This window comes from Streptococcus cristatus (assembly GCF_003943815.1).
GTDB classification, from domain to species: domain Bacteria; phylum Bacillota; class Bacilli; order Lactobacillales; family Streptococcaceae; genus Streptococcus; species Streptococcus cristatus_F.
Genome location: NZ_RJNA01000011.1, coordinates 1 through 57,341, shown reverse-complemented (window position 1 = coordinate 57,341; position 57,341 = coordinate 1). Strand labels below are relative to the sequence as shown.

The 57,341-nt window shown below is 42.8% G+C and carries 54 protein-coding genes, 1 tRNA gene, 1 other RNA gene, 2 pseudogenes and 1 riboswitch (1 of these 59 running past the window's edge); of the genes and pseudogenes, 48 read left to right on the top strand and 10 right to left on the bottom strand.

All coding sequences use genetic code 11. From position 1 onward, the window contains the following. From infC to D8872_RS08050, 14 genes are all read left to right on the top strand, one after another. On the top strand, positions 1–447 hold the 3' portion of the coding sequence (gene infC / locus D8872_RS08120; RefSeq protein WP_125390569.1) for a translation initiation factor IF-3. Its footprint begins 84 nt before the window's first position; the window shows 447 of its 531 coding nt (coding positions 85–531); the start codon falls outside the window, past its left edge; the stop codon is at positions 445–447. A 33-nt stretch (positions 448–480) separates the two neighbouring features. Next, positions 481–681, top strand: a complete 201-nt coding sequence (gene rpmI, locus D8872_RS08115) for a 50S ribosomal protein L35 (protein WP_005590589.1) — start codon at positions 481–483, stop codon at positions 679–681. Positions 682–726: 45 nt separating this feature from the next. Further along, on the top strand, positions 727–1,086 hold the full coding sequence (gene rplT / locus D8872_RS08110; protein ID WP_005590588.1) for a 50S ribosomal protein L20: 360 nt from the start codon (positions 727–729) through the stop codon (positions 1,084–1,086). Between the two features lie 102 nt (positions 1,087–1,188). Further along, on the top strand, positions 1,189–1,656 hold the full coding sequence (locus D8872_RS08105; RefSeq protein WP_125390573.1) for a deoxycytidylate deaminase: 468 nt from the start codon (positions 1,189–1,191) through the stop codon (positions 1,654–1,656). 385 nt (positions 1,657–2,041) lie between these two features. Continuing rightward, positions 2,042–3,232: a methionine adenosyltransferase gene (gene metK / locus D8872_RS08095; RefSeq protein ID WP_061909412.1), complete on the top strand. Its 1,191-nt coding sequence runs from the start codon at positions 2,042–2,044 to the stop codon at positions 3,230–3,232. A 102-nt stretch (positions 3,233–3,334) separates the two neighbouring features. Then, the gene (murA, locus tag D8872_RS08090; RefSeq protein ID WP_125390568.1) at positions 3,335–4,594 is read left to right on the top strand and encodes a UDP-N-acetylglucosamine 1-carboxyvinyltransferase; all 1,260 of its coding nucleotides are present in this window, start codon (positions 3,335–3,337) and stop codon (positions 4,592–4,594) included. 33 nt (positions 4,595–4,627) lie between these two features. Beyond that, positions 4,628–5,179 (top strand): GNAT family N-acetyltransferase, encoded by a 552-nt coding sequence (locus D8872_RS08085; RefSeq protein WP_125390567.1) that lies wholly within the window; start codon positions 4,628–4,630, stop codon positions 5,177–5,179. Continuing rightward, the gene (gene spxR, locus D8872_RS08080) at positions 5,172–6,449 is read left to right on the top strand and encodes a CBS-HotDog domain-containing transcription factor SpxR (RefSeq protein ID WP_045499512.1); all 1,278 of its coding nucleotides are present in this window, start codon (positions 5,172–5,174) and stop codon (positions 6,447–6,449) included. Before D8872_RS08085 ends, spxR begins: the two co-directional genes overlap by 8 nt. A gap of 14 nt (positions 6,450–6,463) precedes the next feature. Beyond that, positions 6,464–7,321, top strand: a complete 858-nt coding sequence (locus D8872_RS08075) for a methionyl aminopeptidase (protein WP_045499515.1) — start codon at positions 6,464–6,466, stop codon at positions 7,319–7,321. A gap of 47 nt (positions 7,322–7,368) precedes the next feature. Then, positions 7,369–8,289: a YihY/virulence factor BrkB family protein gene (locus D8872_RS08070; protein ID WP_125390566.1), complete on the top strand. Its 921-nt coding sequence runs from the start codon at positions 7,369–7,371 to the stop codon at positions 8,287–8,289. A gap of 10 nt (positions 8,290–8,299) precedes the next feature. After that, positions 8,300–9,148, top strand: a complete 849-nt coding sequence (locus tag D8872_RS08065) for a hypothetical protein (RefSeq protein ID WP_125390565.1) — start codon at positions 8,300–8,302, stop codon at positions 9,146–9,148. Between the two features lie 82 nt (positions 9,149–9,230). Next, positions 9,231–9,728: a hypothetical protein gene (locus D8872_RS11200; RefSeq protein WP_376739491.1), complete on the top strand. Its 498-nt coding sequence runs from the start codon at positions 9,231–9,233 to the stop codon at positions 9,726–9,728. A 744-nt stretch (positions 9,729–10,472) separates the two neighbouring features. Further along, on the top strand, positions 10,473–10,922 hold the full coding sequence (locus D8872_RS08055; RefSeq protein ID WP_045499527.1) for a MarR family winged helix-turn-helix transcriptional regulator: 450 nt from the start codon (positions 10,473–10,475) through the stop codon (positions 10,920–10,922). An 8-nt stretch (positions 10,923–10,930) separates the two neighbouring features. Next, positions 10,931–11,638, top strand: a complete 708-nt coding sequence (locus tag D8872_RS08050; protein WP_125390564.1) for a B3/B4 domain-containing protein — start codon at positions 10,931–10,933, stop codon at positions 11,636–11,638. Between the two features lie 73 nt (positions 11,639–11,711). On the opposite strand, the gene D8872_RS08045 is transcribed toward D8872_RS08050, so the two are convergent. Continuing rightward, complete coding sequence (locus D8872_RS08045; RefSeq protein WP_125390563.1) at positions 11,712–12,152, bottom strand: GtrA family protein; 441 nt, start codon at positions 12,150–12,152, stop codon at positions 11,712–11,714. Positions 12,153–12,180: 28 nt separating this feature from the next. Then, positions 12,181–12,303, top strand: a riboswitch (PreQ1 riboswitch). On the opposite strand from D8872_RS08045, the gene D8872_RS08040 reads away from it, so the two are divergent. From D8872_RS08040 to pulA, 4 genes are all read left to right on the top strand, one after another. Beyond that, positions 12,301–12,816 (top strand): QueT transporter family protein, encoded by a 516-nt coding sequence (locus D8872_RS08040; RefSeq protein WP_125390562.1) that lies wholly within the window; start codon positions 12,301–12,303, stop codon positions 12,814–12,816. It overlaps the preceding riboswitch by 3 nt. A 102-nt stretch (positions 12,817–12,918) precedes the next feature. Continuing rightward, on the top strand, positions 12,919–14,877 hold the full coding sequence (ligA, locus tag D8872_RS08035; RefSeq protein ID WP_125390561.1) for an NAD-dependent DNA ligase LigA: 1,959 nt from the start codon (positions 12,919–12,921) through the stop codon (positions 14,875–14,877). An 8-nt stretch (positions 14,878–14,885) separates the two neighbouring features. Next, complete coding sequence (locus D8872_RS08030) at positions 14,886–15,845, top strand: diacylglycerol kinase family lipid kinase (protein WP_045499540.1); 960 nt, start codon at positions 14,886–14,888, stop codon at positions 15,843–15,845. A 14-nt stretch (positions 15,846–15,859) separates the two neighbouring features. Beyond that, complete coding sequence (gene pulA / locus D8872_RS08025; protein ID WP_125390572.1) at positions 15,860–18,157, top strand: type I pullulanase; 2,298 nt, start codon at positions 15,860–15,862, stop codon at positions 18,155–18,157. A gap of 58 nt (positions 18,158–18,215) precedes the next feature. Here pulA and D8872_RS08020 read toward each other — a convergent pair. Together D8872_RS08020 and D8872_RS08015 are read right to left on the bottom strand one after the other, a co-directional pair. After that, a pseudogene (locus tag D8872_RS08020) lies at positions 18,216–19,367 on the bottom strand (ISL3 family transposase); the annotation flags it as partial. Positions 19,368–19,501: 134 nt separating this feature from the next. Further along, positions 19,502–21,703 (bottom strand): LTA synthase family protein, encoded by a 2,202-nt coding sequence (locus tag D8872_RS08015; protein WP_125390560.1) that lies wholly within the window; start codon positions 21,701–21,703, stop codon positions 19,502–19,504. A gap of 311 nt (positions 21,704–22,014) precedes the next feature. Here D8872_RS08015 and D8872_RS08010 point away from each other — a divergent pair, with 311 nt between their 5' ends. The 13 genes from D8872_RS08010 (at position 22,015) to D8872_RS07950 (ending at position 32,009) form a co-directional block, all read left to right on the top strand. Continuing rightward, positions 22,015–23,178: a class I SAM-dependent rRNA methyltransferase gene (locus D8872_RS08010; protein ID WP_125390559.1), complete on the top strand. Its 1,164-nt coding sequence runs from the start codon at positions 22,015–22,017 to the stop codon at positions 23,176–23,178. Then, the gene (aroD, locus tag D8872_RS08005) at positions 23,175–23,852 is read left to right on the top strand and encodes a type I 3-dehydroquinate dehydratase (protein ID WP_125390558.1); all 678 of its coding nucleotides are present in this window, start codon (positions 23,175–23,177) and stop codon (positions 23,850–23,852) included. The genes D8872_RS08010 and aroD overlap by 4 nt, the downstream gene beginning before the upstream one ends. Continuing rightward, positions 23,842–24,696, top strand: a complete 855-nt coding sequence (locus D8872_RS08000; protein WP_125390557.1) for a shikimate dehydrogenase — start codon at positions 23,842–23,844, stop codon at positions 24,694–24,696. Before aroD ends, D8872_RS08000 begins: the two co-directional genes overlap by 11 nt. Before the next feature lie 52 nt (positions 24,697–24,748). Next, positions 24,749–25,816, top strand: a complete 1,068-nt coding sequence (aroB, locus tag D8872_RS07995; protein WP_125390556.1) for a 3-dehydroquinate synthase — start codon at positions 24,749–24,751, stop codon at positions 25,814–25,816. An 89-nt stretch (positions 25,817–25,905) separates the two neighbouring features. Beyond that, positions 25,906–27,072 (top strand): chorismate synthase, encoded by a 1,167-nt coding sequence (gene aroC, locus D8872_RS07990; protein WP_125390555.1) that lies wholly within the window; start codon positions 25,906–25,908, stop codon positions 27,070–27,072. Positions 27,073–27,088: 16 nt separating this feature from the next. Next, positions 27,089–28,195 carry a prephenate dehydrogenase gene (locus tag D8872_RS07985; RefSeq protein WP_125390554.1) on the top strand — a complete coding sequence of 369 codons (1,107 nt, stop codon included), beginning with the start codon at positions 27,089–27,091 and terminating at the stop codon, positions 28,193–28,195. Between the two features lie 18 nt (positions 28,196–28,213). After that, a complete protein-coding gene (locus D8872_RS07980; RefSeq protein WP_125390553.1) occupies positions 28,214–28,549 on the top strand; it encodes a YlbF/YmcA family competence regulator in 336 nt (111 codons plus the stop codon). A 258-nt stretch (positions 28,550–28,807) separates the two neighbouring features. Further along, entirely contained in the window at positions 28,808–29,293 is a 486-nt protein-coding gene (locus D8872_RS07975) for a thioesterase family protein (protein ID WP_125390552.1), read from the top strand. Between the two features lie 108 nt (positions 29,294–29,401). Then, positions 29,402–29,750: a transfer-messenger RNA gene (ssrA, locus tag D8872_RS07970) on the top strand. A gap of 27 nt (positions 29,751–29,777) precedes the next feature. Beyond that, a complete protein-coding gene (locus tag D8872_RS07965) occupies positions 29,778–30,602 on the top strand; it encodes a DUF695 domain-containing protein (RefSeq protein WP_125390551.1) in 825 nt (274 codons plus the stop codon). 38 nt (positions 30,603–30,640) lie between these two features. Next, a tRNA-Ser gene (locus D8872_RS07960) sits at positions 30,641–30,728 on the top strand. 212 nt (positions 30,729–30,940) lie between these two features. Then, entirely contained in the window at positions 30,941–31,321 is a 381-nt protein-coding gene (locus D8872_RS07955; protein WP_125390550.1) for a CidA/LrgA family protein, read from the top strand. Beyond that, a complete protein-coding gene (locus D8872_RS07950) occupies positions 31,314–32,009 on the top strand; it encodes an LrgB family protein (RefSeq protein WP_015604519.1) in 696 nt (231 codons plus the stop codon). Before D8872_RS07955 ends, D8872_RS07950 begins: the two co-directional genes overlap by 8 nt. 54 nt (positions 32,010–32,063) lie before the next feature. On the opposite strand, the gene D8872_RS07945 is transcribed toward D8872_RS07950, so the two are convergent. Further along, entirely contained in the window at positions 32,064–32,612 is a 549-nt protein-coding gene (locus D8872_RS07945; protein WP_125390549.1) for an NADPH-dependent FMN reductase, read from the bottom strand. Between the two features lie 86 nt (positions 32,613–32,698). Then, complete coding sequence (locus D8872_RS07940) at positions 32,699–33,145, bottom strand: MarR family winged helix-turn-helix transcriptional regulator (RefSeq protein WP_125390548.1); 447 nt, start codon at positions 33,143–33,145, stop codon at positions 32,699–32,701. Between the two features lie 85 nt (positions 33,146–33,230). Between D8872_RS07940 and D8872_RS07935 the strand changes: the two genes are divergently transcribed. The 7 genes from D8872_RS07935 (at position 33,231) to D8872_RS07905 (ending at position 41,542) form a co-directional block, all read left to right on the top strand. After that, a complete protein-coding gene (locus tag D8872_RS07935; RefSeq protein ID WP_125390547.1) occupies positions 33,231–33,719 on the top strand; it encodes a cell wall elongation regulator TseB-like domain-containing protein in 489 nt (162 codons plus the stop codon). Beyond that, positions 33,716–34,894: a pyridoxal phosphate-dependent aminotransferase gene (locus D8872_RS07930; protein ID WP_125390546.1), complete on the top strand. Its 1,179-nt coding sequence runs from the start codon at positions 33,716–33,718 to the stop codon at positions 34,892–34,894. The genes D8872_RS07935 and D8872_RS07930 overlap by 4 nt, the downstream gene beginning before the upstream one ends. Positions 34,895–34,896: 2 nt before the next feature. After that, positions 34,897–35,265 carry a VOC family protein gene (locus tag D8872_RS07925; RefSeq protein ID WP_125390545.1) on the top strand — a complete coding sequence of 123 codons (369 nt, stop codon included), beginning with the start codon at positions 34,897–34,899 and terminating at the stop codon, positions 35,263–35,265. Positions 35,266–35,285: 20 nt separating this feature from the next. Further along, positions 35,286–36,632 carry an asparagine--tRNA ligase gene (asnS, locus tag D8872_RS07920; RefSeq protein ID WP_125390544.1) on the top strand — a complete coding sequence of 449 codons (1,347 nt, stop codon included), beginning with the start codon at positions 35,286–35,288 and terminating at the stop codon, positions 36,630–36,632. A gap of 157 nt (positions 36,633–36,789) precedes the next feature. Beyond that, a complete protein-coding gene (locus D8872_RS07915; protein WP_125390543.1) occupies positions 36,790–37,977 on the top strand; it encodes an MFS transporter in 1,188 nt (395 codons plus the stop codon). Between the two features lie 96 nt (positions 37,978–38,073). Further along, positions 38,074–39,816 (top strand): ABC transporter ATP-binding protein, encoded by a 1,743-nt coding sequence (locus tag D8872_RS07910; protein WP_125390542.1) that lies wholly within the window; start codon positions 38,074–38,076, stop codon positions 39,814–39,816. Beyond that, positions 39,806–41,542: an ABC transporter ATP-binding protein gene (locus D8872_RS07905; RefSeq protein ID WP_125390541.1), complete on the top strand. Its 1,737-nt coding sequence runs from the start codon at positions 39,806–39,808 to the stop codon at positions 41,540–41,542. The genes D8872_RS07910 and D8872_RS07905 overlap by 11 nt, the downstream gene beginning before the upstream one ends. Positions 41,543–41,617: 75 nt before the next feature. On the opposite strand, the gene D8872_RS07900 is transcribed toward D8872_RS07905, so the two are convergent. The 3 genes from D8872_RS07900 to D8872_RS07890 form a co-directional block, all read right to left on the bottom strand. Next, positions 41,618–43,144 carry an ATP-binding cassette domain-containing protein gene (locus tag D8872_RS07900; protein WP_125390540.1) on the bottom strand — a complete coding sequence of 509 codons (1,527 nt, stop codon included), beginning with the start codon at positions 43,142–43,144 and terminating at the stop codon, positions 41,618–41,620. Between the two features lie 370 nt (positions 43,145–43,514). Continuing rightward, the gene (locus D8872_RS07895; RefSeq protein WP_125390539.1) at positions 43,515–44,255 is read right to left on the bottom strand and encodes an amino acid ABC transporter ATP-binding protein; all 741 of its coding nucleotides are present in this window, start codon (positions 44,253–44,255) and stop codon (positions 43,515–43,517) included. Further along, on the bottom strand, positions 44,255–46,429 hold the full coding sequence (locus D8872_RS07890) for an ABC transporter substrate-binding protein/permease (protein ID WP_125390538.1): 2,175 nt from the start codon (positions 46,427–46,429) through the stop codon (positions 44,255–44,257). The genes D8872_RS07895 and D8872_RS07890 overlap by 1 nt, the downstream gene beginning before the upstream one ends. Before the next feature lie 164 nt (positions 46,430–46,593). Between D8872_RS07890 and D8872_RS07885 the strand changes: the two genes are divergently transcribed. The 6 genes from D8872_RS07885 (at position 46,594) to D8872_RS07860 (ending at position 51,789) form a co-directional block, all read left to right on the top strand. Further along, entirely contained in the window at positions 46,594–47,520 is a 927-nt protein-coding gene (locus D8872_RS07885) for a CPBP family intramembrane glutamic endopeptidase (RefSeq protein WP_125390537.1), read from the top strand. Positions 47,521–47,678: 158 nt separating this feature from the next. Continuing rightward, entirely contained in the window at positions 47,679–49,667 is a 1,989-nt protein-coding gene (gene uvrB / locus D8872_RS07880; protein ID WP_125390536.1) for an excinuclease ABC subunit UvrB, read from the top strand. A gap of 21 nt (positions 49,668–49,688) precedes the next feature. Then, a complete protein-coding gene (locus tag D8872_RS07875; RefSeq protein WP_125390535.1) occupies positions 49,689–50,186 on the top strand; it encodes a GNAT family N-acetyltransferase in 498 nt (165 codons plus the stop codon). 35 nt (positions 50,187–50,221) lie between these two features. Continuing rightward, positions 50,222–50,767 carry a DUF1697 domain-containing protein gene (locus D8872_RS07870; RefSeq protein ID WP_125390534.1) on the top strand — a complete coding sequence of 182 codons (546 nt, stop codon included), beginning with the start codon at positions 50,222–50,224 and terminating at the stop codon, positions 50,765–50,767. Beyond that, positions 50,760–51,242 carry a hypothetical protein gene (locus tag D8872_RS07865; protein ID WP_125390533.1) on the top strand — a complete coding sequence of 161 codons (483 nt, stop codon included), beginning with the start codon at positions 50,760–50,762 and terminating at the stop codon, positions 51,240–51,242. The genes D8872_RS07870 and D8872_RS07865 overlap by 8 nt, the downstream gene beginning before the upstream one ends. Positions 51,243–51,306: 64 nt before the next feature. Then, the gene (locus tag D8872_RS07860; RefSeq protein ID WP_125390532.1) at positions 51,307–51,789 is read left to right on the top strand and encodes a hypothetical protein; all 483 of its coding nucleotides are present in this window, start codon (positions 51,307–51,309) and stop codon (positions 51,787–51,789) included. 1,234 nt (positions 51,790–53,023) lie between these two features. Here D8872_RS07860 and D8872_RS07850 read toward each other — a convergent pair. After that, positions 53,024–53,800 (bottom strand): XRE family transcriptional regulator, encoded by a 777-nt coding sequence (locus D8872_RS07850; protein WP_125390530.1) that lies wholly within the window; start codon positions 53,798–53,800, stop codon positions 53,024–53,026. Positions 53,801–53,890: 90 nt separating this feature from the next. Further along, on the bottom strand, positions 53,891–54,733 hold the full coding sequence (locus D8872_RS07845; protein WP_125390529.1) for a DegV family protein: 843 nt from the start codon (positions 54,731–54,733) through the stop codon (positions 53,891–53,893). 126 nt (positions 54,734–54,859) lie between these two features. Between D8872_RS07845 and D8872_RS07840 the strand changes: the two genes are divergently transcribed. The 4 genes and pseudogenes from D8872_RS07840 to D8872_RS07825 form a co-directional block, all read left to right on the top strand. Continuing rightward, positions 54,860–55,432, top strand: a complete 573-nt coding sequence (locus tag D8872_RS07840; protein ID WP_125390528.1) for a TetR/AcrR family transcriptional regulator — start codon at positions 54,860–54,862, stop codon at positions 55,430–55,432. 183 nt (positions 55,433–55,615) lie between these two features. Then, the gene (locus tag D8872_RS07835) at positions 55,616–55,957 is read left to right on the top strand and encodes a LytTR family DNA-binding domain-containing protein (RefSeq protein ID WP_125390527.1); all 342 of its coding nucleotides are present in this window, start codon (positions 55,616–55,618) and stop codon (positions 55,955–55,957) included. A gap of 1 nt (position 55,958) precedes the next feature. Beyond that, complete coding sequence (locus D8872_RS07830; protein WP_061909334.1) at positions 55,959–56,690, top strand: response regulator transcription factor; 732 nt, start codon at positions 55,959–55,961, stop codon at positions 56,688–56,690. A gap of 31 nt (positions 56,691–56,721) precedes the next feature. Next, positions 56,722–57,341 (top strand): annotated as a pseudogene (locus D8872_RS07825) (sensor histidine kinase); the annotation flags it as partial.

The window sequence follows — 57,341 nt, the reverse complement described above, 5'->3', positions numbered from 1 at the left end:
CAATTAGGTATTAAACCGCTTAGCGAAGCTCAATCTCTTGCGGATGAAGCAAATGTCGATTTAGTCCTGATTCAGCCACAAGCTAAACCACCTGTTGCTAAAATTATGGACTATGGCAAGTTCAAGTTTGAGTATCAGAAAAAGCAGAAAGAACAACGTAAAAAACAAAGCATTGTCACTGTGAAAGAAGTACGTCTCAGTCCTACCATTGATAAAGGGGACTTTGATACAAAACTTCGTAACGCACGCAAGTTCCTTGAAAAAGGAAACAAAGTTAAGGTATCCATTCGCTTTAAAGGACGGATGATTACCCATAAAGAAATTGGAGCTAAGGTCTTGGCAGACTTTGCTGAAGCAACTCAAGATGTTGCGATCATTGAGCAAAAGCCTAAGATGGATGGACGTCAAATGTTCATGCAAATGGCACCGATTAGTGACAAAAAATAAACTGTCAAAAAGTTAGAAAAAGGAGATTTTATCATGCCAAAACAAAAAACACACCGCGCATCAGCTAAACGTTTCAAACGTACAGGTTCTGGTGGCTTGAAGCGTTTCCGTGCTTACACTTCTCACCGTTTCCACGGAAAAACTAAGAAACAACGTCGTCATCTTCGTAAAGCATCTATGGTGCATGCAGGAGATTTCAAACGTATTAAAGCAATGCTTACAGGTCTTAAATAAGAGATTTTGTAACAATTATCTAGGAAATATTGGAGGAAATAAAACATGGCACGTGTTAAAGGTGGCGTTGTATCACGCAAACGTCGTAAACGTATTTTAAAATTAGCTAAAGGTTACTATGGAGCAAAACACATCTTGTTCCGTACTGCAAAAGAGCAAGTAATGAACTCTTACTACTATGCATACCGTGACCGTCGTCAGAAAAAACGTGACTTCCGTAAATTGTGGATCACTCGTATCAATGCGGCAGCTCGTTTGAACGGACTTTCATACTCACAATTGATGCATGGTTTGAAATTGGCTGAGATCGAAGTGAACCGTAAAATGCTTGCTGACTTGGCTGTTAACGATGCAGCAGCTTTCACAGCTCTTGCAGATGCAGCTAAAGCTAAACTTGCTAAATAAGAATACAAAGAGTTGAAACATTGTTTCAACTTTTTTCTTTTCAGGATGACAATCGCTAAGTGTTTTAGTATAATATAGTGAGAATGGATGGAGGACTGAATGATGAAGTCAAATCGGCTAGCTTGGGATGAATACTTTGCAGCACAGGCACTTTTGATTGCCAATCGTTCGACCTGTAAGCGCGCCAAGGTCGGTGCGGTCTTAGTCAAGGATAATAAGGTCATATCGACTGGCTACAATGGCTCCGTTTCAGGAACAGAGCACTGTATTGATCATGAGTGTTTGGTCATCGATGGTCATTGCGTGCGAACCTTGCATGCAGAGGTCAATGCTATCTTGCAGGGATCTGAGAGGGGGGTTCCTAAGGGATTTACGGCTTATGTGACTCATTTTCCCTGTTTAAACTGTACCAAGCAACTTCTTCAGGTCGGCTGCAAGCGCGTAGTCTACATCAATCAATATCGGATAGATGATTATGCTCAGTACCTTTACAAGGAAAAAGAAGTGGAACTGGTACATTTGCCGCTAGAAGATGTGAAAAAGGCCATTGCTCAGACGGAGTTGGTATAGTTTGCTTGAAATATTTAGCACTAATCATCTGCTTAGATCGAATAAATCTAAATGATAAAGTTATAGTTTTGAACTATAGCTTTTCTTTTGAAAATGATTCAGCATAATTCTAAAAATCATGATATAATGGAGAGGTTATATAGTCCCGATAAGATGGTAGGAAACTTCTATCAGTACTTTGTAACTCGCAAACAATGACGGCTCCAAACTTACTCGTCATTCAACGGTTGCAGCCATGCAGCGGTCACCCTATGCGCCTTACTAGCTACAGGAATAAAAAAATATCGTTTATATTTCTTTCGCGTCGTAACTCGTGGGCGAGATGATTTTAAATCATTTTGGAGTTTGTTTACTTGTTTAATATTTTTTAAGGGGGGACATTTCTATGTCAGAACGTAAACTTTTCACGTCTGAGTCTGTATCGGAGGGACATCCCGATAAGATTGCAGACCAAATTTCCGATGCTATTTTGGATGCTATTTTAGCTCAGGATCCAGAGGCTCATGTCGCAGCTGAAACTGCTGTTTATACAGGCTCCGTTCATGTTTTTGGAGAAATTTCGACTACAGCCTATGTAGATATCAATCGGGTGGTTCGTGATACCATTGCAGAGATTGGCTACACCAATACAGAGTATGGCTTTTCTGCAGAGACAGTTGGAGTCCATCCATCTTTGGTGGAACAGTCGCCAGATATTGCTCAAGGGGTCAATGAAGCTTTTGAAGTTCGAGGAAATGCACAAAAAGATCCGTTGGATTTGATTGGGGCTGGTGACCAAGGCCTTATGTTTGGTTTTGCGGTGGATGAAACGCCAGAGCTCATGCCATTGCCTATTTCTCTCAGTCATAAACTGGTGCGTCGTTTGGCAGAACTGCGCAAATCAGGTGAATTGTCTTATCTGCGACCAGATGCCAAGTCTCAGGTTACGGTCGAATATGATGAAAATGATCGCCCAATTCGTGTAGATACGGTAGTTATTTCTACTCAGCATGATCCTGAAGTCAGCAATGAACAGATTCATCAGGATGTTATCCAAAAGGTGATTGCTCAAGTGATTCCAAGTGAATACTTGGATGGTCAGACCAAGGTCTTTATCAATCCTACTGGTCGCTTTGTTATCGGTGGCCCACAAGGTGACTCTGGATTGACAGGGCGTAAGATTATTGTGGATACTTATGGTGGCTATTCTCGCCACGGCGGTGGCGCCTTCTCTGGTAAGGATGCAACCAAGGTCGATCGCTCTGCGTCTTACGCGGCTCGTTATATCGCTAAAAATATCGTAGCTGCTGGTTTAGCTAAAAAAGTAGAAGTGCAGTTGGCCTATGCTATTGGCGTAGCTCAGCCCGTTTCAGTCCGCATTGATACTTTTGGAACCGGCGTAGTTTCTGAAAGCAGACTTCAGAACGCTGTCCGCCAACTCTTTGATTTGCGTCCAGCAGGTATTATCCAAATGTTGGATTTGAAACGACCAATCTATCGCCAAACAGCTGCTTATGGTCATATGGGTCGAACAGATATCGATCTTCCTTGGGAACGCACAGACAAGGTAGCTGCGCTCCAAGCGGCTTTGCAATAGAATAGTAGCCCTCGGTTTAAACTGAGGGCTTTTTTGTCTAGGAAAATGGATAAAACTATGATATAATAAAGAGTAATACCGTGAAAGAGCTAATTTTAAAACATGAAAAAAATTGTAATTAATGGTGGTCGCCCTTTAAAAGGAGAGGTGACTATTAATGGTGCTAAAAATAGTGTTGTGGCCCTTATCCCAGCTATTATTTTAGCTGATAATGTTGTTACTTTAGATGGTGTACCGGCGATTTCGGATGTTGATAGCCTCATCGAAATCATGGAAATCATGGGAGCGACTGTCAAGCGGTCTGGAGATTGCCTAGAGGTTGATCCTAGAAACATCAAGAATATGCCGATGCCATCTGGTAAAATCAATAGTCTACGGGCTTCTTATTATTTTTATGGAAGTTTGCTAGGGCGTTTTGGAGAAGCGACAGTTGGGCTTCCTGGAGGCTGTGACCTTGGTCCTCGTCCGATTGATCTCCATCTCAAGGCTTTTGAAGCGATGGGCGCTCACATGACCATGGAAGGCAATTATATGAAATTGTCAACGGGCGGCAAACGCTTGGCTGGAGCTAGTATTTACATGGATACCGTTAGTGTCGGTGCCACGATAAATACGATGTTGGCAGCAGTTAAGGCTGAGGGGCGTACGGTGATTGAAAATGCGGCACGTGAGCCAGAAATCATCGATGTAGCTACGCTGCTTAACAATATGGGAGCTCATATTCGTGGGGCTGGGACTGATATTATCACGATTGAAGGTGTAGATAGCCTTCATGGAACGCGCCATCAAGTGATTCCGGATCGGATTGAAGCTGGGACCTATATTTCTTTGGCGGCAGCAATTGGACAAGGTGTCCAGATCAATAATGTCCTTTATGAACATTTGGAAAGTTTCATTGCTAAGCTAGAAGAAATGGGTGTGCGTATGACCATTTCAGAAGACAGCATCTTTGTAGAAGGGCAGAAGGAATTAAAAGCTATTAACATCAAGACTTCGCCTTATCCTGGCTTTGCTACGGATTTGCAGCAGCCAATCACTCCGCTTTTGCTGACAGCTCATGGCCATGGAAAAATCGTTGATACCATCTATGAGAAACGGGTCAACCATGTCGCTGAATTGGCAAAAATGACTGGTAAAATCTCAACCGCTAGCAATCAAATCGTCTATGAAGGACCAAATCAGCTGCAAGGTGCTTCTGTGAAAGCAACGGATTTGCGTGCGGGTGCAGCCTTGGTGATTGCTGGTCTGATGGCTCAGGGCCGAACAGAGATTACCAATATTGAATTTATTTTACGCGGTTATTCCAATATTATTGAAAAATTAAGAAGTCTGGGTGCGGACATCCAGCTCATCGAAGAATAAGCGTTTATCGCTTATTTTTTATAGGGGAAGCCTATGAATTTGTGGACACAGTTAGCAGCTTTTTCTTTTATTGAAACGGAGCATTCATTTTTACGCCCGATTCTTTTTGGAGATGCAGAATCCCTTTATAAAATTGCTTCCAATCCGGATAATACCGAGTTTATTTTTCCGACTGAAAGTAGCTTGCAAGAAAGTGAATATGTTATCGCCAATTATTTTATGAAAAATCCCTTGGGAATCTGGGCAATTTGTGATAAGGAAACGAATGAAATGATTGGTTCCATTAAATTTGAAAAAATGGACGAAATAAAAAAAGAAGCTGAACTAGGATATTTTTTGAGGAAAGACTACTGGGGACAGGGCTTGATGACCGAAGTTGTCTGTGAATTGGTTTTTCTTTCCTTTACGAAATTCGATTTTAAGCGTCTGACTATCATTACGCATGAAGAGAATATTGCTAGTCAGAAAGTTGCACTGAAAGCTGGTTTTAAGCTCTTCCGTCAGTTTAAGGGGAGCGACCGCTATACGAGAAAGATGAGAGATTACACCGAATATCGCTACGAAAAAGGAGATTTCAATGAGTAAACACCAGGAAATTTTGGCTTATCTTGAAAATCTTCCAATTGGCAAGCGAGTCAGTGTTCGGAGTATTTCAAATTACTTGGGGGTCAGCGACGGAACTGCCTACCGAGCGATCAAGGAAGCTGAAAATAGAGGAATTGTCGAAACCAGACCCAGAAGTGGGACTATCCGCGTGAAGTCAAAAAAAGTCGTCTTAGAACATCTGACCTACAAGGAAATTGCGGATATTACTGGTTCAGAGGTTCTTGCCGGTGAAAAAGGACTGGAAAAAGAATTTAACAAGTTCTCCATCGGAGCTATGACCGAGCAAAATATTCTACGCTACTTAAACGAAGGCGGTCTTCTTATTGTCGGGGATCGGACGCAGATTCAGATTTTGGCTCTTGAAAATGAGAATGCCGTGCTAGTAACGGGAGGATTTGAAGTTGATCCAGAGGTTTTAAAACTGGCCAATCGTATTGAAATTCCCGTCCTAAGAACCAAGCACGATACCTATACCGTGGCGACCATGATTAACCGTGCCCTATCCAATATCCAGATTAAAACTGATATTTTGACGGTAGAACAGGTTTATAGAGCTAGTCACGAATATGGTTTCTTGCATGACACAGATACCGTTCGTGACTATCTGGACTTGGTTCGTCGTAATCGCACTAGTCGTTTTCCAGTCGTTAATCAGCATCAAATGCTGGTTGGTGTCGTGACCATGCGGGATGCGGGAGATAAGTCTCCTTTGACCACCTTGGACAAGGTGATGACCAGAAAGATCTTCATGACTGGACTGTCGGCGAATATTGCCAATATCAGTCAGCGCATGATTGCAGAGGATTTTGAGATGATTCCGGTAGTGCGTGGCAATCAGACTCTACTTGGAGTGATTACACGTCGGGATATTATGGAAAAAATGAGCCGTTCACAGATTTCCAGTCTACCGACCTTCAGTGAGCAGGTGGGCCAGAAGCTTCATCGCCAAGAGGATATTTTTTCTTTCACTGTCGAGCCTTTCATGCTGGAGCAAAATAGAGTCTTGGCTAATGGCGTCTTGACGGAAATTATCACTCGGATTACGCAGCAGTTGATGACGACGAATAGTCAGAGCTTAATCGTCGATCAGATGATGATTCATTTCTTTCAAGCGGTTCAGATTGATGATGTCCTGCAGATTCGTCCTCGCATTATTCATCAGACGCGGCGGACAGCAGTGATTGACTATGATATCTACTTAGATTCGCTCATCGTTGCCAAAGCAACGATTACTGTAAAAATTACTTAGTAAAGAGGTTAATAATGATTACTATAAAATCACAACGTGAGATTGATTTAATGGACAAGAGCGGAGATTTCCTAGCTTCTGTTCATATCGGCTTGAGAGATTTGATCAAGCCAGGTATTGATATGTGGGACATCGAAGAATATGTCCGCAAGCGCTGTAAAGAAGCTAATGCCTTGCCTCTTCAGATTGGCGTAGAGGGCAGTATCATGGATTATCCTTATGCGACTTGTTGTTCTCTTAATGACGAGGTAGCCCATGCCTTTCCTCGCCATCAAAAATTGGTAGAAGGTGATATCATCTGTGTGGACATGGTTGTTGGCTTAGTCGACAAGGCTGAGCTGGATGTATCTAAGCTGGACTTTAACAACGTAGAGCAGATGAAGCAATATACAGAAAGCTTCCGTGGTGGTGTCGCAGACTCTTGCTGGGCTTATGCTGTTGGACAGATTAGTCCAGAAGCGCAGCAACTCATGGATGTGACTAAGGAATGTCTCTACCGGGGAATTGCAGCTGCACAAGTTGGCAATCGTATCGGAGACATTGGTGCAGCCATTCAAGAATACGCTGAAAGTCATGGATACGGAGTAGTTCGTGATTTGGTTGGTCACGGGGTTGGCCCAACCATGCATGAGGAGCCAATGGTGCCGCATTACGGCCGTGCAGGACGCGGTTTGCGCCTGCGGGAGGGAATGGTTCTGACTGTCGAGCCCATGATCAATACAGGTACTTGGGAAATTGACACAGACTTTGAGACCGGTTGGGCGCATAAAACCCTAGATGGCGGTCTTTCTTGCCAATATGAGCATCAATTTGTCATTACCAAAGATGGTCCTGTGATTCTAACCAGCCAGGGCGAAGAAGGGACTTATTAAGTATAGAGGGCTGGGCTTGTCCCAGTCTTTTTGAATAGGAGAGAGATGTGACAGGATTCATCAAAAAGATAAGAGAAAATGAATTTCTCAGAGCTTTTTTCCATTTTTATCAGGCATCGGAGGCAGATATTACCAGCATTGCTGTGGCCTACTATTTTCTGATTTCGATTTTTCCCTTGTTATTGATTGCGGCGAATATTCTGCCCTATTTTCAAATCCAGCCAGATGAGCTCTTGGTTGCGCTGAAAGACTTACTGCCAGAGTCATTGTATCTGACGATCGCCAGGGTTGTCCGTGATGTGCTGACCAAGCCTTCGACAGGTTTGCTGAGTATTTCTATCCTGTCTGCCCTGTGGACTTTTTCCCAGAGCATGACTTTTTTGCAAAAGGCTTTTAATAAATGCTATGGAACGAAGCAAGGGCGGGGTCTTATCTGGGAGCGTATCTTTGCTTTTATCATGAGTCTAGGCTTGCAAGTCCTACTAGGCTTGTCGCTCGTTTTGACCCTATTCGGGCGAATGCTGATTGAGATTCTTTATAATTTCTGGCAGTTTGACCGTGGCCTCTACCAGCAGTTGCTGACTATGACAGAGCCTACGATTTATCTGATGCTCTTTCTCTCGCTGATTCTGCTTTATTTTTCGTTACCCAATGTGAAGATTCCCAAAATCCGCTATGTCCTACCAGGTGCGACCTTGGTTCTTGCTATCATTTATAGCCTCATGAACCTTTTTACTGTTTATATTGAAGCTTACCTAGATCGCTTTTTAGATGTGCGTTTGGTCGGCTCAGTGGTGGTTGTGATTATCATGTTTTGGTTTATCCTGATTGCCAAGGTGCTTATCGTCGGGGCTGTCCTCAACGCAAGCATCCAAAGTCGTTTCGTATCGCACTTTGAAAGTCGTAGTGGTGAGCTTATTCTGAGATTTGATGACGAAGGACAAGCAGATAAGGATACAGATGTCTAATAGGTGAAATATGAAACAAACAATTTTTAATGCCTCGTTAGAGGAAAGTATGAATTTAGTGACAGATCAGTATATCAAAACTTCATTTGAGGATTTCAATGAAAAAGGTTATGAGGGAAAGCTTTTAGGATTTGTTACAATACAATTTATCCTATTTCTAATCTTTCTTTTTAGTATTTGGGTTGATTCTCAAAATTTGCAGTTTTTATTTATGAAAGTAAGCCTCATAAATGGTGCTTTATTTGGATTGGGATTTGTAGGGTTTGCTGGCTATTTAATTGATCTAACCAAAATAAAAAATCAGTCAATCCTATCCTATTATTACTTTAATAAATGGGTTGGTTTTATGACTTTTCTTCTTCTTTTGCAATGTCTAGTAATAGGTATAGCTGGAGCAGGAGCGATAATAGGAATGATTTTATCTGGCGCATTATATACGGTTGCTTTTATTTTGTACTTTATTAGACTATTTCAAAATTTTCAGAAGAATACGCTCGAAATTTTGTATCAAGAGTCTACTTACTCAAATAGAGGAGCAGATTTTCTCGACCGTTTTGTTGTATTTGCAAAAAGGTACGGAGGGCTTATCCTATTCCTAATAGTTATTTTCCGTATCTTTTTCCCAAACTCGGATCTTATTCAGCAAAATGGTACCTTTCGTTCAATTTTTGTAGCCATTAATCCAATAATATTTGTCCCCTTCCTTTACTTTCTGTATGTTTTAAGTGTGAACAATTTTCAAGGCTACTATCTCAAAAAATATTTGGAAGATTACCGCCAGTTATCTGACTACTCCATCGAAGAGTGGTATGGGAAAGAGTCGAAAAGATACAAGGAGTCGTTGGATCAGGAAGTTTAGTCAATGCTGGTTTACCCACTCGATTTTGATGGTGATGGTACCTCCTTTTACAATGGAACCTGAACCAAATAGGAGAAAATAAATGGATATGATACAAAAAGATATTAATGATGCACTTGAGACAACCCGAAGATTAAACTTAGTAAAGGCGATTTTTGGACTATCTCTATATTCTCTTATGGTTATGATTGGGACGTCTTTACCGATAAGTTTATTTCGAATGGCTAGTGAAGCTGGGCATGACCCAGCTGTACCATTGACATCAATGGTTACACAGCTGACATCAGTAGAAAAAGTCCTCATACCCCCAGATAGTTTCTTTGGTTTCCTATTCTTGCTTTGTTGCGGTCATTTTACTTGTTTTTATATTATTTCTAGAAGAAATCGCATTAAAGCATACTTAATGACTCAGATTTTTCAATTGTTTTTGCTCGTAATTACATATTATAGTTGGTTTGTAGCCATCTTGTATTTAATCCCTCTAGTAGCAGTTCGTATCGTTTACTGGATTGGGTTTGTCTTATCACTGATTTACCTTATCTATATCCTTGTTACAAAGCAACGCGCTAGCAAGGATTAATTCTCCTCAGAATATTATAAAAATTTTTTGAATGTGATTTTATTCTTATGGTTGTTGATGTATGGAATCAATCTCTTTACTCACGGGCTTAATCATTTCCTAGCGTATCTCTTGCTTGCTTTATTACCTATTGCACCTATTTTACTAGGACTATTTTTGGTATCATTTTTCAAGTCCAATGTAGTAACTCTAGAGAACTTGAATGCAGTCAATAAAAACCAAGAGAAATACCGTGAAGAGTATGGATATACCATCGAAGAATGGTACGGGAAAAAGTCAAAAATGTATAAGGAACATGTGAAGAAGCAACGAGGCATTAGTAAATAAATATCTATCTGAGAATTTCCACCTGATTTGACTTCAGGTGGTTTTTCTATGCTCTTCTCAAGCTGATTTGATATTGTAGTATTATATGATGTGACTAATAAGGTTGCACTAATGGATTTTAAAGGTGAAGATTATACTCGAGAGAATCTAGCTAGTGATTGTACTGACCTTTATCAAAACATATCAAGAGATTGCTTAACAAGTAATCAGCTAACCTTCCCAGTATCTATTTCTAACAAAAAATGAGGCAAAGACTTTTTCCTAGCCCCTTTTTTGATGGTGAAGATAAGGGAAAGGCAGAAATAGTTCTGTGCCGAGGTTTAGTTCGATATAGAATTTTTCTAATATAAGTATTTCTAAAGATTTTTATTGCATTTGCAACAAAAATCTGTTATACTATCTTCAGAAGGAGGAGGTATGTCAATTTTACGTGAGATTGGAATAATTGCTCGGGCTTTGGATTCCATTGCTAATATTGAGTTTCGTGACATAGATTTGGCGCGGGGGCAGTATCTCTATCTGGTGCGGATTGCGGAGAATCCTGGGATTATCCAGGAGGAGCTGTCAGACTTGCTCAAGGTGGATCGCTCAACGGTAGCTCGTTCAGTCAAGAAGCTTGAAAGCAAAGGCTTACTGGAACAGCGGCCAGCTGCCAATAACCGCAAGAACAAGGAATGGTTTGTCACCGAAAAGGGGGCGGCCCTCTATCCTCTTATCTTAGCGGAAAACGAATATTCGGAACAGGTGGCGTTGGAAAAATTTTCAGAAACTGAGCGAAAAGAGTTAGAAAAGTTGCTGGTTCGCGTCCGAGAGAATATTACAAAGGATTGGGAGCTGGTCAAAAAAGGTCAGAAAAGAAATTATTGAGGTAGAACATGAAAATTACAGTTGAAAATGAATTTTGGGCTTTGTTTCCAGAAGCGCAGATTAGTGTCTTAGTGGTCAAGGGGCTGGATAATAGAGTTGATGAAAGTAAGGACCCATATTTCAAATCCCTGCTGGATAAGGGCGCAAAGCGAGCAGCAGACTTTATTCCAGATGAGAATTTCACTCAGAATGATGTTATTCAGGAGTGGCGGCAGGCTTTCAGCCAATTTAAGACCAAAAAAGGAGCGCGTTCCTCTATCGAAGCCCTACTCAAGCGGGTCAGTCAAGGACGGGAATTCAACCCCATCAATCCCTTAGTAGATATTTATAATAGTGTTTCCCTCTCTTATGCGGTTCCATGTGGCGGAGAGGATTTGGACAAGATTATCGGTGGTCTTTATTTGGGTAAGGCTAAGGGTGGCGAAGCATTCTTTCCACTGGGAGCTGAGACTGATGCACCAGCTTTGGCAGAAGAAATCATCTACTATGATGAAGAGGGAGCGGTCTGCCGTTGCCTTAACTGGCGAGAAGCGCAGCGGACCATGCTGACGGAAGATACCAAGTATGCCATTTTGGTTATCGAGGCCATCAACGAAGAGCAGGCGGCGCGTGCTCAAGCAGCTATGACTGAACTCCAGACTCTGATTGAGGACTATTTTGGTGTCAAGGGTGATATTACCCACTTGACAGCTGAAAATCCCAGTTTGGAAGTCTAAAAATAAAAACAAATCTGGATCAGAATTATCTGGTCCAGATTTGTTTTTATAGGAGAAATAAGCCGAGCTATTTTTATTTTGCCTTGTTTTTAAAGACAAAAATTTTGCTGAAGACATAGTTGAGAACGATAATCAGCACTTGAGCTATCAGAGTTTCAATGGTGTTGACCATCTTAATATCGTTGTGGACGAATTGACCAATAATCTGCGGGAAGCTAGTGACAAAGATAAAGGTTAGCAGCAAATTCAAGGCCATAGTTGCCAGTCGGGCTGTGAAAAATTTGACCAATCGTAGTGGCCAGCCTTTTCTTTTCTGCTTGAAAACGATGGTATCGTTGGTCACAAAGGCAAAGAGAATACCTAAAATATCACCGATTATCGTAGCCAGTAATTCGTTTCCTGTCAATTCATAGCAGAGCATCCGACTGACAACGGAGACAAGAGTGGTTGCCACACCAAAGAAAAGATAGGATAGAACCTCATTGTCAAAGAATTTTTTAATCAAAGTTTTCATAAGCATAGTCTATCACATTTCTAGGATTTATGCTATACTAGTGAAGTTGTCGATTTTGAGGAGATAATTTTCCCGTCTGACGCAACCCTTGGCGCTTAGCTTCTTTCGCCAAGCATATTACACGCGCTCATGCGCTAAAGGAGAAAACATGAAACAAGAAAACTTATCAGTCCGTGATTTGATTCAGATTGCCATTGTTGCTGCTATTTATGTAGCCCTTACGATTACGCCCCCTTTAAATGCTATCAGCTATGGTGCTTACCAGTTCAGAATTTCTGAAATGATGAACTTTATGGCCTTTTATAATCGTAAATACATCATGGGAGTGACCATCGGCTGTATGATTGCCAATCTCTATAGCTTTGGAATCATTGACGTCTTTGTCGGCGGTTGGTCAACTTTAGTCTTCCTATCACTAGGTGTCTATCTTTTCAGTCGTTATAAGAATCAATACCTGATCAAAGATTTGCTTCGTTTGGATCATTTCTATTTTGCTATTTTCTTCTCTATTTCGATGGTGACAATCGCTGCAGAGTTACATCTCTTGCAAGGCTTGCCATTCTTCCTGACTTGGTTTACAACTGCTATTGGAGAATTTGCTTCCTTGATAGTTGGAGCTATCATTATTAACCAGATTGCTAAAAGGATTGATTTGACAAAATAGGATAGCAGAGAGCGGAATTCCCGCTCTTTTTCTGTCCTCTTTTTTAGTGAGAATTCGGGACAAATAGAGGAAGATTTTGTGTATTTGTGATAAAATAGAAGTATGAAAGAAAGAATGTCAGAATTAGTCAAATTGCTCAATCGATACGCCCATGAATACTATACGGCAGACAGGCCAAGTGTATCGGACAGCGAGTATGACAGACTCTATCGCGAGTTAGTGGAGTTAGAAGAAAAGTACCCAACTGATATCCTACCTGATAGCCCGACGCATCGGGTGGGTGGGAAGATTTTAGAAGGATTTGAAAAATATCCACACCAGTATCCTCTCTTTAGTTTGCAGGATGCTTTTTCACGTGAAGAATTAATGGCTTTTGACCAGCGGATTCGCAAGGAATTTCCTCAGGTTTCCTATATTTGTGAGCTCAAGATTGATGGGCTCTCTATTTCCCTGACCTATGAAAAGGGAATTTTGGTAGCAGGAGCGACTCGGGGAGATGGCTCTGTTGGTGAAAATATCACTGAAAACCTCAAGCGAGTCAAGGATATTCCCCTGACCTTGAAAGAACCGCTAGACATTACGGTTCGCGGAGAGTGCTACATGCCCAAGGCTTCCTTTGATGCGGTCAATCAGCTGCGGCAGGAGAACGGTGAGCCTGAGTTTGCCAATCCTCGAAATGCGGCAGCAGGAACCTTACGCCAGTTGGATACAGCAGTTGTGGCCAAGCGTAATCTAGCAACCTTCCTCTACCAAGAAGCCAGTCCGACTGAGGCTAGCAGCCAAGAAGAAGTCTTAAACAAGCTGGCAGATTTGGACTTTTCAGTCAATCCTATTCATTTTCTAGCGGATTCGATTGATGCTGTTTGGGAATTTATCGAAAAGATTGCCAAAGAGCGGGACAGTCTGCCTTATGAAATTGATGGTATTGTCATCAAGGTCAATGACTTGGCGGTGCAAGAGGAGCTTGGCTTTACTGTCAAGGCACCTAAGTGGGCCATCGCCTATAAGTTTCCTGCTGAGGAAAAGGAAGCCCAGCTTCTGTCTGTTGACTGGACAGTCGGCCGGACAGGAGTTGTGACCCCTACAGCTAATCTGACGCCAGTGCAGCTAGCGGGAACGACTGTCAGCCGAGCGACTTTGCACAATGTGGACTATATTGCAGAGAAGGATATTCGTCAGAAAGACACCGTTATCGTCTATAAGGCGGGGGATATTATTCCTGCTGTCTTGCGCGTGGTGGAGTCCAAGCGTGTCTCAGAGGAGCATCTGGAAATACCAAGTCACTGTCCGAGCTGTGAGAGTGAGTTGGTGCATTTCGAGGACGAAGTGGCTCTGCGCTGTATCAATCCGCTCTGTTCAGCCCAAATCAAGGAAGGCTTGATCCACTTTGCCAGCCGAGATGCCATGAATATTACGGGCCTTGGTCCAGCAGTGGTCGAAAAGGTCTTTGATAAGGCCTTGGTCAAGGATGTGGCTGGAATTTATCGACTTTCTGTAGAAGATTTGCTGACCTTGGACGGCTTTAAGGAAAAATCAGCGAATAAATTGTATACTGCCATTCAAGCTTCCAAGGAAAACTCAGCAGAGAAATTGCTCTTTGGTCTGGGAATCCGTCACGTGGGAAGCAAGGCTAGTCGGATTTTGATGGAGAAATTCCACGATATGATCAAGTTGTCACAGGCCAGTCAAGAGGAAATATCTTCCATTGACAGCCTAGGGACAGTTATCGCTCAGAGTCTACATTCTTACTTTGAGCAAGAAGGTAGTCAGCTTCTGCTGCAAGAATTACAAGAAGCTGGCGTCAACCTAGACTATCTAGGGGAGAAAGTGGCAGCCGATGCCGCTCTCGCTGGCAAAACAGTCGTATTGACCGGAAAATTACAAAAATTAACACGGAATCAAGCTAAAGAAAAATTGCTGAGCTTGGGTGCAAATGTCGCTGGAAGTGTGTCTAAAAAGACAGATTTGGTGGTGGCAGGTAGCGATGCAGGCAGCAAATTAACCAAAGCTCAAGAACTTGGGATCGAGATTCGAGACGAGGACTGGCTAGATAGCTTATGAGGCTGAGTATGGAAAATAAAATAAAAAAAGCAAGATTAATTTATAACCCAACTTCTGGGCAGGAAATTATCAAAAAAAATATTGCCGAAGTCTTGGATGTCTTGGAAGATGTTGGCTATGAGACCAGTGCCTATCAGACGACTCCAGAGCCTTTCTCTGCTCAGCGAGAAGCTGAAAGAGCAGCAAGAGCAGGTTTTGATTTAGTTATAGCAGCTGGTGGAGATGGGACTATCAATGAAGTAGTGAATGGAGTTGCGGGTCTAGATGTGCGCCCTAAGCTGGCTTTCATCCCAACTGGTACAACCAATGATTATGCGCGTGCTCTGAAAATTCCGATGGGAGATCCAGTAGCGGCAGCTCGGATTATCGAGAAAAACCAGACGATTCAGATGGATATCGGTCGGGCTTATGGCAGCAAATACTTTATCAACATTGCGGCGGCAGGCACGCTGACAGAGTTGACTTACAGTGTCCCTAGTGAAGTCAAGACCCGTCTAGGCTATCTGGCTTATGTAGCCGAAGGAGCCAAAATGCTGCCGCGCTCCAAATCCCGTAAGGTACGAATTGAGCATGACCATGGTGTTTTTGAGGGCAAGATTTCGCTTGTCTTTGCAGCCTTGACCAATTCTATCGGAGGCTTTGAAAAACTAGCGCCAGATACCAAACTGGACGATGGAAATTTCACCTTGATTCTTGTAAAAACGGCCAAGTTGTTTGATATGCTTAGTCTCATCATACAGGCAATTAATGGTGGCCAACATGTGACGGATGCTAATGTTGAATATCTGAAAACCAGCAAATTGAAGCTAGAAGTATTGGATAAAAAAGCACCCTTTATGTTGAATCTGGACGGTGAGTACGGAGGAGATACACCAGTAGAATTGGAAGTTTTGCACAATCATCTGGAGTTTTTCGCCAATATAGATGAAATCGATGAGAGCGCTCTTTCCTTAGAAAAATTAGAATGAAGAGATAAATGAAAATGCTAGACTATAAGGTCATTGTCCATTACCACAATCCTAAGGGAGATTACTTTTCTTATGATTTGTGGCAATGGCAGACAGATCAGTGGGGAAAAGAAGCACCTTTTTCTAAACTAGATTATTTTGGTATTCAGGGAGAACTATCTTTTAAAAGTTGGGAGCCTCTTAGTCAGGCTCATGTGATTGTCAAGCGTTCAGACTGGTCCAGCCAATCTTGCGACTACCACATTGATTTATTGCCAGTTCATTTGCCCACAGAGGTTTGGTTGATTGAAGGAGATCATCAGGTCTGTTATTCCTTGCAAGCGGCGACGACGAGCCACCAATATTCGCGGCGACGTCCCCATAATTTCGATGTGGCCATGCGGTCGGATTATTTTGACGAATGCTGGGGCTATCAAGGCTGGCTTGGGCATCGTCTGCAGGGGCAAGTAAATGAGTTTAAAGTTTGGGCTCCGACAGCCAAAAAAGTTGAATTGCTAGTCTATGAAACTTCCGATAATCAAGCAGCTGTTTATAAAGAATTCCCTATGGAAAAGGGAGAGATTTACTCGCACGATCATGCTAAAAATACAATCGGAGTTTGGTCAGTAGAAGTGCCAGAAGATTTAGCTGGTAAGGCCTACCAGTATCATGTTCATTTTGAAAACCAGCATTTTTTGACGCGCGATCCTTATACAATTGCTACCAGTCCAGATGGCAAGCGCTCAGCTATTGTTGCCGAACAGGACAAGACTGTTGCTGGTTTTAAGGTATGTCAAGGCAAGGAGGCAACCTGGCGTTTAGATAATCCAAATCAGGCGGTCATCTATGAGATGCATATCCGAGATATTAGCAAATCGCCTACTTCTGGTGTCGCAGAACATTTGCGAGGGACTTTTTTGGGGGCTTGTCAAAGCGGCACTAGAAATAGTCAGGGAGATCAGACTACTTTTGATTACATTCGCAATCTAGGTATCAATGTGGTGCAGCTCCAGCCGGTTTCTGAACGACACAAGGACTATGACCAAAATGGCCAAGTTACTTATAACTGGGGCTATGATCCACAGAACTATAATGCACCAGAAACCAGTTTTTCTTCTAATCCAGATGATCCGGGTCAGGCCATCCGAGATTTGAAAACCATGATTCAGGCTTACCACGATGCAGGGATTTCTGTGACCTTGGATGTGGTTTATAATCATATTTATTCTACCTTCGACTCCGCCTTTCAGTCAACGGTTCCCGATTATTACTACCGAATGAATCCCAACGGTTCATTCCAGAATGGTACAGGTGTCGGCAGCGAGACGGCCAGTGAGCATGAAATGTTCCGCAAATTCATGATTGATTCACTTCGTTACTGGGTAGAAGAATTCAATGTGGATGGCTTCCGTTTTGATTTGATGGGAATCCATGATGTCACCACTATGAATATCATCCGAGAAGAAATGGATAAAATTGATCCACGGATTTTGCTTTATGGTGAAGGTTGGGATATGGGAACAGGCCTGATGCCGGAGGACAAGGCTAAGAAAGACAATGCTTATCAACTGCCACGAATTGGTTTCTTCAATGATACCCAGCGTGATGCAGTGAAAGGTGCTGAAGTCTACGGTGGTCTAAAAGCAGGTTATGTGAGCGGACAAGCGACTGAGGATATCATAGCCAAAGCCATTCTGGGCAGCAGTGAATTAGGCTCCTATTTGACACCAACTCAGGTTCTTAATTATGTGGAGGCGCATGATAATTTCAATCTGCATGACTTGCTGGTTGACTTACACCCAGATGATGATGAGGTCATTCGGACCAAAAGAATTGAGCTGGCAACAGCTATGAACTTGCTCATGCAGGGAATGGCATTTATGGAATTGGGACAAGAATTTTCCCGCACGAAACTAGTAGGCACAGGCGAAGAGGGCCAAGTCCTACCAAGTGACCGTGATAGAGCCATGAATAGCTACAATGCTCCCGATGCTGTCAACCAAGTGAATTGGGAATTGATCAGTCAACATCAGGAGAGTATTGATTATATTAAGCAAATCATTCACCTAAAGACAAGTCAGAAGGAATTTTCTTATCAAACCTATGAAGAGATTTACAAACATGTCTTTGTAAGAGAAGCCTTTGCTGGCAGTGGTATCGTCATTTTTGAGATTAAAGATGAAAAACATTATGAAATCATTTTTAACGCAAGTGGCCTGCCATATTACCTTGAGAATGCGGATCACCTACGTTTATTGGCCGGCAATAGCCGCCATAAGAGACCCTTCTATGTTGAAAATCTGACCGCTTCCGTTTTTGAAGTGATTAAATAAAATTGAATAAAGATAATAAAAAACGGCTCTTTGTCAACTATAGTGGGTTACCAAAAAGTCATACCCTGGAGAGGACAAGATTTGTTCTCTTCTTTTTGATATTCAAAGCGATGAGGATTCTAGATTTAAAGTTGTCAAAGTTCCGAAATCCAAAAGCATTTCGCTTGATGACTTTGATGTGATTATTAGTAGCTTCTAGTTTTGCGTTTGAGTAGGGCAGTTCCAGTGCGTTCATGATCTTGTCCTTCTCTTTCAAAAAGGTTTTAAAAACAGTCTGAAAGATAGGATTTACACAAGAAATGGTTTCTTCAATAAGACCAAAGAAATGATCAGCCTGTTTCTCTTGAAAATGAAAAAGTAAGAGTTGGTAGATTTCATAGTGCTCTCTGAGTTCTTGAGAGTAAGAGAGAAGCCTTTTGAGAATCTCTTTGTTGGTCAAATGCATGCGAAAAGTTGGGCGATAAAAGCGTTTATGGCTGAGTTTTCGACTATCTTGTTGGCTGAGTTTCCAGTAGCGTTTGAGTGCCTTGTATTCGTGTGATTTTCTATCCAACTGATTCATGATTTGGATGCGAAGACGTTTCATAGCCCGGCTAAGATGTTGTACAATGTGAAAGCGGTCGAAGACGATTTTAGCAGAAGGAAATAGTTTTCTGGCAATATCGTAGTAAGGGCTAAACATGTCCATAGTAATGACCTTGACGCGACTTCTCACCTGTCTGGAATAGCGTAGGAAGTGATTGCGAATGGTCACTTGTGTCCGTCCATCTAAGATAGCTATAATCCTTCTTGAATCGAAATCCTGTGCAATGAAGCTCATTTTGCCCTTCTTGAAGCTGTATTCATCCCAAGACATGTGTTCTGGAAGGTAGTTGAGGTCAGTCTTGAACTTGAATTCTTTCAGTTTGCGAATGACTGTGGACGTGGAGACAGCTAAGCTTTCAGCGATAGCTGTCATAGGGACTTTCTCAATTAGTTTTTGAGCGATTTTTTGCTTGACGATGGTTGCGATTTGGTGATTTTTCTTGACTAAGGAAGTCTCAGCGATAGCCATTTTCCGACAGACTTTACAGCGGAAACGGCGTTTCTTTAACCGAATCAGCGTTTTGCATCCCACACACTCTAGATAGGGAATTTTCGATTCTTTTTGGAAGTCATATTTAGCCATTTTTCCTTGGCAGTGAGAGCATTTAGGAGCAGGATAATCTAGATTGAAGACAGGCTTTGTGGCTCACCTCTTCAATCTTTTTTGTGCCTTGAATTGTCAAATTAAGTGCACAAGAAAAACTCTCCCCAAAACATTTTTCAATGCTTTAGGAAGAGTTGAGTAGCATCATTCATAGATTAGGGACTGGCACTTGAACTTGAGGAGCTAGAAGAGCTGGAGGACTCTCCACTAGTTCCTTCTTCGCTGTTAGTGCTAGAGTGAAATTGTTCGGGGTGAAGTGCTCGATAACTTGGTGAATTAAAGAGATCCACAGAGGACACACCGCCACGTTTTGAATAAAGGCTGGCCGATTGATTGCCTTTTTCTTTTTCGATGGCTTTGAGAGCCTTGAAAGAGTTGATGTAGTTGTAGTCATCAGGATTGACTTTTCCTAGGTCATTACCTGTGTAAAAGCGGAATAAGTCTCCTGTCTGAATAGCGTCGCTCATCTTCAGTTGTGTATTGGCTGCTGTTCGGATAGCTTCTAGTTCAGCCGTTGTTGACTCGTCTGGCAGTGTGATTTCCTCTCCAGTTTGTGTGTTGTAGATACGGCCGCTATAACTTGTGTATTTTGGTGTTACAAAGTTATTGGTTGAGCGGAAAGTGACGATTTGCTGGTGCTGAGGTGAGAGGAGGTCTTGTCCGACTTGAAGGTAATTTTTTGAGTCAATCCCCAATAAATGCTCCAAGGTTGGCAGCATATCGATTTGCCCGCCAAAGGTATCGATGATTTTTCCTTTTTCCATCCCAGGTATCACGACCATGTATGGTACTCTCTGCAACATGGCATTGTCATAACTAGACCAAGTCTCAGAATTTTTATTGATTAAAGGTGCCAGAGCAGGATTACGGGAGTTAGAAATTCCATAGTGGTCGCCGTAAAGGACGATAATTGAATTTTCATACAGTCCAGCTTCTTTGAGGTAGTCAAAGAAGGCTTTGACAGCTGAGTCGAGGTAGTTTGCTGTTGCAAAGTAGCCATTGATGGTTTCGTCTTTGGTATCTGCCAGTGGGAAACCAATCTCATCGCCAATCAGACTGGTTGTATAAGGATAGTGATTGGAGACGGTGATGTATTTGGCATAGAAAGGCTGCTGCAAATGTTCCAGATACTTGATGGAATCTTTGAACATAATCTTATCGTTCAAGCCATACTGGAAGGAGTTGGTCTCATCTTGCTTGGTAAAGTAAGACGCATCGAAGAAATAGTTATAGCCCCATTGCTTATAGGCAGTGTTACGGTTCCAGAAGCTACCTGTATTTCCATGGAAAACAGCAGATGTGTAATCTCCATTTTTTGACAGGATAAAAGGTGCTGCCTGCTGGGTATTGGTACCGCCGTAGTTGACCATGAAGGAGCCTTGGTTGAGACCAAAGAGCCCTGTTTCAATCATAGTTTCTGCGTCGGAAGTCTTTCCAGCCTTGACCTGGTTAAAGATATTTGAAAAGGCCAAAGTAGAGTTGGAGTGGTAAAGCGAGTTGAGGAATGGCGTAACTTCGTATTCCTTGCCATCCATCTGCAGTTTATAGTCAATCAGAAACTGCTGGAAGCTCTCCAAGTGGATATAGAATACATTGCGTCCCTTGGCAATGCCGTAGTATTCAGAGTTTGGCTCGGCATAGTGAGCTTGGATATATTGTTCAACGGGCTCCAGATCCTTGGCAGAGGCTTTGGAACGCTCTTTATTAGCGCTATAAGTTTGATTAGCACTGTAGCCGAGGAAGGCAGGGAGTCCGAGCGCACGAACGACATAGTAATTTGAAAATCCGCGTGTCAGGAGCTCTGGACGATCAATTTCTGCTAGGAAAAGATTGGCTGAAAAGAGCATAGCTGACAGGGATGTCACGGCAAAGCTGGCGCGGATATTAAAAGTACGATGGTCCAAGCGAATATACTTTTTATAAAAAAGCCAGCCTAGAATTGGGAAGTCTATGATATAGATGGCATCCCAAGGGCGGAAGAGCTCCATGGCTGCTGCTCCGAGACCTGCAGACACCTTGCTGGAGGCCAACATAGTATTGACTGTCACAAAGTCGGTAAACTCACGATAGTAGATGGAGTTTGAGACCAACCAGACAAAAAGCAAGATGTAGATAGCCGTGCTGACACAATAAAAAAGCTTGGTCGGTTTGATATAAAGAGCGAGTCCAATCAGCAAAAGGCCGATGGGGAAAGGGTTAATCAGAGCCAGAAAAATCTGATAGGCTCCTTGAATATCTAAATTAAAATCAACAGTATAAGCCCACATGGTTTTTAACCAATAAATCGTGAGCAAGCTCAAGACGAAACCGAGCCTTGTACTCATAAAATTGAGTAAATTCTTGGTTGTTTTTTTCACAGAAAGGTACTTCCTTGTCTTATTTCCTAAAAATTCTCTTCTTCTAAGTATATCACAATTTTTCAAGTTGAGGAAAAATTGAGGTGAATTAGTGCTTAGTTTATTTTATTTGTAAAACAATAAAGAGTATATCTTCTTCTGTTAATTTTAATAGAAAGTGGAAATAGGAAAATTCTTGATCGAAAATCCGACTGATAGGGTGGACTTTTATGATAGCAAATGTTGGAAATTTCTTCTATATAAAACAAGTATTATGTGAAAATAATAAATATGCTTTGAGAATTTTCACAATATTTGGTATAATAATGCTTATGAAGAAACTTACTGTTAATAAACAGACAGAGGAAAAGTTGAGAAAAGGAATTTTAGTTCTAGATAAGAATGATTTTCCAACTCTTTCGCTCACCGATCAATGTGTGGAATTGCATAGTCAGCAGGGGAAGTTCTTGGGAACGGCTTATCTCTCCTTGCAAAATAAGGGACTTGGCTGGCTGATTTCCTATGCTAAGGTAGAGCTGAACTCAGCTTTCTTTCAGCATTTGTTTGAAAAAGCTAAAGACAAGCGTTTCTATTACCGTCATGCGGAGGATACGACAGCCTATCGCCTCTTTAACCAAGAAGGTGATGGTTTTGGCGGTTTTACGGTTGATATCTACGAGAAATATGCCGTTTTCTCTTGGTACAATTCCTTTGTTTTTTCAATCAAGGACCAGATAGTGGCTGCATTCCAGCAGGTCTTTCCTGAGGTCGCTGGAGCTTACGAGAAGATTCGCTTCAAGGGCTTAGACTATGAGTCTGCCCATCTCTACGGAGCAGAAGCGCCAGCCTATTTTACGGTTTTGGAGAATGGCGTGCGCTATCAAGTCTTCATGAATGATGGCCTGATGACTGGGATTTTTCTGGATCAGCACGAGGTGCGGGGAAGTCTGGTTGATGGCTTAGCTAGCGGAAAAAGCCTGCTCAATATGTTTTCTTATACAGCGGCTTTCTCAGTGGCAGCTGCCATGGGCGGTGCCAGTCAAACAACTTCGGTGGATTTGGCCAAGCGTAGTCGCGAGCTTTCCCAGGCGCATTTTGAAGCCAATGGTTTGGATTTAGAGCCCCATCGTTTCGTGGTTATGGATGTCTTTGATTACTTCAAATACGCCAAGCGTCACGAGTTGAAGTATGATGTGATTGTCCTAGATCCGCCGAGCTTTGCTCGCAATAAAAAGCAGACCTTCTCTGCTGCGAAAGATTACCATCGTTTGGTGGCTCAGGCTTTGGAAATTCTGAGTCCAAAAGGAACATTGATTCTCTCGACCAATGCAGCTAATGTCTCTAAAAGTAAGTTTAAAAAAGAAATTGAAAAAGGATTTGCAGGAGTTCCTCACCGCTATCTGGCGGAATATGGCCTACCAGCAGACTTTGTATACAATAAGAAAGATGAGAATAGTAACTACCTCAAGGTATTTACCATTAAGGTGGACAAATGAAATTAGTCGTTTCAATCATGCCCAGAAATTTAGAAGAAGCTAAAGCTATCGATGTGAGTCGTTATGATGATGCTGACATTATCGAATGGCGCGCGGACTTTTTGCCTAAAGAGAGCATTCTGAACGTTGCTCCTGCTATTTTCGAGAAATTTGCTGGACGTGAATTGCTTTTCACGCTGCGAAGTCGCGGAGAAGGTGGCGAAATTGATCTGTCAGATGATGAATATGTTGCTCTTATCAAAGAAGTAGCAAATTTTTATTCGCCAGACTATGTTGATTTTGAATACTATTCGCATAAAGATAAATTTGAAGAAATGCTCGAGTTTCCAAATTTAGTTCTCAGTTATCATAATTTTGAGGAAACGCCTGAAAATATGATGGAAATTTTGTCAGAATTGACGAGTTTGGCACCAAAAGTGGTCAAAGTTTCTGTCATGGCGCATAATGAGCAGGATGTCTTGGATCTGATGAACTACACTCGTGGATTTAAGATTTTGAATCCTGAGCAAGAGTATGTGACGATTTCTATGGGGAAAGTCGGAAAGATTTCTCGCTTAGCTGCAGATTTGACAGGTTCGAGCTGGTCTTTTGCCAGTGTTGAACAGCCGAGTGCACCAGGCCAGGTTTCCCTCGCAAACATGAAGGTTGTTCGGGAGATTTTAAATGAAAATTGATGGCCATACTCGTCTAGCTGCAGTGGTTGCTAAGCCGATTAAGCACAGCATTTCACCATTTATTCATAATACAGCCTTTGAGAAGACTGCTGTCAACGGTGTCTACCTTGCTTTGGAAATTGAAGCAGAGGATTTAGAAGCGACTGTTGCTAATATCCAAAGGTATAATATGTTTGGGATAAATTTGTCAATGCCCTACAAGCAGGAAGTCATCCAATATCTTGATGAATTGGCTCCCAGTGCCCGTCTTATCGGGGCTGTGAATACAGTGGTGAATAAAAATGGTACATTGATAGGATATAATATGGATGGCAAGGGATTTTTTAAGAGCTTGCCGTCTTTTGCTATTCAGGGCAAAAAAATGACCATTTTAGGTGCCGGCGGAGCGGCGACAGCTATTATCGCTCAAGCAGCTTTGGATCAGGCAGAAGAAATCTTTGTCTTTACTCGGCAGTCTTCCCATAATAAGACTGTCAGCAAGATGGCAGTTATCAGCTGCCAGACTAAGAGTAGGATTCAGGTGTTGAACTTAGAAGACTCGGCTACTTTGCAGGAGAAAATCAACCAGTCAGATCTTCTGGTCAATGGAACAAGTGTGGGTATGGATGGCAAAACTTTGCCATTAGCTGAAAGTATTCAGCTACCTAGCCAGATTTTAGTCGCGGATGTGATTTATAAACCTTTTGAAACACCTTTTTTAAAGTGGGCTCGAAGTCAGAAGGTAGAGGCAGTGAATGGCCTAGGTATGTTGCTTTATCAGGCAGCAGAAGCTTTCGAGCTTTGGACAGGACAACCCATGCCTTGTCAGGAAATTTGGCAGCAGTTAGAAAAGCTGTATAAATAGTCACTCGTACTCAGCTTCTCTATGGTGGAGCAGGAAAAACAAGGAGGCGCTTATGAAATTGAATGTAAATCTCCCCCATCATCCCTATGATATTCTCATCGAAAAAGGAGCCTTATCTCAGGCTGGAAAGTGGCTGAGTCAGCTTTGGCAGCCTCAGAAAGTGGTCATCATCACGGACAATCGAGTCGCTCGACTCTATGCGGAAAGGGTCAAGCTGAGCTTGGAAGCGGCTGGGTTTGAGGCCTTTGTCTTTGACTTTTTGGAGGGCGAAGCTAGCAAGAACTTAAAGACTGTCAACAAAGCCTATGAGTTTTTGGTCAAGGTTGGTCTGACCCGTAGTGATGGCATTGTAGCCTTGGGTGGTGGCGTTGTTGGTGATTTGGCAGGATTTGTTGCTTCGACCTATATGCGGGGCATTCATTTCGTGCAGATTCCGACCAGTCTGACAGCTCAAGTGGACTCCTCTATCGGTGGTAAGACAGGTGTTAATACCCCTTGGGCCAAGAATATGGTCGGGACCTTTACCCAGCCTGACGGAGTTCTGATTGACCCAGAAGTCTTGCATACTTTAGGTCAGCGGGAACTGATCGAAGGCATGGGCGAGGTGGTCAAGTACGGCTTGATTGAGGATAATGAACTCTGGGAAGAGCTGTCAGAAATGGATGGCAGTCCAGAGTCTATTTTGGAGCATGCGGAGAGCATCATCTACCATTCCTGTGATGTCAAGCGTAAGATTGTGGTCGAGGACGAGCTGGATAATGGTGTCCGACTTTATCTTAATTTCGGTCATACTATTGGGCACGCTATTGAAGCGACAGCAGGATATGGCAAAGTCATGCACGGTGAAGCTGTGGCGATTGGCATGGTACAGGTTTCCCGCGTCGCTGAGAAGAAAGGCCTTATGCCAGCCGGAATTACAGAAGACATCATCCGTATGTGTCAGAAGTTTGGCTTGCCAGTAGATTACCAGCCTTGGGATGAGAATGCACTCTATCAGGCCCTGACCCATGATAAGAAGGCTAGAGGCAACTCTATCAAACTAGTACTGGTGCCTGAGCTGGGTTCGGCTAGTATTCACCAGATTCCTCTGGAAGAGATGAAAGAATTTCTGAAGAAATAAGTCCCAGATGGAGCTTAAGACAAATGGACTGTTTGGATAAAAATAGAGTGACCGTCCAGCTCTTTCCATCCCAGAAATAGGAGAAATGTATGAGATACTTAACAGCAGGAGAATCCCACGGACCACGTCTGACAGCTATTATTGAGGGAGTGCCAGCTGGTCTTCCTCTGACCGCTGACTATATCAATGCTGAGCTCAAGCGTCGTCAGGGTGGGTACGGACGTGGTGCCCGCATGAAGATTGAAAGCGACCAAGTCGAGATTACGTCCGGGGTTCGGCATGGCTTGACCATGGGCGGTCCCATTACCCTCAATGTCACCAACCTGGATCATCATAAGTGGCTGGAGATTATGAGTGTGGCAGATGTGGATGAAAAGAAAAAAGGGCTGCGCAAGATTACCAAACCACGCCCTGGCCATGCGGACTTGGTTGGTGGTATGAAATACCGCTTTGACGATTTGCGAAATTCCCTAGAGCGTTCTTCTGCCCGCGAAACGACCATGCGTGTAGCAGTCGGATCAGTAGCCAAGCGTTTGCTGGAAGAAATCGGTGTAAAGGTGGCTAGTCATATCGTAACCTTTGGTGGCATTGATATTGATGTTCCAGACAATCTAACTGTATCAGAAATCAAGAAAAGAGCAGCCCAGTCAGAGGTTTCCATTGTCAATCCCGAGCGTGAAGAAGAGATCAAGGCCTACATTGATCAGATTAAGAAAGACGGGGATACCATCGGTGGTGTCATTGAGACTGTCGTTGGCGGTGTGCCGGTCGGTCTGGGCTCCTATGTCCAATGGGACAAGAAGCTAGATGCCAAGATTGCTCAAGGAGTCTTGTCCATCAATGCTTTCAAGGGAGTTGAGTTTGGTGTGGGCTTTGAAGCCGGTCGTCTCAAGGGCAGTCAAGTCATGGATGAAATCCTCTGGTCTGAGGAAGATGGCTTCACTCGCAGAACCAATAATCTAGGCGGCTTTGAGGGCGGTATGACCAATGGTCAGCCAATCGTGGTGCGCGGTGTTATGAAGCCCATTCCAACCCTTTACAAGCCACTGATGAGCGTTGATATTGAGACCCACGAGCCCTATAAGGCTACAGTAGAGCGGAGTGATCCTACGGCTCTGCCAGCTGCGGGTGTTGTCATGGAAAGTGTGGTGGCAACAGTTTTAGCCACCGAAGTCCTAGAGAAGTTTTCTTCGGACAATTTAGAAGAACTAAAGGATGCGGTAGCCCGCCATCGGGAATTTGTCAAGAACTTTTAGAAGTAAGGAGAAGGGCATGGAGAGAAAAACGGTCTATATCGCTGGTCTGGGCCTGATTGGAGCTTCCTTGGCTCTGGGCATCAGGCGAGCTCATCCTGAGATAGAGATTCTTGGCTACAATCGCAGTGAGGAATCGCGCAGAGTTGCCTTGGAACGTGGAATGGTAGACCGGGTAACGGATGATTTTGCAGCTTTTGCTCCCTTGGCTGATGTGATTATTCTGGCTGTGCCCATCAAGCAGACCATAGCATTTATCAAGGACTTAGCGGAGCTGAACCTGAAGGAAAATGTTATCATCTCAGATGCTGGATCAACCAAGGCTGAGATTGTGGCAGCTGCAGAAAAGTATCTGCAGAATAAGCCCGTCCGCTTTGTCGGTGCTCATCCTATGGCTGGAAGTCACAAGACCGGAGCCAAGGCAGCCCATGTCTACCTCTTTGAAAATGCCTATTATATCTTCACCCCTTCTAGCCTGACCAAGCCTGGTACGCTCGAGGAAATGGAGGATTTACTGAGTGGCCTCCATGCCCGCTTTATCCAAGTGGACGCAACCGAGCACGACCGAGTGACCAGTCAAATCAGTCATTTTCCGCATATCCTAGCCTCCAGCCTGATGGAGCAAGCGGCAACTTATAGCCAAGAGCATGAGCTGACCCAGTCTTTTGCAGCTGGTGGCTTTCGCGATATGACGCGGATTGCGGAGAGTGAGCCGGGCATGTGGACCTCTATCCTCTTGACCAATCCCGAAGCCATTTTGGAGCGGCTGGAAGATTTTAAAGATCAGTTAGACAAGGTTGCCACAGTGATTAAAACTAAGGATGAGACAGCTATCTGGGAATTTTTTGACCGAGGACGGCAAAGCCGCAAGCAGATGGAAATTCATAAGCGAGCGGGTGTCGATAGCTTTTATGACCTCTTTATTGAGGTACCTGACGAAGAAGATGCGATTTTGGGTATTTTGGAGCTTCTGCGCGGAATTTCAGTCGTCAATATTCGTATTAACGAGGAAAACCGTGAAGATATCAACGGTATTCTACAAATCACCTTTAAAAATCGTCAAGATTTGGAAAAATCTGCTACAATAGTAAGAGAAAATACGGATTATCTAGTGTCCGTAGACTAATATAGATTGGAGAACTCTATGTCAAATATTTATGATTTAGCCAATGAACTCAGTCGAGGACTTCGCGAAATGCCAGAGTACAAAGCTGTGGTAGAAAGCAAGCAGGCTATCAATGCGGACAGTGAAGCCAAAGCTATTTTTGATGACTACCTAGCTTTCCAGAAAGAGCTGCAGCAACTGGCTCAAACAGGTCAAATACCGACTCCAGACATTCAGGAAAAAATGCAGAGTTTTGGAGATAAAATCCAAGGAAATGAGCTTTTGTCAGCCTTCTTCAACAAGCAGCAACAGCTCTCGATCTACTTATCTGATATTGAACGGATTATTTTTGAACCGATTCAGGAACTATTCTAATAGAGGAAGTTCTAAGATTAAATGAAACCAAGAAGCCGGATTTGGCTTTCTTGGTTTTTCTGTGCTTTAGAAAGGCTATTAAGACTGAAAATGAGTATTTTTAATGCGAGAAAGAGGTAGAAAACTTAGGTGCTCTCTATAAAATCAGATTATAGCAACAATTAAAATATATTGGCCTTGCTTTCTATTTACTATTGCCCCAAAGGCTGATATACTAATCAAAAAAGCGCTTACAAATCATTTTTGAAAGGAACTGGTATGACTTTAGAAACAAGAAAGATTGCGATTCAAGATACATATGGCGACCGATTTCAACATTGCTGGGGTTGTGGCCCGAAAAATGAGCTAGGCCTACATTTAAAGACTTATCCTAGCTTAGATGGGAAGGAATGTATCACTAGAATAAGACCAGAATCTCACTATACTGGTGGTGTGCCGGCCAATCTCTTTGGTGGTATGATTGCTATGATTTTTGATTGCCATGGAACGGCTTCAGCGGCTTGGTTTGCCCATCAAGAGAAAGGTTTAGACTTGACCCAAGATACAGTCATTGGACGCTTTATCACAGCCCGCTTAGAAGTTGATTACCAGAGCCCGACGCCTATTGATCAGGAAATCATCGTCACTTCGAGGCTTGAGGAGTTGGGAGCAAGGAAAGCTATTATCGTGATGGAGATGTCAGTAGCAGGACAGCCAAGAGCCAAGGCTAGAATGGTAACAGTTGCAGTGAAAGATCATATGTAGTCAAATTCCCTTGGTGCATTGTATCAAGGGAATTTAAGCATGTTTTGAGTAATTCTATCTTGATTTTTGCAATGAGAGCATTATTTTGGTATAATAGTTTATTGTCTTGGGGTCGTTACGGATTCGACAGGCATTATGAGGCATATTTTGCGACTCATCTAGCGGATGTAAAACGCCAGTTAAATATAACTGCAAAAAATAACAATTCTTACGCTTTAGCTGCCTAAAAACCAGCCAGCGTGACCTGATTCAGATTGCTTGTGTCTGATGACCGGTCTTATTATGAGCAAGCTACGGTAAAATCAAGTCTAGGGATTTTACAAGAGATTGATAGACTCGCTTAGCTTGGGCTTGAGCCATGTGTCAAAGCTAAGTTAAATGAAGACATGGCCTATGGTCGTAGACAAATGTGTTGGCAGGTGTTTGGACGTGGGTTCGACTCCCACCGGCTCCATAGGGATATATAAATGAGGTTTTTGATGATATGAGTTTTTTTGGAAAAATCTTAGGGAAGAGTCAAGATAGTCATCTACCCATTGAGGAAGTTTCTATTGATTTAGAGAATCTTCCAAATGAATGGGGCTCTTTTTCGACCCTTATTGATGACCGAATGGCTAGTATCCGTCTAAATTTAGCGTTGAATTCTATCGCTCCCTATTCATCCTATACTTATGCACTACGTTTGAGAATTGCCATTTTGAATGTTGATCCAGAAACAGGGTTTCCAGATTATGACGAATTTTCTAATTTGAACCTCATCGAAGATCGTCTTTCAGAAGCGATGAAGCGCATTGCGGCTATCTATGTCGGAGTAGTCATCACAGATGGTCATATAGAATTTTATTACTATTTGAAAGATAGAGAGCGGCACATGCCGATTATTGCTCAAGTAATGGAGCAATTTTCGAAATATCAATATAGTTCAGCTACCTTGGTGGATCCTGACTGGAAACAATACTTTGACTTCTTGTATCCAAATGAATATGAGTACCAATCTATCTTAAACCAGCGTATCTGGTATCGTCTAGAAAAAGAAGGGGACGACCATAGTCAACTAAGGGAAATCACTCATCAGTTTAGTTTTGAGACTTACGATGATCGTGTTTCCTTTATGGGGGATGCCTCTGCTCTTGACTATAATATTTCTTCTAAGAAAAAAGAAGAAGGCGATCCTCGACCTTACAAACTAGAAATATCCCGATTAGCTACTACTGAGCTCCCTAGCATCAACCAACATGTTTGGGAATTAATAGAAATTTCGAAAAAATATAACGGAAAGTATAGCGGCTGGAGCTGCAATGTGGTATAATGGATAAAGTTTTGAGAAAGCAAGTCTTTCTCTTTTATGGAAGATTACTCAAGAGGCTTAAGAGGCTGTGTTGGAAACGCAGTAGGCGTGTAAAAGCGTGCGTGGGTTCGAATCCCATGTCTTCCGTTCTATTTGAAGAAGCGCCTTAGGGCGTTTTTCTGGTAGCGGGACAAAGAACGATAATCTTTTTGCTCAGTGCTAGACCTGCAGAATATAGAAGTAAGGATATTATACCAAAAATCAGATGGATTCGTTTCCATCTTATTTTGTTTGTAAAAAAACCTTGAAATTTTTCTGAAAAAGAGTAAACTGTACATAGAAAGTTTTGGAGGTTCTGCATGAAGTTATATGTCCAGTTAATGATTATTTTCTCGATTTCCATCATCGGAGAGGGGATATCATGTGTCTTCAATCTTCCTGTTCCAGGTAGTATTATCGGCTTGATCTTGCTGTTTCTTGCTCTGCAGTTTAAGTTATTACGGCTTCGCCACGTCAGTATGGTCGGCAACTTTCTGTTAGCCAATATGACCATTCTTTTTCTACCTCCGGCTGTAGGGATTATGGATAAGTTTCATGTGATTGCCCCTTATCTGCTGCCAATTACTCTGATTATCCTCGGCGCCATTGTCTTAAATATGATCGTCATTGCCCTTGTCGTACAGTTCATCAAGCAGCATTTTGAAGGCGATTATGAGGAAGGAGGGGTGGATCATGTCTAATCTATGGAGTAACCCGCTATTTGGGCTTGCCTTGTCCATTTTTGCCTACCTCATCGGGATGCTGATTTTCCGCAGATTTCCTCATCCTTTGACAACGCCTCTCCTTTTAGCAGCGATTTTGGTTATTGCTTTTTTGAAATTAACAGGTATTTCTTATAAGGACTACTATGTCGGTGGGGCTTATTTGAATAATTTAATCGTTCCGTCAACGGTTGCTTTGGGGATTCCGCTGTACAAAACCTTTCACCTGATGAAGCACCACGCTCGCAGTATTCTGCTAGGAACCTTTGTGGCTGTGGTAGTCAATACGACTTTCACGGCTCTGCTTGCGAAATTCTTTGGGATGGACTTCTTTTTAGCGATTTCCCTATTTCCAAAATCTGTCACAACAGCAATGGCAGTGGGTATTACTGATAAAATGCAGGGCTTGACAACCGTCACTCTGGTTGTTGTTGTGGCGACAGGTATTTTGACAAGTGTCATGGGACCAACTATTCTTAAACTGCTGAAAATTAAGGATCCAGTAGCAGTTGGCTTGGCCTTAGGTGGCACGGGGCATGCAGTTGGTACAGGAACAGCTTTCAAATATGGACATGTTGCTGGAGCCATGGCAGGTCTTGCAATCGGAGTGACAGGGATCATGTATGTAATTGTCAGTCCAATCGTCGCAGCCATTATCTTAAAATAAAAAAACATGGAGCAGTATTTCTCGGAAATCTTGCTTCATGTTTTTCATTTTATCTTAGTGGATAGCTGCTAGGAGGGCATCTGCTTGGGCAGAAAGCTCAGCAAGCTTGTCTTCTGAAAGGACTAATTGGCCAGTTCCCCAAGCTTCTGGATTGATACCGACACCAGTAAATTGATCAACCACATTCATGCGAATAAATGGAAGGAGGCTACGGTAGTGCTTGAAGACCTCATCAGGTGAAGTGCCGTTAGCAACAGATGAAACAGTTACCACTTTGGCATTGAGAGCAGAAGGGCCGCTTGGATCTGACAAATCAAGTGCGCGTGAAGTCCAGTCGAGCAAGTTTTTCACCACGCCTGGGATGGCCCAGTTGTAGACAGGTGAGAAGATCCAGATAGCATCAGCTGCAAGGATTTCTTCACGAACCTTGGCAACAGCAGCTGGAGCTGGACTTTCGAGGTCTTGGTTGAAGAATGGTACATCTTTGTAGTCCAGATAAGAAACTTCAGCTTTACCAGCTAGAGCTTTTTCCGCTTGAGCTGCCAACTGATGATTGAATGAACCTTGACGAAGTGAGCCGACAATAAATAGTACTTTAGACATAAATGTGTCCTCCATTTTATCTTTATTTAAGAGATGTCCTCTTGTTACTATCTATGTTACAACAATTGTCACTAATTAGCAATAATTTAGCTCAGCCTTTTGAAAGTTTTTAAGAGACGTACTAATTCTTCTTTGTCGTTTTGGGATAGGAGAGCAGTCATATGGCGGATATTGGCGATGTGCTCTGGCAAGACAGCCTCGATCTTTTTCTGGCCTTGGTCGGTTAGTTGGATGAGGAAGGAGCGGCGGTCATTGGGATCGCAGCTGCGACTTATCCAGCCATCTCTTTCCATGTTTTTGATAACGACCGTCATATTTCCCGATGTAGCCAGCATGCTGTCAATCAAATCTTGAATCCGCAGTTCTCCTTTACTATATAAGGTTTCCAAAACGGAAAATTGGGTTGGCGTCAAATTATGCTTTTTAAAAATTTGAGCTTCGAGATTACGAATGGTGCGCTCCGCCTTATGGAGAACGATAATTGCCTTGAGGTCAAGTAGAGTATCCTTGTCTAGGTTTTCAGTTATTTTCATAGCAACATTTTATCAATAAGTAGTAATAAATGCAAATGTAATAAAAGTCCTAGAAAAATCAGGCTATTTGTAGTATAATGATTCAGTGAAACATAAAATTAAAGAAAAGGCTGAATTTCCTATAAGGCACTATGCCATCGGGCTTTTCCTCGTCCTCACGGCGCTTGTTTTTTCATTTTTTACGATCTTGCACCTTGCTATCGAGCCTTGGCAGTCAGCTGAGGAAGGTTCTCAAAAAATCGCTAAGAAATATGCAGATTTGGAAAGTCTGACGAGCTTTTCGATTTACAATGGCAAAGAGTCCTACTATAGCTTGATTGGGACAAATAGTAAAAAAGAGGAAGAAGCTGTTCTGATTTCCAAAAATTCCAACAAAATCCATGTCTATCGCTTGCAAGATGGGATGAGTCAGGCAGAGGCAGAGCAGCTGGCCAAGGAAAATGGAGCGACTTCTATTGATAAGACCACTTTTGGTTACTTAGACGGTCAGCCTGTTTGGGAAATTAAGTCTGGAAGCACTTATTACAATATCGGATTTGAAAGCAAGACATTGCTCAGCAAGGAGGGGCTATGAAATTATCCAATCGTGTTTTAAATATGGAAGAAAGTGTGACTTTGGCGGCGGCAGCCAGAGCCAAAGCTTTAAAGGCTGAAGGCAGGGATATCCTTTCTTTGACCTTGGGAGAGCCAGATTTTCCGACGCCTAAGAATATCCAGCAAGCAGCGATGGCAGCGATTGAAGATGGCAGAGCTAGTTTTTATACGGTAACAAGTGGCCTGCCTGAGCTGAAAGTAGCGGTTGTAGACTATTTTGCCAAGTATTATGGCTATGAGATTCAGCCAAATCAAGTAACAGTGGCAACGGGTGCTAAGTTCACTCTATACACCTTCTTTATGAGCGTGATTGATCCAGGGGATGAAGTCATCATTCCGACGCCTTATTGGGTCAGCTATGCCGATCAGATCTTGATGGCTGAAGGAAAGCCTGTTTTTGCTCAAGCGACAGAGGAAAACAACTTTAAGGTGACAGTTGCCCAACTGGAAGCCGTCCGCACTGAGAAGACCAAGGTCTTGGTTCTGAACTCTCCGTCTAATCCGACTGGTATGATTTATACAGCAGAAGAGCTGCTGGCTATCGGGAACTGGGCTGTTGAGCATGATATCCTGATCTTGGCCGATGATATTTATGGTCGTTTGGTCTATAATGGCAATAAGTTTACGCCGATTTCTAGTCTGTCAGAGGAGATTCGCAAGCAAACAGTCGTCATCAATGGTGTTTCCAAGAGCTACTCTATGACGGGCTGGCGGATTGGCTATGCTGTAGGTGAGCCTGAAATTATCTCAGCCATGAGCAAGGTTGCAGGGCAAACGACTTCTAATCCAACAGCAGTGGCGCAATATGCAGCTATTGAAGCCTTGACGGGCAGTCAGGATACGGTCGAAAATATGAGATTGGCCTTTGAAGAACGCCTAAATACTATTTATCCTTTGCTGGCTCAAGTGCCTGGCTTTGAAGTCGTCAAACCTCAGGGAGCCTTCTATCTCTTCCCAAATGTTAAAAAAGCGATGGAAATGAAAGGCTATACCGATGTGACAGCCTTTACCACAGCGATTTTAGAAGAAGTAGGTGTGGCTCTAGTGACAGGAGACGGGTTTGGTGCGCCAGAAAATGTCCGCCTTAGCTATGCGACTGACATGGATACCCTTAAAGAAGCGGTTCAACGTCTCAAGGATTTCATGGAGAAGTAGGAATGATCGATCATTTTGGGATTAAAGTAAAGAATTTGGAAGCTAGCAAGCTTTTTTATCAGAAAACCTTAGCTCCTTTGGGTTATAAAATAGCCTTTGATATACCTCAAGCAGTGAGTTTTGCAGAGCCAAGAAACGCTGATCCGACAGGTGATTTTTGGTTAAATGTTGGTCAACAAGAGCCTGAGCATTTTGCCTTTAGTGCTCAGAATGAAGAGGAAGTGGAAGCCTTCTATCAAGCAGCTTTGGCAGCTGGTGGCAAGGACAATGGTGCTCCAGGTGAGCGCAGTCAGTATCATCCAGGTTATTACGCTGCCTACATCATTGACCCAGATGGAAATAATGTCGAAGTAGTCTGCCACAAAGAATAAAAATAGAAAAGAGAAAAAACGTGTCGAAGAAAAATGTAACAATTATTGATGTGAAAAATCATGTTGGTGAAGAAGTAATGATTGGTGCTTGGGTGGCCAACAAGTCAGGAAAAGGGAAAATTGCTTTCTTGCAGCTGCGCGATGGTTCTGCCTTTTTCCAAGGTGTAGCCTTTAAACCTAACTTCATCGAGAAATTTGGCGAAGAAATAGGACTTGAGAAGTTTGATACTATCAAACGCTTGAGCCAAGAAACGTCTGTTTATGTGACAGGGATTGTCAAGGAAGACGAGCGTTCAAAATTTGGCTACGAGCTGGACATTACAGATATCGAAATCATCGGTGAGTCAAATGACTATCCAATCACGCCGAAAGAACACGGAACTGACTTCCTCATGGACAACCGTCACTTGTGGCTGCGCTCTCGCAAGCAAGTAGCCATGATGCAAATCCGTAATGCTATTATCTATGCTACCTATGAATTCTTTGACAAGAATGGCTTTATCAAGTTTGACAGTCCAATCTTGTCAGGAAATGCGGCAGAGGACTCAACTGAGCTCTTTGAAACCGACTACTTTGGAACTCCAGCTTACTTGAGTCAATCTGGTCAGCTCTACCTTGAAGCGGGGGCTATGGCTTTAGGACGTGTTTATGACTTTGGTCCTGTATTCCGTGCTGAAAAATCAAAAACTCGCCGTCACTTGACAGAGTTTTGGATGATGGATGCGGAGTATAATTTTGTTACTCACGATGAGTCACTCGACTTGCAGGAAGCTTATGTCAAAGCCTTGATCCAAGGCGTTCTCGACCGTGCTCCTCAAGCTTTGGAAACATTGGAACGTGATGTAGAACTCTTGAAACGCTATATTGCAGAGCCTTTCAAGCGCGTTACCTATGATGAAGCAATTGATCTTTTGCAAGCGCATGAAAATGATGAGGATGCTGACTATGAGCATCTGGAACATGGTGATGACTTCGGTTCACCGCATGAAACATGGATTTCAAACCACTTTGGTGTACCAACCTTTGTCGTGAACTACCCAGCAGCTATCAAAGCTTTCTACATGAAGCCAGTTCCTGGAAATCCAGACCGCGTCCTCTGTGCAGACTTGCTTGCTCCAGAAGGCTACGGTGAAATCATTGGTGGCTCTATGCGTGAAGAAGACTACGATGCCCTTGTTGCTAAGATGAATGAGCTTGGTATGGATACGACAGAATATGAATTCTACCTGGATCTTCGTAAGTATGGATCTGTTCCACACGGTGGATTTGGTATCGGTATCGAGCGTATGGTAACCTTTGTAGCAGGTACCAAGCATATCCGTGAAGCCATTCCATTCCCACGTATGCTGCACCGTATTAAACCTTAAAATCAATAAAAACGCCCGTGTGGCGTTTTTTCAACATTGAACAATGACATAATCCAAATATAGAATTTTAGAGAAAGAAGAGGTAGGAGTCATGTAAACAGCGGATTAACAAGTGATAAAGGATAAAAATGAAAAAACACTTGTTAAAGGAGAAAATATGTTTAAAAGAAGTTATCGGAAAAATATCGGTCTTATGGCCGGAGTTGAATTTTTTGCCTTTCTAGGCATTACTAGTTTTTGGATTTTATTTCTAAGTCAAAACGGCATGTCCCTTTGGCAGATTGGGCTTTTGGAAAGTATTTTTCATGCGACTAGCGTCATTTGTGAGATTCCTTCTGGGATGTTGGCGGATCGCTTTTCCTATAAAACTAATCTGTATCTGAGCCGGATAGCTGGGATTGTGTCTTCGATTCTTATGTTGGCCGGGCAGGGGAACTTTTGGGTCTATGCACTGGCTATGATGATCAGTGCTTGGTCCTATAATTTTGATTCGGGTACAAGCGCAGCAATGGTTTATGATTCTTCTGTAGAGGCGGGACTAAAGGAACGTTACCTATCCATCTCCAGCTTCATGTCTGGAGTGGCCGAGGCGACCCGATCTTTGGGAACGGTCTGGGCTGGATTTTTTGTCCATGGACAATTGCATCTGACCTACTATATCATGATTGGTACCTCTATCATCGTTCTTTTCTTGACCTGGATGCTGAAGGAGCCAAGTATCAAAGCAGAGAAAGCGGAACGTCTGACTATGAAAAAGATTATCTGGGCTGTCAAAGAGGAGTTGCAGAGAAATCCCAGCCTTTTTATCTGGATGATTCTGTCCCAAATCATCGGAACACTGATGTGTATGTTTTATTTTTATTATCAAAATCAATTGCCTGACTTAAAAGATTGGCAGATTTCGGTAGTCATGCTAATTGGCAGTGCTTTGAATATCTTAGCGGTCTATCTGGCGAGTATGATTGGAAAGAAGTATTCAGCCTTGAAACTCTTTCCTTCAGTAGTTCTTCTAACTGGAGCAAGCTACCTGCTGTCCTATTTTGGAACACCAGTCATCTACATTTTGATTTATCTAATCAGTAACGCCTTGTATGCACTCTTCCAGCCGATTTTTGACAATGATTTACAAAAGCAGCTGCCAAGTGAAGTGCGGGCGACCATGCTTAGTGTCTATTCTATGATGTTCAGCCTGAGTATGATTGTCATTTTCCCTCTGACTGGCTGGTTGATTGATAATCTTGGCTTCGACTGGACTTTTATAGCTTTGGGTGGCTTCTTATTAGCCGTAACGCCACTTTTGCATATAGGTTTAAAGAAAATAAGCCAGAGCTTACAAGAAGTCTAATATCAATGTTCTCTTTCTGCTAGTCAGAAGGAGAATATTTTTTAGCCTTTGAAAATTATGGTAAAATAAATACAGTTTAATGGAGAAGTAGGCAGTATGAAAGATTTATTGAAATATTTCAAGGGCTATATCAAGGAGTCTTTGCTGGGGCCCTTGTTCAAGCTTTTGGAAGCTAGTTTTGAACTCTTGGTTCCGATTTTGATTGCGGGGATTGTAGATGAGACCATTCCTAGACACGACAGTTCGCATCTCTACTGGATGGTTTTTCTTTTGATGGGTTTGGCTGCGCTGGGCGTTGTGGTAGCAGTGGTAGCCCAGTATTATTCGTCAAAGGCGGCAGTGGGTTTCACCCGTCAGATGACAAGCGACCTCTATCAAAAGATTCTGCGCTTGCCCAAGGCTAGTCGGGATGAGCTGACGACCTCAAGCTTGGTGACTCGGCTGACGAGCGACACCTATCAGATTCAGACGGGAATCAATCAATTTCTTCGTCTCTTTCTGCGGGCGCCTATCATTGTTTTTGGCTCCATCATTATGGCCTTTACTATCAGTCCGGTCATTACCCTGTGGTTCTTGCTCATGGTGGCTATTTTGACGGCTATTATTGTCCTCATGTCTCGTCTCATGAATCCCCTCTATGCCAAAATTCGCCAGCTGACAGACCAATTGGTCAATTTGACGCGTGAGCAGCTGCAGGGCATGCGGGTTATACGAGCTTTCGGTCAGACCCAGCGCGAGGTTCAGAGTTTTCGCAATCGCAACGAGCTCTATAAAACTTGGCAAATCAGGACGGGAGCTCTGGCTAGTCTGATTAGTCCACTGACCTTTCTCACGGTCAATGCTACCCTGATTGCTGTGATTTGGCAGGGAAATGCTTTTATCGGCAAGAGCTTGCTGACCCAGGGGATGCTAGTGGCATTGGTCAATTATTTATTGCAAATTTTGGTGGAATTACTCAAGCTGGCTATGCTGGTCAACTCGCTCAATCAAAGCTATATCAGTGCAGGCCGTATCAGTCAGGTCTTCGAGCAAGCAGAAGAAGATGTCCTGCAGGAATTAGTGCAGGAAACAGCCCTGGCAGATCAAGCCATTAAAGCCCAGCAGGTCAGTTTTTCTTATCCAAATGCAGCTAGTCCAGCCTTGACTGGTCTGACTTTTGATTTGAAAAGAGGTCAGACTTTGGGGGTTATTGGCGGGACAGGCTCAGGTAAGTCTACCCTAGTTCAGCTGCTGTCTCATCTCTATCCAGTTGCTGCTGGTCAGTTGACCATCTTTTCCCAAGGACGCAGTCCCAAAAATCTGAGCGAATGGAGGTCCTGGATCAGTCTGGTGCCTCAAAAGGCGGAGCTTTTCCAAGGAACTGTTCGCTCCAATCTGACCTTGGGTATGTCAAGCAAGCCAACAGATGCAGACTTGTGGCAGGCTTTAGAGATTGCTCAGGCGGCGGACTTTGTCTCTCAAAAGGAAGGTGGCTTGGATGCGATTGTAGAGGCCTTTGGCCGGAATTTTTCTGGCGGCCAGCGTCAGCGTTTAACCATTGCCAGAGCTGTCTTGCGGAGGGCGCCTTTCTTGATTTTAGATGATGCGACCTCAGCTCTGGACTATCTGACAGAGGCCAGACTCTTGCAGGCTATTAAGAATGAATTGACAGAGACCAGTCTGGTCTTGATCTCTCAGCGGACCAATAGCCTGCGCTCAGCGGATCAAATTTTAGTCCTAGACAAGGGAGAACAGGTGGCTCTTGGTCGCCACGAGGAACTCTTAGTCAGCTCTGCCATTTACCGAGAAATTCATCACTCACAGCATAGTCAAGGAGAGGAGGGCAAGCATGAAGCATAAGACATCATCTAGCAGCTTGAGGCGTTTGACTCGAGATTTGCTGCAGGCGCGCTGGCTCTTTCTCCTAGCTAGTCTGGGAACGGTGGCTCAAGTGGCTCTGACTGTTCTTCTTCCAGTTTTAATCGGAAATGCGGTTGATAGTGTTCTTCTCCCTCAAGCAGAGCAGCATTTGATGCCGATTTTGGGCCAGATGCTGCTGGTCATCTTAGCCAATACGCTGATTCAGTGGCTCAATCCCTTGCTCTATAATCAGCTGGTTTATCGCTATTGCCAGCAACTCCGACAAGGTGTCATCAAAAAAGTTCACTATCTGCCTTTGGCTTATCTGGACCGGCAGGGAACCGGAGACTTGGTTAGTCGAGTGACGACGGACTTGGAGCAGCTCAGCAATGGCCTGCTTATGGTTTTCAATCAATTTTTTGTGGGTTTGCTGACAATCTTAGTGACCATCATTAGCATGGCCAGATTGGACTTTTTCCTTCTGCTTTTGGTTCTGCTTTTGACGCCCCTTTCTCTTTTTTTAGCTCGCTTTATTGCTAGAAAAAGTTTTAGCTTTTTCCAACGGCAGACGCAGTCTAGAGGGGCACAGACCCAGCTGATTGAGGAAAGTCTGACTCAGGAAAGTCTGATACAGGCTTTTAATGCTCAAGAGCAGTTTGACCAAGCGTTCGCTCGCAGTAATCAGACTTATGCAGACTATTCTCAGGCGGCTATTTTCTATTCTTCGACGGTTAATCCTTCGACTCGTTTTATCAATGCCCTGATCTATGCTTTGATTGTGGGTTTTGGGGCTGTCCGAATCATTCAGGGAACAGGCTTTACGGTTGGGCAGCTAGTGACCTTTCTTAACTATGTCAACCAGTACACCAAGCCTTTCAATGATATATCGTCAGTCATGTCGGAATTGCAGAGCGCTTTAGCTTGTGCGGAGCGGATTTACAGCGTTTTGGACCAAGAAGAAATAGCAGAACCTGGTCAGGAAATCCTCCAGTCTGAAGATGTTAAAGGACAGATTAACTTTGAGCACGTAGCTTTTGGCTATGAGCCTGGCAAAGAGCTGATTCAGGATTTGAATATAAGGATTCCAGCAGCTAGCAAGGTCGCCATTGTCGGGCCGACTGGTGCTGGCAAGTCAACCCTGATCAATCTCCTCATGCGCTTTTACAATGTTGATAGTGGTCTTATTTCTTTAGATGGTATTCCCATCACGCATTACACCAGATCCTCTTATCGTCAGCAGTTTGGTATGGTACTGCAAGAGACTTGGCTCAAGACGGCGACCATTCACGACAACATAGCTTTTGGCCGGCCAGATGCTAGCCGAGAAGAGGTCATTGCAGCTGCCAAGGCGGCCAATGCGCATTTCTTTATCCAGCAGCTGCCTCAGGGGTACGACACCTATCTGGCGGATGCTGGGGACTCCCTTTCTCAAGGTCAGCGGCAGCTCTTGACCATTGCGCGCGTCTTCCTGGCTGTTCCTAAAGTCCTAATCTTGGATGAGGCGACTTCCTCCATCGATACTCGGACAGAAGTCTTGATTCAGGAGGCTTTCAGTAAGCTCATGGTGGGACGGACTAGCTTTATCATCGCCCATCGCCTGTCCACAATTCAAAATGCTGACATCATCCTCGTCATGGTAGATGGTGATATCGTCGAACATGGGAATCATCAGGAGCTCATGGCAGCCAGAGGTGTTTATTACCAAATGCAGACAGCGCAGGAGTAGAAGGGGAGCTTTATTAAAGCTCACAGATTGATACTAAACAAAACTAAAAGAGTTGGAATTTCCAACTCTTTTTGCTTATAGTTCAACTTCCTCCAACCCAGCCTCCGTCAGTCGGTAAATCTTCTGGCAGACTTCTTTGAGAAAGATGCGGTCGTGGGAGACAGCTATGATGGCGCCAGGATAGGTCGCCAAAAGCTGGCGAACCTGAGGCTGAGAGGTGGGAGAGAAGTTGCGGGTTGGTTCGTCCAGAAGGAGGACATTGGGACGGTCTAGGACTAGTTTGAGCAGGAGGAGCTTGGCTTTTTGACCGCCGGAAAGCTGGCCAATCGGGTGGCGAGCCTCGTCGCGCGTGAACTGGAGACTGGCTAGATGGGTCAGGATTTTCTCTTCAAGGGACTTGTCGCCAGAGGGAGCCAGAAAGTCCAAAGGACTGATCTCATCAGTCAGCAAGTCTCCATAATGTTGGGGCATGTAGCCTACTCGCATGTCTGTCCGCTCACGCAGAATCTTCCATATTCCCTTAAGTAGAGTAGATTTCCCTGCCCCGTTAGCACCAATCAGTCCGATTTTTTCCTGACCGCAGACCTCCAGAGTCAGGTTTTCCGCTAACTGTCGTCCGTCTGTTTCCAGTTTCATTCCTTCTAATTTTAGGATTCTTTTGGTCAATGGCAGAGCTTCTATGTCTGAGAAGTGAAGGCTGATGGCGTCTTCCTGTGTCGGGATTTCGGTCATTTCAGCACCTGCCTTTTCAAATCGTTTGCCCTGCGAGAGGACGTTTTTCATCTTCTTGGCTAGTAGTCGGCCTTGGACATCATTTTTGGTATTTCTCAAGGCATTCTCAACATTTTGCTTAACCTGTCGGTGTTTTTCCATGGTCTTAGCATGTTCTTCCCGCTCTTTCCGTGCTAGTTGTCCCTGTTTTTCAAAAGCCTCCTGACGCTGATGGCGGTAATTTTCATAGTTCAGACTCTTGACGCTGGTTCTGGCCTCCTGTTTCTTTTTGATTCGCTCCAGATGAACAATCTTGGTCGCAGCTTGAGCGAGAAAGTGCTCGTCGTGAGAGACGAAAAGGACCGTTCTCTGGCTGTGGCTGATAAAGTTTTCCAGCCATGTCAGAGTTTCGAGATCAAGGTCATTAGAGGGCTCGTCAAGAAAGAGCATGTCCCAATCGCTGGCTAGTTTCTTGATGAGCTGAACTTTAAGCTTTTCTCCTCCAGATAGGCTAGAGAGCTGCTGCTGACTGGCAAAACGCTGGCTGTCAAAGTTGAGCTCCCCAGCATAGCGATAGAGCTTGGCATAGTCCAGCTCGGTCTCAAAATCAGCAAAGAAATAGTCATTGAGCGTCAGTTGGGCATCCCCTGAAGGTAGTTGCTGGGGTAGGTAGACAGCAGCAGTATAGGACTTATCAATCTGTCCGCTGTAGCTGACATAGGAGCTGACAAGTCGCTCGTCTAACAGAAGCTTGAGCAGGGTGGATTTGCCATTGCCCTCCTCACCGATAATAGCGACCTTGTCTCCTTGGTTTATGGTCAGTGATAAATCTTTGACTAATTCCTTCAAGTCTTTTAAGTGGGTGATGGTTAGATTTCTTATTTGCAGCATAGATGTCTCCTTTATTTTTTAAAACAAAATACAGCCCTGCTTTATTTAGCAGAGCTGTTGAGATTGCACAAAGAAGACACAGGGGTGTCCAAATAGGGTCATTCGTTTGTAGGCTTCCAGATGGAACTGCCATAGGAGCGACAGGATTGATCTAAAGATAAGCAAATAGAAGCTTGAAAGCACAAAAAAACGAAAGTCCCGCGGATATGCAGAAACATGACAAAATCTACTAAATAAAGTTTCCTTTAAAAAATAGACTTAATTTTTCATGTCTCCGTGTACCTCCGAAATCATTCTACCTTTAGTCTAGCAAAAAGGGCAACATAAGTCAATAAAAATCCTGAAAGATTTCTTTCAGGATTCGTCATGTTTATACATTGAGCACCTTGTCCAAGAAGTCCTTGAGACGTGGATGCTGAGGGTTATCGAAGATTTGGTCTGGTTTGCCGTCTTCTAGGAATTCACCGTCAGCAGTGAAGATGACGCGATTAGCAACCTGACGGGCAAAGCCCATTTCATGAGTCACGATTAGCATGGTCATACCCTGCTGAGCTAGATCCTTCATAACGTTGAGAACGTCACCAACCATTTCAGGGTCAAGGGCAGAAGTCGGTTCGTCAAAGAGCATGATATCTGGGTTCATAGCCAATCCTCGAGCGATGGCCACCCGCTGTTTTTGACCTCCTGACAGGCTATCTGGCTTGGCATCGGCCTTGTCTGCCAGCCCAACCTTTTCCAAGAGCTCCATACCAAGCTTGTCTGCATCAGCTTGGCTCATTCGCTTATGCTCAACAGGAGCGAAGGTGATATTTTGCAGGACAGTCATGTGTGGGAAGAGGTTGAAGTGCTGGAAGACCATTCCGATATCTTCACGAACATGGTCCACATTGGTAGCCTTGTCTGTCAAATCATAACCGTTGACAGTAATAGTTCCGCTAGTCACTTCTTCAAGTAGGTTCAGGCTGCGTAGGAAAGTTGATTTACCTGATCCAGAAGGACCAATGATACAAACAACATCTCCCTCATAAAACTTAGCACTAATCCCTTTTAGGACTTCATTTTCCCCATAGCATTTATGTAAATCATTAACATCAATTTTTAATTTAGCCATTAGTGAATCCTCTTTTCTAAGCGTTTAGCCAATCTTGTTAAGAGTGTGATGATGACCAAGTAAAGCACTGCTAGGATAGCATACATCTTGAAGCTCTGATAGTTACGGGCAATGATGATTTTACCTGTTTGGAAGAGCTCAACAAGTCCGATAGCTGATACGATAGTTGTATCCTTTAGAGCGATGACGAACTGGTTGACAAAGTTTGGTAGCATGATCTTGGTTGCTTGAGGCAGGATAATCTTGCGCATGGTCTTTCCATACGAGATCCCCAGACTTCGGCTAGCTTCCATCTGTCCGACCGGAACGGCTTGAATCCCTCCGCGAACAATTTCAGCGATATAAGCACCAGCATTGAGTGACAGAGCAATTGTTCCTGCAACGAAGTCGTTGATTGGACTTTGGTGACCAGTCACAGATTCAATGAGGTTTGGAATTCCCCAGAAGATGAAGGCAGCCAGAATCATGAGTGGAATACCACGAATAACGTCGACAAAAATTTCTGAAATGATGCGAAGCGCTTTGATAGGGCTGACGCTGAACATTCCAAAGATAATCCCGATCACCATGGCAATCGCAAAGGAGATCAGTGCTAAAGCAATGGTAATTCCAAGTCCGCTTAACAGTTGTTTGTAGTTGTTTTGGAGAAGTCCCCAGATAGTTGTTTCATCAACGGTTGTGGAATTAGCCTTCTCAGCTGAGAGATATTTATCAAGGATTTCTTGATATTTACCATTGGCTTTCAGATTAGCCAAACCATTATTGAACATCTCGATGAGTTCAGGGTTGGTGCCTGCTTTTACTGCAAAAGCAACTTCACCACTAGGGGTTCCTTCGATTGGCGTTTTCATTTTCTTGCCTTGATTGATTGCATATTTGACAACAGGCTCATCGTCCATAATAGCAGCGACAGAGCCAGAGTTCAGACTATCATACATAGAAGAACCGTCTGAAAATGTTTTGATTTTGTAGCCGTATTTGCTTTGATTTTCGACGAGGAAGGTTTGAGAGGCCGTACCGTTTTTGACTCCGACGGTCTTTCCTTTCAAGTCTTCATAGGAGCTAATAGTGCTTGACTCTGTCACCGCAAGGATAGAGTTAGCAGTGTAGTATGGTTCAGAGAAATTAAAGGTTTCTTTGCGGGCCTCTGTCACAGACATCCCAGCAATCATCCCGTCAGCTTGACCAGATTGAACGGCATTGATAGCAGCGTCAAAGCCAGGGTTAGAGATTTCCAGTGTAAAACCTTGGTCTTCGGCAATGGCTTTGATCAAGTCCATGTCAATACCAGTATATTGGTTGCTATCATTTTGGAAAACGAAAGGAGCAAAGGATGAGTCACTGGCAATCGTATATTTAGCTTTGACTGGAGTGGCTTTTTGTCCAGACTTGGTTGTCGTCTCTGGTACGGCTGAGTTGGTTGAAGTGCCAGAAGCGGCAGTCCACTTGGTGATGATGTCCTTCAAGGTGCCATCTTTTTTCATCTGAGCCAAGGCTTCGTTAAACTCAGTGACTAGGTATTCGTATTTGCTGCCTTTTTTGACACCAAATGCGAAGCTACCAACGGCCTCACCTTTCATTGAGATTTTCAAATCTTGTCCTTGGCTGATTGCGTACTCGATAACAGGTTGGTCATCCATAGCTGCATCAACGGCTCCAGCTGTTAGGCTGTTATACATAAGGTCGCCTGTATCAAACGTTTTGATAGTAAAGCCGTATTTGTCCTTGATCTTTTCAAGGAAACGTTGTGCGGCTGTACCGTTTTTAACTCCGACAGTCTTTCCTTTAAGTTGATCGTAAGATTTTACTGTATTAGCCTTGGTCGTTGCGATGACAACTTTTGTGTCATAATATGTATCAGACATGGTAAAGACTTTTTCGCGTTCAGCAGTCTTGGTCATACCTGCCATAATGGCATCGGCCTGTCCTGCTTGAACGGCATTGACAGCAGCGTCAAAGCCAGGGAAGGACATTTCATATGCCCAGCCTTTGATTTCAGCTACTTTATTGATAATATCTACATCAATCCCTTTATAGGTTTGATCGGAATCTTTAAATTCAAATGGGGCATAAGCCGTGTCAGATACGATTTTGATGGTATCTGCGTGAGTTGTTGTCCCTAGTGNAAGTATAGGGAATAACGCTAGCAGAAAAGCTATGATTTTTTTCTTCATATTTTCTCTCCTTTAGTTGAATATTTTTTGATTATATCAGAAAAATTTAAGAAAGGCAAATATTTTCTGTTTNTCATGTCACATCTTCTGACATAAAAGTGCGAATTGACTTTCATTTTATCAGTATGAAATATGTTATAATAAAATGATGAAAGGAGATTTCTATGTTTAAATCACGCATGTTAGATAATGTGAAGCTATCGCGCTACATTCCTCCTATTTGGTTAGCAGTTCTGATCTCCATTGGCTTTATCCACGTAGGAGAAATCTTTGCAGGGATCATCATTGGAACTGTGCTTGCCATGCTAAATCCGATAGATGACAGGGCTACACTTATGGAAGTGTTCGGGCATTATTATATCTTTTTTCAGCTGGGTAGTTTTTTCTTTATGGCCTTACTTGTTTTTCTGTGGGTCAAGTTTCGAGAAAAGAGAGCTTTCTCCGGCCTGGGTTTCTTTAAGGAAGGATGGCTGAAAGAACTGGGCAGAGGCTTCCTGATTGGAGCCGTTCAGTTTTCACTGGTTGTTGTCTTGCTCTTGGTAACGGGGACAGGCAGTCTGAAATTTGGTCAGGTGAATTTGCAGTCTTTGATTTTTGTCCTAGCTATCATTCCTTTCTGGATTCTCCAAGGTGGGACAGAAGAACTAGTGACGCGTGGTTGGCTCTTTCCAGCCGTTAGCGCTAAGTCAAATATCTTCATTGGTATCTTAATTTCTAGTGCTCTATTCGGGGCACTGCACCTCTTTAACCCTGGTGTGACCGTTCTTTCTATTGTCAATATCATACTAGACGGTATCTTTGCTTGTTTCCTTATGCTCAAGTATGACAATATGTGGGTGCTGGCTGGCATGCACGGTGCTTGGAATTTTGTGCAAGGAAATATCTATGGTATTCAGGTCAGTGGCCAAGGAGCATCTACCTCAATCTTGAACTATAGCTCGCAATCTTCTGTGGATTTGCTGTCCGGCGGAGCCTTTGGAGCTGAAGGATCTATTTTTGCCAGTATAGTCCTGATTGGCTGCATTGCCTATCTCTACTGGTCACTTAAAAAAGAAAATCGCCTGCCTCAGGCGCTGATCTTTAAGAAATAATGAGATCGCTCAGCTTAGCTGGGCGATTTTTGATGCTAATGAATGATAAGAATGCAAGACCAGCTATTCTTAGAGATTAGCTACTAAACCAGAGCCAAACCCAGAGAAAATGTATCAAATATGGTAAAATGATAGAAGCACAAGTTGAGGAATAAAAGATGATAAACAGAATAACAGATAATAAATTTGAATTGGTTTCCAAGTACGAGCCTTCAGGTGACCAGCCCCAAGCTATCGAGCAGTTGGTGGACAATATCGAAGGTGGCGAGAAAGCCCAGATTCTCATGGGAGCGACCGGTACTGGTAAGACCTATACCATGAGTCAGGTTATCGCTCAGGTCAACAAGTCGACTCTGGTTATCGCCCATAATAAAACGCTGGCCGGTCAGCTTTATGGTGAGTTCAAGGAATTTTTCCCCAATAACGCGGTGGAATACTTCGTTTCCTACTATGATTACTACCAGCCTGAGGCCTATGTGCCTTCCAGCGATACTTATATTGAAAAGGATAGCTCGGTCAATGACGAGATTGATAAGCTCCGTCACTCAGCGACATCAGCTCTCTTGGAGCGCAACGATGTGATTGTCGTGGCTTCGGTCTCTTGTATCTATGGTCTGGGTTCGCCTAAGGAATACTCTGATAGCGTGGTTAGTCTGCGTCCAGGCCTTGAAATTTCCCGTGACAAGTTGCTTAATGATCTGGTAGATATCCAGTTTGAGCGCAATGACATTGATTTTCAGCGGGGGAAATTCCGTGTTCGAGGCGATGTGGTAGAGATTTTCCCAGCTTCTCGGGATGAGCATGCCTTTCGGGTGGAGTTTTTCGGAGACGAGATTGACCGGATTCGTGAGGTTGAAGCCTTGACAGGTCGAGTCTTGGGTGAGGTCGACCATTTGGCCATCTTCCCAGCCACTCACTTTGTGACCAATGAAGACCATATGGAAGTGGCGATTGCCAAGATTCAGGCGGAGCTGGAGGAGCAGCTTGCTATCTTTGAGAAGGAAGGCAAGCTCTTGGAAGCCCAGCGCTTGAAGCAGCGCACGGAGTACGATATCGAAATGCTGCGTGAAATGGGCTATACGAATGGAGTTGAGAACTATTCTCGCCACATGGATGGTCGGAGCGAAGGAGAGCCGCCTTATACCCTTCTGGACTTTTTCCCTGATGATTTTTTGATTATGATTGACGAGAGTCACATGACCATGGGACAGATTCGGGGTATGTACAATGGTGACCGCTCTCGTAAGGAGATGCTGGTTAATTATGGTTTCCGCTTGCCATCTGCTTTGGACAACCGCCCGCTGCGCCGAGAAGAATTTGAAAGCCATGTTCACCAGATTGTCTATGTATCGGCTACGCCGGGTGACTATGAGAAAGAGCAGACGGATACGGTTATTGAACAAATTATCCGACCGACAGGGCTTCTGGATCCAGAAGTGGAAGTCCGTCCAACCATGGGGCAGATTGATGATCTTTTGGGTGAAATCAATGCCCGTGTTGAAAAGAATGAGCGGACCTTTATCACAACCCTGACCAAGAAGATGGCGGAAGACTTGACGGACTATTTCAAGGAAATGGGTGTCAAGGTCAAGTACATGCACTCAGACATCAAGACTTTGGAACGGACTGAGATTATCCGTGATTTGCGCTTGGGTGTCTTTGACGTTTTGGTCGGGATTAATCTATTACGCGAGGGAATCGACGTGCCTGAGGTTAGTCTGGTGGCAATCCTTGATGCAGATAAGGAAGGTTTCCTCCGCAACGAACGTGGTCTTATCCAGACTATTGGACGGGCAGCCCGCAACAGTGAGGGGCATGTGATTATGTATGCCGACACTATGACCCAGTCCATGCAGCGAGCTATCGATGAAACTGCCCGCCGTCGGGCAATCCAGATGGCTTATAATGAAAAACACGGCATTGTACCGCAGACTATCAAGAAAGAAATCCGCGATCTAATCAGTGTGACCAAGGCTGCCCTGCCAGACAAGGAAGAAACAGTCGAAATCGAAAGCCTCAACAAGCAGGAGCGCAAGGATATGATCAAGAAACTAGAAGGTCAAATGCAAGAAGCTGCCGGACTCCTCGACTTCGAACTGGCTGCACAGATTCGCGATATGATTCTGGAAATAAAAGCGATGGATTGAGGGATATCAAGGAGAAAAATAATGGTCATCACTATCAAAACAATGGAAACAGCTGAGGAGATAGAAGGGAAATCCAGAGTTCATTGGCAGACATGGCGAGAAGCTTATGATGAGATTTTGCCTGCGGAATTTCAAGAGCAAATGACCTTGGATAAGTGCCGATTTTATAGTCAAAAGTATCCTGAAAATACCTTGATCGCCTTGGATGATGCTAAAGTGGTCGGTTTTGTTAGCTACGGTGATTTTCGAGATCCAGCTACGATAGCGGGTGAAATTATCGCTTTGTATGTCTTAAAAGATTATTATAGCAAGGGTGTAGGACATCAGCTCATGCAGGCTGCATTTGCTGCCTTGGATAGTTATCCAGAGATTTTATTATGGGTGTTAGAGGATAACAAACGTGCCATCGCTTTCTATGGAAAAATGGGTTTTGTTTTTGACGGCGAGGAAAAGGTCATTGACTTAGGAAAAGCCGTGAAAGAAAAACGGATGATTTACATGAGAAACTCGAGCAGTTAGTCTGAAAATAATAGGTATATTTTTAAGGAGCACACATGCGTTATGCACTTTTACTCCGCGGCATCAATGTTGGCGGAAAAAACAAGGTCGTTATGGCTGATTTGAAGAAAGATTTGGCTGGGTTGGGTTTTGAAAATCCTGTTTCCTACATCAATAGCGGCAATCTTTTCTTTGATAGCGAGGAGCGGGAGGAGAGGATTCGGGAGATCTTGTCGGCTTATTTCAGTCGGTCTTACGATTTTCCGCTGCCTTTTGTCCTTGTCAGCTCTGCTATGCTTGAAAAAGAAATAGCAAATCTGCCTACTTGGTGGCAAGATGAGACAGCCTTTCGGCGCGATGTTCTCTTTTATTTGCCAGAGACAGATAGGGAGAGCGTTCAAGAGCTGGCAGGCAGCTGGGCGAATGACAAGGAGCAACTACATTTTGGGCAGACGGCTTTCTTTTATAGCAATGCTGACCAAGCGGACTATCTCAAATCTAATTACCATAAGAAACTGCTCAAGTCTAGTTTTTATAAGCAACTGACTATCCGAAACGGTAAGACTTTCCAGAAGATTGTGGAGTTGATTGGAAATGAGTGAGCTACATTTGGAAGATACAAGGGAAGAAAAAGCGAAGCGCTGGAAGTTTTCTAGAATTATTTGGCTAGTGCTCTATCTCTTGTTATTTATCTTTGTCTTGCTACATTTTAGCTTGAGTCCCTTTGGCCTGGCCTTTACTCCGCTCCTGTGGAACACATGGCTTTTTCTTCTATCAGTGGTCGTGTTTTGTCACCTATGGTTTCTCTTTTTGAAAAAGAGAGAGTTTCGCTGGTTCCATCTCATCTGGGGGATCCTGAGTGTACCTCTTGCATTGTTTATATGGTTTGCAATTTTCTTTCATTTCTCTATAGTCAAATCAGAAAATTCTGTCCCAATCAATATGGACTACGGGATAGAGGGGAGAGAAGTTATTTTACGAAAAGGCTATTTATTAGGTGAATATGATGAATACCATGATTTAGTCAATCCTTATATCATGAAAACCAAGGTCAATCGTGTTCGCTATATTGATTGATGCAGGTCTTGTCAATGGACTCTGGCTTCAAAGCCCGTTCAAACAAGCTAGTAGAGGGAGGTATATGGATGTGAATAAAAATAGGAATGAGTGGATGTGGCTAGATAAAGTGAATACATGGCTCAAGCGCCATGGTTTTCTAGCTTGGTTATTGGATTTCTCCGTCCTTATGCTTTTTGTAATGATTACGGGCATCCTAGTTTTTCAAATCCCCTTCCTCCCTACATATTCAAAGAGTAATTATGTTTTTCCCTTGTTTATAAATATTCTTGTTTTACTGTACTATGCCTATGGTTCTATTCTCCGTGAAAATAGTGCAAAGAGGCTTACTTCTTTAAAAGACTTAGTCAATCCCCTTTTTTATATAAATCCTATAGCTCTTTTGTTTCATTACTTTGGGGTGAAGAGCCGCCGTCATAGAACTATTTTGTTACCATTGCTTACTTTGGATCATCGCTATGTCTGGTTTCCAATTGCCACTTATATTATTTTCTTTCTGATAGCAACAGTCATCACGATTGCAAGCAAAGGGAGTAAGAAAAAATAGAAAAGAGAGTGGGACAGAAATCGGTAATTCGTTAGAATTCGATTTCGTCGTCCCACCTCCGCACAGTTGAGTAGGGCTGTAAAAGCTGATGAAATCAGCGTAGTAGAGCCCACTCAACCACTGCGTCTTGCTCGATAATCCAAAGACAATTGAGAGGCTAGGACTTTTGTCCCAGCCTCTTTTGTGCTTGTTCTGATATATTATAGAATTTTTAATACCTACCAAAACAGTCCCATGTGGCTTATGATGAAAAGCGTTCAAAATCTCATTAGAAAGAATCATATTGAACAACTTGATTTTATAACATTTGACTTAAAATTAAAGATAAAAACAGTGTAATTTTGAATGATGTGGATACTATAAAAGATCAATATGCCCTTGTCAAAGCTATGATTTTTTCTACTTGGTCTAGTCGACAAACATGCGAAAATGACAGTTAATGATGAAAAAATGACAATTCAGGATTTTGATGAAAAAATTTAAAAATCAATGGTATACTAAACTTGTCAAAGTTTCAACAAGACAAAAGTAAAAAACAAAGGGGGTATCTGTCCTAAATATAGGATAATGCTAGAATTTGAGGTTTTGTATGCTGAAATGTTTGTAACTGTTAATGGTGTGCATTCTTCTCTAGGAGGAGGCTATAATAATCCAATTAGCAATGGGAGGTGTTAGCAATGTTTTTTACTAAAAATCGCAAGAAGAGAGATGAATACTACCAACAGATTGACAGGATCTATAATAACGATAGTATCATCATTAGCTCAAAGTTACGGGAAGAGATCCTAACTAGTGCCAAAGGGCTACAGAAAGGGGACCAAATTAGTTATTTGGCATTTAAATTGTATCCTTTTGTGTGTGACGAGGTGCTCAAGAATAAGTCCGATGAATTAATCTCATTTAAAAAATATCTTGAAAAAACAAGATGGAAATATTATTGGGGAAGTGTGCTTGGAATGGCATTCGTTAGGACATAAGTTACAACTTACACTTTTGAAAATATCAAGATGAATACGTAAATCATCTTCCGATATGGTATGATGATCAAAAACTCATAGAATCTCCAAGTAGGGCTGTTAGTCTAGCGACTTACAGTTCACACTAGTTGAGGCTCTGTGAGTTTTTTCTTGCATGATATTTTACAATCTAACAGTAGAAAAAGAGAAGAGCAAATTGCTCTTCTCTAGATTATGACTTTTCACTACCTAACTCAGTTAATAATGATCTAATATTACTAAAGTGGCTTTTGTGCTTGTTCTGATAAATCTAAGGGCATAAAGGCGGCCATGACACGGCCGATGACCTTGGGTTCTTCTTGATGCGGGATAAATTTGTCGCTGTATTTTTTATTGAGAGAGATGAGGCGGATGCCAGTTGGATCGTTGAAAACTCTTTTCAAAATGGTTTGCCCGTCGTAATCAATGGCATAGATAGCGCCGGCAAATTCAAAATGCGTGTTCTTGACAAGTGCTACAGATCCCTGCGGATACTTGGGTTCCAATGAATCTGTCCGAATCCAGAGGGCAATATCATAGTCAAGCTCTTTGTCTAACCAGACGATGTCAGCTTGTTCGGGCTTGTTCAAGAAAGTCTGGTAGCTCTCATAGACCTTGTAAGGAAAATAATCATCCTTTAATCTTTCCTCAGTCGTTTGATTTTCCAGCTCTTTTTTAGCAAAGTCTGTTACAGCCTGTCTGTGGGTCTGGTCTAGGGCTTGGAAAATATCTGCGAACTCTAGCGAAAATGATGTGGGGCTATGAACAGATAGATAGCGAGGATCCAATTCTTGGACATCCATATCAAAGAAGTCTGCAATTTTTTGCATATTTTCGAGGACAGGTAGGGAGTTTCCTTTGATATAGCCAGTAAGAGTGCTGGCTGGGATTCCTGTTCCTCGGGAAAGTTCAATTTGTTTGATTTGCTTTTCCTTCAATAAAGTTTTGATTTTTTTAGAAATGAGTCGCATTGCCTCCTTATCTTGGGGGCTGGCGACACCGCGTCCTCTTGCCATGACTTTCACTCCTTTTCTTTCTTCTATTTTAACGAATTAAATCGAAAAAGTAAAGAGCTGAATACGGATGTTCAGCTCAAAAGGAGAGGATTAAATTTCGTAGCCCATTAAGAGGCCACCTTCTTCTGCATAAAAGCTGCAAAGTCCAGAAGTTGGTAGGAATGAAATATCGGCAGCTGGGAATTTTTCCTTGATAACTTCTGTAAATTGCTGGCAAAATTTCTCGTTATTGCGGTGAGCAATGATAATGCGGCCACCCTTATATCCAGCTTTCAGAACTTCATTGACAGCAGCAGTCAGAGCTTTTTTAGCGCCTCTAGCCTTTTGAAGAAGTTCCAGAGTACCGGTATCGCTGGCTTCGCCGACCATGCGAATATTGAGGAGGCCGACAACTGCACCGATTAGCTTACTGAGACGCCCATTTTTGACCAGATTATCTACCTTAGCCAGCACAAAGAGAAGCTTTGTGTTTTTTTGGTAGTGGGTGATGGCTTCCACGACTTGCTCAAAAGAAAGCCCTTCTTTGATGAGGTCGTTCAATTTTTTGACAATCAGATCGACCTCGCCACCAGCCGAAAGGCTATCAATGACATGGATATTTGCTGTTGGATGTTCTTCTAAGAAGAGCTTTTTGGCTAGCTGAGCGCTATTGTGGCTACCAGAAAGGGAGCCTGTAATCGTCACGACAAAAATATTTTCAGCTCCTTCAAAGCTTCTGAGATAGTCATCAGGGCTTGGACAGGCTGATTTTGAAGCGGTTGAAGTAGCGTACATTTTTTCCATCATGTCATCAATATTGAGATGAGCATTATCAACAAAAATCTCATGATCAATCTGAATGGTTAACGGCACACTCTCAAACTTTGTCTGGTTAGCCAAATCAGTTATCTCACGGTAGTCACAGCCAGAATCGGCAACAATTTTCCAAGTCATTTAGTTTCTCCTGCTCTATCAGTTCTCTACATTGACAAAAAACATGTCTTTTCTTACAATTATAACATGAAGATGCTTTGATATAAAGCCTTAATTCTCAGCTGATACAGGAAGAAAGAAATTGTTATGGCGGAAAAGAAAATATCAGAAAAATCCCTCGCAAATTTAAAAACTTATAATCAAGAATCTAATCGAATTACAAAGGAATCCTTGGAAATTTCTCTGATGCAACTGCTAGAGAAGAAGGATTTGAAAAAGATTACCATCTCTGAGTTAGTCGAGCGAGCTGGAGTTTCGCGCGCAGCCTTTTATCGTAACTATAGCTCTAAAGAAGAAATTCTAGAGGGAATTTTCAAAAATACGGTTCAGGGAATTGTTGACAAGCTGGAGCAGTTTAATTTCAAGACAGAAATGTACCAGATTTGGCTTTTTCTTTTTAAGGAAGCCAAAAAGGAAGCGCGTGTCATTGGTCTGGCTATTGACTATAATTTTGAAAAGTTGCTGACACAGGCGGTCTTTGATTTCCTTGAAAAGCGCAGCAAAGGTGGGAAGAAGACAGCCAATTCCTATATGAATTCATTCTGGAGTTCTGCGGTTGTTTCGGTGCTTTCAAAATGGATCAAAGAAGGCATGAAGGTGCCAGCTGAAAAGATTGCTGCGTTGGGCATGCCTCTTTTCCCACAGAAAAAGAAAAAATAAGAGTTCGTATAACTGTTTGGCACCAATACATCAGACTGAAATAATAGATCGTAAAAACTTACCTAACAAGTAAGTTTTTACTTAGTGCTTCTGAGACCATTTAAGACTTCTCAGCTACCATTTAGGATTTGGGAGTCATTTGCGATGCGACCTGTGCTATGCTAGAGCAAAGGAGGTAGACAAATGGCTACTATCATAATCAAAGACGGCAGTACTCTTCGAAAGCTGGATCTTTCAACAATTTACTATGTCCAGTCCCATCCTCAAAAGACGCACACTGTTCTTATCGTCACTGGACAAGGCAACTACAGCCTTAGGGCTTCTCTGACTAAGCTGGCTAAGCTCTATCCTGATGAGTTGGTTCACTGTAATCGTCAAACACTGGTCAATTTAGGAAAGGTCCAAGGATTTGATAGGGAGCGTAAAAGCTTGTTCTTTGAGCAGTCTGACTTAGGAGATATTGTCTGCTCAAGGCGTCATTTATCCAGTCTCATCAAGCGCTGGTCTCAGGAAGGAAGAAAATAAGATGAAAATTTTTGTATTAGAAGACGATCTTAAGCAACAAGTCTATATGGAGTCAACTATTCAGGGGATTTTGGAAAAGAACGGCTGGGAATGCCAGTTTTTAGAAATCTACGGCAAGCCGGACATGCTAATTGATGCAGTAAGGGAACGGGGGAGCCATCAGATTTTCTTTTTGGATATTGAGATTAAGCAAGAGACGCAGAAGGGACTCGAGGTGGCAGGAAAGATTCGCAAGTTGGACCCCTATGCTCTGATTGTCTTTGTGACGACTCACTCAGAATTTATGCCCTTGACTTTTCGCTATCAGGTATCAGCTTTTGACTTTATTGACAAAGGTTTGCCTGAGGAGGATTTTATCAAGCAGATTGAGCAGGACTTGGCCTATCTTTACGAGAGAAAGGACAGTTTTCAAGCTGAGGAAACTTTTCTCTTTGAAAATTCCAAATCAGATTTTCAGGTGCCTTTTAATGAAATCTATTATTTTGAGACATCAGAAGTGCCTCATAGACTAGTTCTCTATACCAAGAAAGAGCGCATCGAATTTTACGGACAGCTTTCTGAGATTACAAAGCAGGACAAGCGTCTCTATCGGTGTCATCGCTCTTATGTGGTCAATCCAGCGAATATCTCTCAGCTGGATAAGATAGAAAACATAGCCTATTTTCCTAATGGCGCTAGTTGCTATGTATCACGCCTCAAGATGAAAGGATTACGGACAGCTTTAAGGCAGTAGGGAAGTAATATGATAGAAGTAGGAGGAGTTTATGTTCATAGGATTGAAAATTGTAGCATTAATATTTCAGGTTTTAGTTTTATTTATTCTTTTTTCAAATATCAGTGGCGAAAAAATGAATTGGAAAAAGTATCTATTAGCAACTCTAGGATTGAATTTTATAGGGATTTCGTTTGAGATCATAGACTTAGTGATTGAGAATAAATTTTTTTCATATGTTAATTTCTTAACGCTTCCTATATATTTTTCAATTTTTTCCTTATTGATAAACAAAAATATACCAAAGGTTCTTTCTATATTCTATGGTCTTTTTCCAGTTATCTTTTGGAATGTTCTATATCGTCTATTCTCTTTCTTTTTAAGAAATATAATACATCCCCATGTTCAAGTTCAGATAGATCCTAATAAATATACTATATATATTTCAGCAATTCTAGCTAGTTTATTATCATTATTCTTACCTAGACTATTGTATTATGATTTTAAACGATTAAGAGAGTATAAGTTAAGAAAAAAAGATATAAAATTAATTATTTTTCTAAATATTTCCATGATTCTTTATTATATATTTGTCAAATATTTTACTTATATCGAAATGTATCAGCAGTCACCTAACTTATATTATCGTGAAATAATCGTAGTTGTTTATAT

Excerpts from the sequence above, each read along its gene's own strand:
- rpmI (WP_005590589.1), top strand. The coding sequence starts at position 481 with ATGCCAAAACAAAAAACACACCGCGCATCAGCTAAACGTTTCAAACGT.
- rplT (WP_005590588.1), top strand. The coding sequence starts at position 727 with ATGGCACGTGTTAAAGGTGGCGTTGTATCACGCAAACGTCGTAAACGT.
- D8872_RS08105 (WP_125390573.1), top strand. The coding sequence starts at position 1,189 with ATGAAGTCAAATCGGCTAGCTTGGGATGAATACTTTGCAGCACAGGCA.
- metK (WP_061909412.1), top strand. The coding sequence starts at position 2,042 with ATGTCAGAACGTAAACTTTTCACGTCTGAGTCTGTATCGGAGGGACAT.
- murA (WP_125390568.1), top strand. The coding sequence starts at position 3,335 with ATGAAAAAAATTGTAATTAATGGTGGTCGCCCTTTAAAAGGAGAGGTG.
- D8872_RS08085 (WP_125390567.1), top strand. The coding sequence starts at position 4,628 with ATGAATTTGTGGACACAGTTAGCAGCTTTTTCTTTTATTGAAACGGAG.
- spxR (WP_045499512.1), top strand. The coding sequence starts at position 5,172 with ATGAGTAAACACCAGGAAATTTTGGCTTATCTTGAAAATCTTCCAATT.
- D8872_RS08075 (WP_045499515.1), top strand. The coding sequence starts at position 6,464 with ATGATTACTATAAAATCACAACGTGAGATTGATTTAATGGACAAGAGC.
- D8872_RS08065 (WP_125390565.1), top strand. The coding sequence starts at position 8,300 with ATGAAACAAACAATTTTTAATGCCTCGTTAGAGGAAAGTATGAATTTA.
- D8872_RS11200 (WP_376739491.1), top strand. The coding sequence starts at position 9,231 with ATGGATATGATACAAAAAGATATTAATGATGCACTTGAGACAACCCGA.
- D8872_RS08055 (WP_045499527.1), top strand. The coding sequence starts at position 10,473 with ATGTCAATTTTACGTGAGATTGGAATAATTGCTCGGGCTTTGGATTCC.
- D8872_RS08050 (WP_125390564.1), top strand. The coding sequence starts at position 10,931 with ATGAAAATTACAGTTGAAAATGAATTTTGGGCTTTGTTTCCAGAAGCG.
- D8872_RS08045 (WP_125390563.1), bottom strand. The coding sequence starts at position 12,152 with ATGAAAACTTTGATTAAAAAATTCTTTGACAATGAGGTTCTATCCTAT.
- D8872_RS08040 (WP_125390562.1), top strand. The coding sequence starts at position 12,301 with ATGAAACAAGAAAACTTATCAGTCCGTGATTTGATTCAGATTGCCATT.
- ligA (WP_125390561.1), top strand. The coding sequence starts at position 12,919 with ATGAAAGAAAGAATGTCAGAATTAGTCAAATTGCTCAATCGATACGCC.
- D8872_RS08030 (WP_045499540.1), top strand. The coding sequence starts at position 14,886 with ATGGAAAATAAAATAAAAAAAGCAAGATTAATTTATAACCCAACTTCT.
- pulA (WP_125390572.1), top strand. The coding sequence starts at position 15,860 with ATGCTAGACTATAAGGTCATTGTCCATTACCACAATCCTAAGGGAGAT.
- D8872_RS08010 (WP_125390559.1), top strand. The coding sequence starts at position 22,015 with ATGAAGAAACTTACTGTTAATAAACAGACAGAGGAAAAGTTGAGAAAA.
- aroD (WP_125390558.1), top strand. The coding sequence starts at position 23,175 with ATGAAATTAGTCGTTTCAATCATGCCCAGAAATTTAGAAGAAGCTAAA.
- D8872_RS08000 (WP_125390557.1), top strand. The coding sequence starts at position 23,842 with ATGAAAATTGATGGCCATACTCGTCTAGCTGCAGTGGTTGCTAAGCCG.
- aroB (WP_125390556.1), top strand. The coding sequence starts at position 24,749 with ATGAAATTGAATGTAAATCTCCCCCATCATCCCTATGATATTCTCATC.
- aroC (WP_125390555.1), top strand. The coding sequence starts at position 25,906 with ATGAGATACTTAACAGCAGGAGAATCCCACGGACCACGTCTGACAGCT.
- D8872_RS07985 (WP_125390554.1), top strand. The coding sequence starts at position 27,089 with ATGGAGAGAAAAACGGTCTATATCGCTGGTCTGGGCCTGATTGGAGCT.
- D8872_RS07980 (WP_125390553.1), top strand. The coding sequence starts at position 28,214 with ATGTCAAATATTTATGATTTAGCCAATGAACTCAGTCGAGGACTTCGC.
- D8872_RS07975 (WP_125390552.1), top strand. The coding sequence starts at position 28,808 with ATGACTTTAGAAACAAGAAAGATTGCGATTCAAGATACATATGGCGAC.
- D8872_RS07965 (WP_125390551.1), top strand. The coding sequence starts at position 29,778 with ATGAGTTTTTTTGGAAAAATCTTAGGGAAGAGTCAAGATAGTCATCTA.
- D8872_RS07955 (WP_125390550.1), top strand. The coding sequence starts at position 30,941 with ATGAAGTTATATGTCCAGTTAATGATTATTTTCTCGATTTCCATCATC.
- D8872_RS07950 (WP_015604519.1), top strand. The coding sequence starts at position 31,314 with ATGTCTAATCTATGGAGTAACCCGCTATTTGGGCTTGCCTTGTCCATT.
- D8872_RS07945 (WP_125390549.1), bottom strand. The coding sequence starts at position 32,612 with ATGTCTAAAGTACTATTTATTGTCGGCTCACTTCGTCAAGGTTCATTC.
- D8872_RS07940 (WP_125390548.1), bottom strand. The coding sequence starts at position 33,145 with ATGAAAATAACTGAAAACCTAGACAAGGATACTCTACTTGACCTCAAG.
- D8872_RS07930 (WP_125390546.1), top strand. The coding sequence starts at position 33,716 with ATGAAATTATCCAATCGTGTTTTAAATATGGAAGAAAGTGTGACTTTG.
- D8872_RS07925 (WP_125390545.1), top strand. The coding sequence starts at position 34,897 with ATGATCGATCATTTTGGGATTAAAGTAAAGAATTTGGAAGCTAGCAAG.
- D8872_RS07915 (WP_125390543.1), top strand. The coding sequence starts at position 36,790 with ATGTTTAAAAGAAGTTATCGGAAAAATATCGGTCTTATGGCCGGAGTT.
- D8872_RS07910 (WP_125390542.1), top strand. The coding sequence starts at position 38,074 with ATGAAAGATTTATTGAAATATTTCAAGGGCTATATCAAGGAGTCTTTG.
- D8872_RS07905 (WP_125390541.1), top strand. The coding sequence starts at position 39,806 with ATGAAGCATAAGACATCATCTAGCAGCTTGAGGCGTTTGACTCGAGAT.
- D8872_RS07900 (WP_125390540.1), bottom strand. The coding sequence starts at position 43,144 with ATGCTGCAAATAAGAAATCTAACCATCACCCACTTAAAAGACTTGAAG.
- D8872_RS07895 (WP_125390539.1), bottom strand. The coding sequence starts at position 44,255 with ATGGCTAAATTAAAAATTGATGTTAATGATTTACATAAATGCTATGGG.
- D8872_RS07885 (WP_125390537.1), top strand. The coding sequence starts at position 46,594 with ATGTTTAAATCACGCATGTTAGATAATGTGAAGCTATCGCGCTACATT.
- uvrB (WP_125390536.1), top strand. The coding sequence starts at position 47,679 with ATGATAAACAGAATAACAGATAATAAATTTGAATTGGTTTCCAAGTAC.
- D8872_RS07875 (WP_125390535.1), top strand. The coding sequence starts at position 49,689 with ATGGTCATCACTATCAAAACAATGGAAACAGCTGAGGAGATAGAAGGG.
- D8872_RS07870 (WP_125390534.1), top strand. The coding sequence starts at position 50,222 with ATGCGTTATGCACTTTTACTCCGCGGCATCAATGTTGGCGGAAAAAAC.
- D8872_RS07865 (WP_125390533.1), top strand. The coding sequence starts at position 50,760 with ATGAGTGAGCTACATTTGGAAGATACAAGGGAAGAAAAAGCGAAGCGC.
- D8872_RS07860 (WP_125390532.1), top strand. The coding sequence starts at position 51,307 with ATGGATGTGAATAAAAATAGGAATGAGTGGATGTGGCTAGATAAAGTG.
- D8872_RS07850 (WP_125390530.1), bottom strand. The coding sequence starts at position 53,800 with ATGGCAAGAGGACGCGGTGTCGCCAGCCCCCAAGATAAGGAGGCAATG.
- D8872_RS07845 (WP_125390529.1), bottom strand. The coding sequence starts at position 54,733 with ATGACTTGGAAAATTGTTGCCGATTCTGGCTGTGACTACCGTGAGATA.
- D8872_RS07840 (WP_125390528.1), top strand. The coding sequence starts at position 54,860 with ATGGCGGAAAAGAAAATATCAGAAAAATCCCTCGCAAATTTAAAAACT.
- D8872_RS07835 (WP_125390527.1), top strand. The coding sequence starts at position 55,616 with ATGGCTACTATCATAATCAAAGACGGCAGTACTCTTCGAAAGCTGGAT.
- D8872_RS07830 (WP_061909334.1), top strand. The coding sequence starts at position 55,959 with ATGAAAATTTTTGTATTAGAAGACGATCTTAAGCAACAAGTCTATATG.